The sequence below is a fragment of the Sphingopyxis sp. NFH-91 genome (assembly GCF_021401285.1).
Lineage (GTDB): Bacteria > Pseudomonadota > Alphaproteobacteria > Sphingomonadales > Sphingomonadaceae > Sphingopyxis > Sphingopyxis terrae_A.
Genome location: NZ_JACBGA010000005.1, coordinates 1 through 57671 on the forward strand (window position 1 = coordinate 1; position 57671 = coordinate 57671).

Sequence of the window (57671 nt, forward strand, 5' to 3'; positions counted from 1 at the left end):
TCCTGCAGCCCGATCAGAAAAGCGCAACGCAGGTCTGGCGACAGGTCGCCGACCAGTTGCGCACCCGTTGGCCCAAGCTCGGCGCCTGCATGGACGAGGCCGAAACCGACGTGCTCGCCTACACCGGCTTCCCCACCCAGCACCGCACGAAGTTACACTCAACCAATCCGCTCGAGCGGCTCAACAAGGAGGTCAAGCGCCGCGCCGACGTCGTCGGAATCTTCCCGAACGAAGACAGCATCATCCGCCTCGTCGGGGCTGTGCTGATGGAGCAGAACGACGAGTGGCAGCTCCAGCACCGATACATGCAGATCGAAGGCATGGCCGAACTCAACCAACCCATGATCGAGGAGGAAAATCAGCCCCTACACATCACCGCCAAAGCCGCCTGACGATGGCCCACGGCCACAGCCGAAATTACACCACCTTGACGGACGCGACCCGTTCCGTCGTCAGCCTGCTTGAGCACGAAGGCAATCTGCGCCTCCGAAAACTTCGATCTCTTCATCACACCCTCCGTATCCTGGCCCTCCGATCATAACTGGAATTTTCCAGCTCAGAACGGTCCAGAATTCCGGGTGCAGGTCAAGCATCCGCTCTCTGATCAACAGGACCGGCTTCGCCATCCCACCACAGCGACCGCTAGAGCGCCCGCATCCGGCCTTCCTAGCCTGGCATCGAGAGCATTGCTTCAAGCACTGACAAAACCTGCATCAGGCGCCGCATCGGCTCCGAACTCCTAAGGAACGTGATTCAGTGTCGCCTATCCGAGGGCGCTATTGGGATGAACGGGTAGCAATGCATCAGTGGTGGAGCGATTATCTCGGCGCCTTGCGCGTCTGATGAAGCCCAAATCTCGTCCCTAACCGGCAAATGAAACGCGCCCGCTTGCAAAATCCGAAGTTTATTCTTATGAATGGAAATGTAGAATTTCATTCTGGAGAATGTATTGGCGACGCGGCCAGCCTCCCAAGCGGATCAGGGACGAGTTCTCTCGGAAGCGGTAGCGCGTGTGGCGACGTGCTGGAAGCTGACGAACGAGCAGTTGGGCTCAGTGGTCGGTATTTCCGCGGCAACGGCCTCGCGGCTTCGTTCCGGCAGTTATCAACTTCAGCGAGCCGAGAAGGCGTTCGAACTTGGGCAGTATCTCGTCCGGCTTTTTCGCAGCCTCGATGCGCTTATGGGAAGCGACGATGCGGCGTCGGCGTCTTGGTTGAAGTCGGAAAACTTGGATCTTGGCGGCAGACCGATCGATCTGATCCGCTCCATCCGCGGTCTGAACGACGTGGCCGACTATGTCGATGATTACCGCGCCCGCGTTTGAGCGAACGCCGAAGCCAGAGCATTTTCGCTCCTACAGTGGAAAGCTGTGGCGGATCGTCGAGGCGCAACATCGGATTTCGACTAACCGCCTGGCTGTTGGCTCCGACGATCAAGCGTTGCTCGAACAGCTGATGGAAGAAGTAAAGCCAACCTTGCCGGTGACGGCGAGACACCTTCACTACCTGCTCGCGACGCCGTTTCGCTACGGTCACAAGAGTAGCTCAAGATTTCGCCGCGCCGGCGAGAAGCCCGGTATTTTCTACGCCGGAGAGTCTATTGGTGCTGCGATCGCCGAGACAGCCTATTGGCGGCTGCGCTTCTACTCCCGGTCGCCCGGATTCCAGCCGCCGAGCACGACCGTTGAACACTCGGCAATCAATGTCTCGGTTGCGATCGATCGGTTGCTCGACTTGTGCGCAGATCCATTTGTTGCGGGCGCGTCGCTGTGGATGGCGCGGGACGACTATTCCGCTTGCCAGCAATTTGCGTCTGAAGCGCGAGAGATAGACGCGCAGGCTATTCGCTATGTGTCCGTTAGAGATCCTCAGCATCGCGCGAACGTGGCCCTGCTGGATCCATCGGTCTTTCGTGATCCAGCGCCCCGCAATGCCCAAACTTGGCATATTCGCTATGAGCAAAGCGAGTTGATCGCTCTTCGCGCTTTTCCGTCGGAAGATCGGTTTAGGTTTCGTCCCTCCGACTTTGGGCTTTGAGCGCCGAAGCCCTTTTGCGAGCACCCGCGTCCACATAGTCCGCGGCTTCGCTTAAGAGCGAATATTTGGGCCGGGTTCGCGCGGTCATTGAGGTCACCTTGAACCGCCCCGGGATTCCCGCGAAGACCGGCTTTGCCTGTGGCCTGCCGAGCGCGCTGTCGATCGGATGGAGGAGATGGACCGCAAGGTCTTCCTCGCAATCCGCGTCGAGGAGCTCGGCTATCCCGAGATCGCCGCCCGGTTCGGCATCACGGTCGCCGATGTCGAATGGCATTTTGCGGGTGCCCTTCGCGTCCTCATGATCGCGATGGACGAAAAGGATCCATGGTGGTGGCGTTTCCGGTTCTAGGAAGGCGCGCGGGCCGGATGGCGCTTGCCATCCGGCCCGCGCGATTACAGGGTGATAATCATCATGCGTACCGACCTTGATCATCTTCCGGCCGCCAAGCAGCGCGAACTTGAGCGCGTGAAGGCGATCATCTTCGAGGAATTTGCCGACAGCATCGCGCTTGCGACGATGAGCTGGAAGAAGAAGGGGCGCATCGACAAGATCATCCTCTACGGCAGCTATGCGCGCGGCGGCTGGGTCGACGAACCGCACACCGCCAAGGGCTATCGCTCGGACTTCGACCTGCTCATCATCGTCAGCGACAAGCGGCTCATCGACAAGGTCGATGTCTGGTCGAAGCTCGACGACCGGTTCGCCCGGGAGCTTCTGATCGACCAGACCCTCAAGACCCCGGTGAACTTCATCGTTCACACCCTGCAGGAGGTGAACGACGGGCTCGCGCACGGGCGGTATTTCTTCATGGACGTCGCGCGCGACGGGATCGCGCTCTACGAGAGCGACGACAAGCCGCTCCACACGCCAAAGCCCAAGACGCCGCAGCAGGCGCTGGCGATGGCGCAGGAGTATTTTGACGAGTGGTTTCCAGCAGCGATGCGGCGCCAAGATTTTGTGAATTTCGGTTTCGAAAGGGGCCATCTGAAAGAGACCGCGTTCGAGCTGCATCAGACAGCGGAAACTCTATACCACTGCGTCCTTCTGGTCTGCACTTTCTACTCCCCCCACGTTCACAACCTCGGGTTCCTGCGCACCCAGGCCGAGCGCATCGACATGCGTCTCGTCGATGCCTGGCCGCGCGAGTTGAAGGCCGATCGTTCGCGCTTCGAGAAGCTCAAGGAAGCCTATGTGAAGGCCCGCTACAGCAAGCATTACCGGATAACCGAAGAGGAACTGCGCTGGCTCGGCGAACGCGTCGAAGAGCTGGGCCGCGCGGTTCATGTCGTTTGTTCCGAGCGGATTGCCGCGCTTGAGACCGCAATGACGAAGGCCGGCTGATCCTTGCCACGCCGATCGACAATAGCCGGCCAGATCGAGGCGCTGATCCAGCGCCTCGAAGGCGTCGCAATCTGCGATGACTGCGTTACGGACAGGCTCGGCCAGAAGTAACTGCAAAACCCTGCGTGTTTCTCACCCGTCTGTACGATGTGTGACGATGGAATGCGCTATGCGTGAGTATGACGCTAAATTTTGTGCCATTTGCTGTTTCCCGCGTGTCGGCGGTCAAAGTACCCGACAGCAAGGACCATTTGCGCCGGCGCGGGTTTGAGATCTTGCCCAGAAGCGCTTTGATGCTTTCCGTCCGACGTTATATGGGGCTCATATCGATTGCGTCACTCGTTTCGCAGTCGGCCGCCGCGCGCAGAACTTCATGCAAAGACAGATCGATGAGCTCTGAATTCTGATGAATTATCGTCATTCCTTCCATGCCGGCAACAGCGCCGATGTCGTGAAGCATTGCCTGCTGATCGCTCTCGTGCGGGCCTTGCAGCAAAAGCCCGGTGCGCTCACCCTGATCGACACCCATTCCGGATGCGGGCTGTACGATCTCAAGGGCGATCAGGCGCAGCGCACCGGGGAGGCTGCGCTGGGTGTGCTACGGGCCTTTGCCGACGCGAACCCCTTGCTCGACGATTACCGCGCCGCCGTACAGGCCGTGAATGCCGGGGGTGAGCCGCACCTCTACCCCGGCTCGCCGCGCATTCTGGAGCAGCTGTTGCGGCCCCAGGATTTTCTGATCCTCAACGAAAAACATGCCGAAGACGCCACGGCCCTGCGCAGCGCGATGCGCGGCACATCCGCGGCCGTGCATGAGCGCGACGCCTATGAGTTGTGGCTAGCAATGCTGCCGACCCGAACGTCACGCGGTGTGGTGGTGGTCGATCCGCCCTATGAGCAGACGGATGAGCGCGCCCGTATCGCAGCCACTCTTGCTGCCGCTCACCGCAAATGGGCGCACGGCGTAACCGTGATCTGGTATCCGCTGAAAGACCGCGCGGCGCACGTGCGATGGAAGCAGCAGCTCAGGCGGCTGGGCATCCCGAAATTCCTGTGGGTCGAGCATTGGCTGTACGATGTCGATCAGCCGGGCATTTACAACGGCGCGGGCCTTTTCATCATTAACCCGCCATACGCCTTCACGCAGGCGCTGCCCCCGCTGCTCGAAGCCCTCCGCGCCGCGCTGGCGCCGGAAGGGCACCGGGGCGAGCTCGCAGCGGATTGGTTAGGAAATTAAGACAACCTCCATCACCGAGTTCACAGAAAGAGAGCCCCGGGGGCTCCATCTTCCGGCGTGTCTCGGACTTGGTTGCCAGACTCAAAGGGAAGGTGGCCAGCTCTAGCGCGATGCTGCTGCTGTCGTCCCAAACAGGACCCAATCAAGCACCCACGCAAAAGACCCTTCAGCCGCACGTGTCGGGTTTGCCTTGGGAGGAGAGTGGTGCCGCTTACAGGACTCGAACCTGTGACCCCATCATTACGAATGATGTGCTCTACCAACTGAGCTAAAGCGGCAACGATGGGCGCCTCTATCAGCGTGCCGGGGCGAAGACAAGCGTCCTTGCGAAGAAACTGTTTCCGGCGATTTCGTGCGACTGTGGGGGTGATGCGAGACAATGATAGCGGCCATTTCTGCCCGGCCGCCGTATCGGCGCGAAACGAAACGGCCTTCCAACAATGTCAGAGCGCTGACCGCGCCGCGACCGCTGCGCGGATGATCGTGGGCACCCCCGGATCCTCGATCGTCGGCGGACATTCGACATGCTGGCCGTTGACGATGCTGCGCAGCAGGTTGCGCAGGATCTTTCCCGACCGGGTCTTGGGAAGCTGCGGCACGACATAGGCGGTCTTGAGCGCCGCGACCGCGCCCAATTCGGCGCGCACCGCGGCGATGACGGTGCGCACCAGCGTATCGGGATCGGCGGCGTCGGCACGCGGAACAACGAAGGCGACGGGGATCATCCCCTTGATCGCATCGTCGGCGCCGATGACCGCGCATTCGGCGATGCCGTCCTGCTGCGCGACGATCTGTTCCATCTGACCTGTCGATAGGCGGTGGCCCGCGACATTGATGATATCGTCGGTGCGGCCCATGATGTGGAGGAAACCGTCGGCATCGAAATGGCCCGCATCCCCCGTCTCATAATAGCCGGGGAAGCTTTCGAAGTTGCGCGCAAAGCCCGCCGGATTGTTCCACAGGGTGCGAAAGGCGCCGGGGGCAAGGGGAGCCTTGATCGTGATCGATCCGCTCTGCCCGTCGGGGACCGGCTGGCCGTCCTCGCCGAGCACGACGAATTCGTAGCCCGGTACCGGAAAGCCGGCGCTCCCGCGCTTGCGGCGCAGGTCGCCGAGCGCGAAGCAACTGGCGATCGCGGGCCAGCCGAGTTCGGTCTGCCACCAATGGTCGATCACCGGCAGGCCGGTCTTTTCCTCCAGCCAGGCGATGGTGTCGGGATCGGCGCGTTCGCCGGCGAGGAAGACGGCTTCGAGATCGCCGGTTCCGATGTCGGCCAGAAAGCCGGCGTCGGGGTCTTCCTTGCGGATCGCGCGGATCGCGGTCGGCGCGGTGAAGAAGGTCTTGACCCCGTGCCGGACGATCGTGCGCCAGAAGGTGCCAGGATCGGGGGTGCCGACGGGCTTGCCTTCGAACAGGATCGTCGTCGCACCGACGAGGAGCGGGGCGTAAACGATATAGCTGTGGCCGACGACCCAGCCGACGTCGGATGCCGCCCAGAAACAATCGCCTGCTCCGATGCCATAGATATTCGCCATCGACCAGGCGAGCGCAACGGCATGTCCGCCATGTTCGCGCACCACCCCTTTGGGCGTGCCCGTCGTCCCCGACGTGTAAAGGATATAAAGCGGATCGTTTGCCGCCATGACCGTGGGTTCGGGTATCGGATCGCCGGCACATTCGCTGCGCAGCGTCATCCAGTCGATATCGCGCGGCGGCTGGAGATCGGCGGCAAGCGCATCGCGCTGGACGAGCACGACATGCTCGACCTGGTGATTGGCAAGCGCGAGGGCCTCATCGACCATCGGCTTGTAGGCGATCAGACGGCCCCCCTCGATCCCGCACGAGGCTGTCAGGATCAGGCGCGGGGCGGCATCGTCGATGCGCTTGGCAAGTTCGAGCGCGGCAAAACCGCCGAAAACGACCGAGTGGATCGCGCCGATGCGGGCGCAGGCGAGCATCGCAAACACCGTTTCGGGGATCATCGGCATGTAGATGACGACGCGGTCGCCCTTGCCGACGCCCAGCCGCTTGAGCATCGCCGCGACGCAGCCGCTTTCTTCGAGCAATTGCGCATAGGTGAACCGGCGCACCTGCCCGGTGACCGGACTGTCATAGACGAGCGCCGGCGCATCGCCGCGCCCCGCCGCGACATGACGGTCGAGGCAATTGGCGGCGGTGTTGAGCGTGCCCCCGGCAAACCAGCCCGCATCGGCATCATGGATGCGCTGCGGCGGCGTCACCCAGTCGATCGCCCGCGCGGCGGCGCCCCAAAAGGCGTCGCGGTCGGTGATGCTGTCGGTCCAGGCCTGCCGGTAGGCGTCGCTCATCTGTCGTCCTTTATCGAAATGTCTTGGCAAGAACCACCAGCGTCGGGTCGCCATCGAACGCTTCGGGGGCGAAGCCCTTTTCGCGCTCAAGTTCGATGGCAGCGTGATTTTCGCGCGCCTCGATCGCGATCGCGCGCCGGACGCCGCGCCGTTCGGCCTCGCGGCTGACGAAATCGAGCAGCGCCCAGCCGACCCCCTTGCCGCGATAGTCGCTGCACACCGACACCGCGATTTCGGCGGTATCCATCGCCGCATCACAGGCGAGCAGCGCCGATCCGATCAACTTGCCGCTCGCCGCGTCGAAGCCGAGGAAGCTTTCGCTGCGATAATGGTCGGCGTGAATCAGTGGTTCAAGCTGGCGATGGTTGACGTGGGCGCCGGCCGAAAAGAAGCGGAAGCGCCGGTCCTCGTCGCTGACGCGGTCGAAGAAATCGACGAGCGCCGCCTCGTCGGCTTCGGTGGCGGGGCGCACCAGCACGTCGATGCCGGAACGGGTAGGAAGCAGTAGCGTCGTGTCCATGGGAGAGAGCCTTTCGTTCAAGAGCCTGTGCCCCTTGCGCCCCGGCGTCCAATCATGCCTTGATCCAGCGCAAAGCCCCGAAAAATAGAGAGCGAAGAATCCGGGGAGGATGCGCGACCCGCCATCCTCCCCGGTCCGTGCCGAAAAACCTGCCTATGCGTCGATATTGCGGCGGAAGGTTTCGGGCAGGAACAATAGCCCCACGATCACCGTCAGCGCGGCGATGACGATCGGATACCAGAGGCCGTAGTAGATATCCCCCGTTGCCGCGACCATCGCAAAGGCCGTCGTCGGCAGGAAGCCGCCGAACCAGCCGTTGCCGATATGATAGGGCAGCGACATCGAGGTGTAGCGGATGCGGGTCGGGAACAATTCCACCAGCATGGCCGCGATCGGGCCGTAGACCATCGTCACGAGAAGGACGAGATAGGTCAGGATGGCGATGACCATCGGCTTGTTGATCGCATCCGGATCGGCCTTTGCCGGATAGCCTGCCTTGGTCAGCGCATCCTTGATCTGCCCCTGAAAGGCGGTGATCGCCGCCTTGCGTTCGTCGCCTGTTATCTTGGCGGGATCGGGAGCGGTAAAGCTTTCGGCGCCGATGCGGACGACCGCGACGCTGCCTGCCGGCGCGGCGACGTTCGCATAGCCGATCGCGTTTTTGGCGAGGAAGGCCTTGGCGATGTCGCAGCTCTTGGCGTCGAACTTGTTCTTACCGACGGGGTCGAACTGCAACGAACAGTCGGCGTCGTTCGTCACCACCGTCACCGGCGCCGAAGCCTCGGCCCGGGCAAGCGCCGGGTTCGCGGCTTCGGACAGCGCGTGGAAGGCGGGGAAATAGGTCACCACCGCGAGCGCGCAACCCACCAGGATGATCGGCTTGCGCCCGATCTTGTCCGACAGCCAGCCGAAGAAGATGAAGAAGGGCGTACCGATCGCCAACGCGATTGCGATCAGGATATTGGTCGTCGCACCATCGACGAGCAGCATCTTTTCAAGGAAGAACATCGCGTAGAACTGGCCGGTGTACCAGACCACCGCCTGGCCGGCGACCGCGCCGAGCAGCGCGACGAGAACCCATTTGGCATTCTTCCACTGACCAAACGCTTCGGTCAGCGGCGCCTTCGAGGTCGTGCCTTCATCTTTCATCTTCTGAAAGACCGGGCTTTCGGAAAGCTGCATGCGGATCCACATCGACACCGCGAGCAGGATGATCGAAACAAGGAAGGGCACGCGCCATCCCCAGTCCTTGAACGCTTCTTCGCCGATCAGCGTGCGCGTGCCGATGACGACGAGCAGCGCCGCGAACAGGCCGAGCGTCGCGGTCGTCTGGATGAAGCTGGTGTAAAGCCCGCGCCGGTTGTTGGGCGCATGTTCGGCGACATAGGTCGCCGCGCCGCCATATTCGCCGCCGAGCGCAAGGCCCTGCACCAGCCGCATGACGATGAGCATGATGGGCGCTGCAACGCCGATCGTGGCATAGGAGGGAAGAAGGCCGACGACGAACGTCGAAAGGCCCATCAAGCCCATCGTCACCAGAAAGGTGTTCTTGCGGCCGACGAGATCGCCGATCCGCCCGAACACCAGCGCCCCGAAGGGACGCACCGCAAAGCCTGCGGCAAAGGCCGCCAGCGCGAAGATAAAGCCGGTCGTTTCGTTGACGCCCGAAAAGAATTGCGCCGATATGATCGTGGCCAGAAGGCCGTAGAGATAAAAATCATACCATTCGAAAACGGTGCCCAGCGACGAGGCGGTGATGACGAGCTTTTCGCTCTGCGTCGCCTCGTGATGCTTGGGCAAATGGTCATATGCCGTTGCCATGAAACCTCTCCCTGTCCCTGTTCGGTTTAGAAACTATATTTTGCGGCAAATTCAAAGCGGTCGAGCTGGCCCTTGGCTCCGCTCACGATTTCGCGCTCACCGTGGCGATATTCGATGCCAAGGTCGATGCTCTTGACCGGTGACCAGAAAAGGTTGGCGGCCGCGCTCCACGCCTTGTCGTTGAACCCCGACAGGGTCGCGAGCGGGATCGAACCCGCATAGTCGACATTCTGGTAGCTACCCATCAGGTTGACCCGGAGCTGCGGCGCCACGGCGAGGCGCACCGCCGCGAGCGCGGCGAACTCGCGAACATCGGCAAGGGTGCCGGTCGCCGGGTCGAACACCGAATCGGGCGCGAAGTTGAGGCCGATATAGCGGCCGGCATTGCTGCCATAGGTCGCCATGAAGCGGATATCGCTGCCCTTGTCGGCGGCAAGATAGATTTTGCCCGCGGCGCTGACGCCCCAGCCGAAATTCTTTGCCGAGACGCCGGCAGTGGCAACGCGCACTTCGCGCGCGAGGCCCGCGAGCGACAATTCGCCAAGCTTGCCTGCATAGGCGATCCGCGCCGCGAAGTCGGGGATGCTGTCGTCGCCGTTTTCTGCCAGCGCCGGGGCGCCAAGGGTGGCGGTTCCCGACTCCGCATTTTCAATTGATGCATGGAGCGTCACGCCGCCACCGAGCGGCGCCGAGTAGCGGACAAGCGGCTGGCGGACGAACACCGTGCCTTCGGTCGCGCCAACGAAATCGGTGCTTTCGGGCAGCGCGCCGACATATTGGAAGGTCGACCAGTCCTGCCCGAAGGTGAATTTGTCGACCTGGATATAGGCGCGCCGCAGCGCCAGATTATAGCCATTGGTCGTGCGCTGAGACCCCTGCGTGCCCGGCGATGTCTGAAAGTCGGTTTCGACATAGCCCTTCACCGCATGGCCCGCGACATCGGTCGACAGGTTGAGCCACAGCCGCGATTGTTTGGCGCTGAAATCCTGCACGCGGGCGGCCGGACCAGATCCGACCGGGATCGATTGCGGCAGGTAGAAATCGCGGCCGAGCGAGTTGGTCGCCACTTCGCCTTCGCTGAACCGGCTGTTCGTCGCGGTAAGCTTGATGAAGCCGCCGATCTTGATCGTCGTTGCGCCCGAACGGAAACCGTCGGCGGGCGCCGCTTGCGCTGGCTGCGGCTGCAGCGCCGCGACCTTCGTGGCCGCGGCGTCGCTCTTCGCGGCGGCTTCTTGCGCGACGGCGGCGGTCGCTGCCTGATCGCTGCGCGCGCTCGCAAGATCGGCGCGCAGGATCTGCATTTCGGCCTCGAGCTTCGCCAGCCGAGCCTCGAGCTCGGCTTCGCGCGGCGTCGATTGGGCAAAGGCCGTCCCCGGTGCGACGAGCGCGGTGGCGGCCAGCAAAAGATGGAGGGGTGCGGTATTTCGCCTTTGCATCTGACGTCTCCCTGTTCCCGATGTTCACCTCGGGATCGGGGCAGAGTGCGGCGCGCGCCATCGCGGCGCCATCCGGACGATGGTCGTAGACCTACGACCATTGTCTAACAGCGCGGCAGGCGATGTTTGCGCTAGGCAGACCGGCAAAAGTCCACGCGGACCAAAAGGAGCAAGCGATGGGAGAGACGATTTATCCGGTGCCGTCCGCCTGGACGGCCGATGCGCTGGTCGATGACGCCAGCTATCATGCGATGTATCGGCAATCGGTCGAGCAGCCCGATGCCTTCTGGCGCGATCAGGCGAAGTGCATCGACTGGATGCGCCCCTTTACCCACGTCAAGGAGACGAGCTTTGACGAAAGCGATTTCGGCATCGCCTGGTTCTCCGGCGGAACGCTCAATCTCTCGGCCAATGCGCTCGACCGCCATCTTGCCGAACGCGGCGACGCGATCGCGATCCTCTGGGAACCCGACGATCCGGCCGATGCGCATCGCGCGATCAGCTATCGCGAACTGCACGCCGACGTCTGCCGCTTTGCTAATTTGCTCAAAGCGCAGGGGGTGCAGCGCGGCGAACGCGTGACCATCTATCTGCCGATGGTGCCCGAGGCTGCGGTGGCAATGCTTGCCTGCACGCGGATCGGCGCGATCCATTCGATCGTCTTTGCTGGCTTTTCGCCCGATGCGCTCGCCGGGCGCATCACCGACTGCGACAGCCGCATCGTGTTGACCGCCGACGAAGGGCTGCGCGGCGGCAAGCATGTGCCGCTCAAGGCCAATGTCGACGAAGCGCTGGCCGATTGCCCTGGCGTCGAGCGCGTTATCATGTTGCGGCGTACCGGCGCGGATGTTCCGATGGTGGAGGGCCGCGACATCGACTGGCACATGGCGGTCGCCGCGCAAAGCGACGATTGTCCGGCCGAGGAAATGAACGCCGAAGATCCGTTGTTCATCCTCTATACCTCGGGATCGACGGGCAAGCCCAAGGGCGTGCTGCATACCACCGGCGGCTATGCAGTTTGGGCAGCGGTCACGCACCGCTATGTCTTCGATTACCGGCCGGGGCAGATATATTGGTGCGCCGCCGACATCGGCTGGGTCACCGGGCATAGCTATGTCGTCTATGGTCCGCTGATGAACGGCGCCACGACGGTGATGTTCGAAGGGGTGCCCAATTTTCCCGATCCGTCGCGTTTCTGGCAGATCGTCGACAAGTTCGGGGTGGAGATTTTCTATGGCGCGCCGACCGCGCTGCGCGCGCTGATGCGCGAAGGCGACGATTGGGTGACGAAGACCAGCCGCAAGACACTGCGCCTGCTCGGCAGCGTCGGCGAGCCGATCAATCCCGAGGCGTGGGAATGGTATCACAAGGTCGTGGGCGATGGGCGCTGTCCGATCGTCGATACTTGGTGGCAGACCGAAACCGGCGGCGTGATGATCAGCCCGCTCCCTGGCGCCACCGCGCTCAAGCCCGGTTCGGCGACGCGGCCCTTTTTTGGCGTTCAGCCGGCCCTGGTCGACAATGATGGCGTCGTTATCGAAGGGGCCGGTGAAGGCTGCCTTGTCATCACCGACAGTTGGCCGGGGCAGATGCGCTCCGTCTGGGGCGACCATGCGCGCTTTTTCCAGACCTATTTCACGACCTTCAAGGGCCGCTATTTCACCGGCGACGGCTGCCGCCGCGATGCCGACGGCTATTACTGGATTACCGGCCGTATCGACGATGTCATCAACGTGTCGGGTCACCGCATGGGCACCGCCGAGATCGAAAGCGCGCTCGTCGCGCATCCCAAGGTCGCCGAAGCAGCGGTCGTCGGCATGCCACATGACATCAAGGGGCAGGGCATCTATGCTTTCGTCACCACGAACGCCGAGGTCGAACCCGACGAGGCGCTGCGCAAGGAGCTGGTCCAATGGGTGCGCCACGAAATCGGCCCGATCGCGACGCCCGACGTCATCCAGTTCGCGCCATCGCTGCCGAAGACGCGTTCGGGCAAGATCATGCGGCGTATCCTGCGCAAGATCGGGGAGAATGACGTGAGCAATCTGGGCGACACATCGACCCTCGCCGACCCCACGGTGGTCGATCATCTGCTCGCGCATCGGCCCTTGCTGGCGGAGGCGTGACAGGAACCGTCCTCGTTGCGGACGACCATCCGCTTTTTCGTCAGGCGCTGCGCCTGGCGGTCGAAAAAATATTGCCCGAGGCCGCGATTGCGGAGGCCGGAACGCTCGCCACAGCGGTCGCCGCGGCCACCGCCGCGCCCGATCTCCGGCTGATCCTGCTCGATCTCAAAATGCCCGGCGCGACCGGCTATTCGGGGATTGCGCTGCTTCACGCCGAATGTCCCGACGTTCCGATCCTTGTCGTATCGAGCGCCGAAGGCGCGGCGGCTGCCGATGAGGCGCGGGCATTTGGCGCGATCGGTTTTCTGCACAAGGGCAGCGACCTTGGCGCGATCGAGGCGGCGGTTGCGGCAGCGATTGGCCGCCGGTCGGCGCCGCGTTCCCCCGCGCCGGATTCGGCCACCGACGAGATTCGCGAAACCGTCGCCAGCCTGACCCCGACTCAGCTCAAGGTCCTGCTCGCCGTGCTCGGCGGCCAGCTCAACAAGCAGATCGCCCATAATCTGGGAATCAGCGAGGCGACGGTGAAGGCGCATATGACCGCGATCATGCGCAAGCTCGACGTTCGCAACCGCACCCAGGCGGCCCTTGTCGCGCGGTCACTCGGGCTCGATCTCGCGCACTGACAGCGCCGTCAGAAAATCCTCGATCGCGCCCGCCGCGACGGGTTTGGCAAGGATCCTCACCCCCAGTTCGGCCGCGCGGGCGCGCATGGCAGCGCCATTTTCCGCCGTCACCAGAAGGGCTGGGAGACCGGGGTGCTGCATCTGCAACTGCGCGATCAGGTCGAGCCCGTTGGCGCCGTCATCCAGCTGATAATCGACGAGTGCTGCATCGAAACGTCCCGGCGCTGAGAGAGCATCGCCCGGCCCGCGCGCGCCAACCGCATCGTGGCCCATGCGCGCGAGCAGGGCGAGGCTCGCCTCGACGATGCGCTCGTCATTATCGACCGCCAGAACACGCAGCGACTGCGGCGCTGGGTTTCCCGTCGCTGCGATCTTCGGGAACGCGGTCGGCGCTTCGCCGGACTCGGCGGCCGGCAGATAGAGGCTGAAACGGCTGCCGCGACCGGGCGCCGATTGCACCTCGATCCGCCCGCCGAGCAGCCGCACGATGCGGCGCACGAGGGCAAGGCCGAGCCCCAGACCCTCGACCTCCACCTCGCCGAGCCGCACGAATTCGGAGAATATATCCTCGATCTGTGCCTCGGCGATGCCGACGCCGGTGTCGATGACGTCGATCCGCCAATCGCCGCCGCGCCGCCTTACACCGATAAGGACGCCGCCGCGCGCGGTGTAGCGCACCGCATTGCCGATGAAATTCTGCATCACCGATCGGAGCAGCCCGGCGTCGCTTTCGACGGTGCCCGGCATCGCGCCGATGCGTAGTCGGAGGCCCTTGGCTTCCGCCATCGGACGGAAGGTTTCGGCGAGATCGCCCAGAAACGGCGCAAGCGCGATGGCGGCGGGTTCGGGCGTCACCCCGCCCGCGTCGAGCCGGCTGATATCGAGCAGCGAGCGTAGCAGGTCTTCCGCCGCCACCAGCGCGCTTTCGACGCGGCCGATCAGGTCGTGCTGCGCCGCGCTCGCATCGCGCCCGAGCGCGGCGGTAAACAGCCGCGCGGCATGGAGCGGCTGCAGAAGATCATGGCTCGCCGCAGCGAGAAAGCGCGTCTTGTCCTGATCGGTCCGCGCGAGGCGGCGGTTGGCATCGCTGAGCTCGCGCGTGCGATCGGTGACGCGCTGTTCGAGCTCCTCGAGGGTGCGGCGCAATTCTTCGCGCATCCGGGCTTCTTCGCTGATGTCGGTGAAGGACATGACATAGCCGCCGCCGGGCATCGATCCGCCGACGATCTTGATGACGCGGCCGTCGTTGCGGTGCCGTTCGACGCTGTGTTCCTGCCCGCGGCGCAGATGTTCGAGCCGCTTTTCGACATGATGTGCTACATCGCCCGGTCCGAAATCGCCCTGCTCGGCATTATGCCGGATGAGATCGGCGACGGGCACGCCGACGCGAACCAGACCGGGGGGGTAGTTGAACAGTTCAAGATAGCGGCTGTTCCATGCGACGAGGTTGAGGTCGGAATCGACGACGCTGATTCCGGCGCCGACATTTTCGAAGGTCGCGGCGAGCAGCCGGCGCGAAAAGCGCAGGCTCTGACCCCCTTCGTCGAGCAGCCGCGTGACTTCGTGGAAGCTGAGCTGGCCGCCCGCGAGCGCAGAGGCGACGAGCGCGCGTGCCGAAGAGGCACCCACGACCTGCGCGATCAGTTCGCGGGCGCGCTGTGCCGCCTGCCGGTCCACCGGATGGCTGCGATCGGCGCCCGGAAAGGCCTTGCCCGCCTGTTCCTCGCCGACGAAGCTTCCGGTGAGCTGCGCAAGATCGGCGAGGTTGGTGATCGGCCGCTGCGCGCGGACGAAGCGCGGCAGCGGCGGCGTTTGCACCTTGCGCGCGGCGATCGCGGCATAGACGATCAGATTGGCGCCGACGCTCCAGATGACGCCGTGCGAGAGTGGCGCGGCGCCGCCGATCCCGAGCAGGCGCAGCGGATCGATAGCGGTCCCCGCCAGCGCGTCGAGCCACGCGGTCGGGACGACCGGCGGCAATGCGAGCGTGTAGAGCCAGAGTGCCAATCCCACCGAAAGGCTGGCGCGTGCCGCGAGTGAATCGCGGCCCTTGCCGGTTGCCGCGAGGATGAGATGCGGGGTGAACTGCGCCATGGCGGCAAAGGCGATGAGGCCGATGGAGGCGAGCGAATCCTGTGCCGAAACGAGCAGAGCCCAAACGAGTCCCATTGTCAGGATCGCAAGGATCGACAGCCGCCGGATCGTCAGCATCCGCCGCCCGATCGCCCCCGATTCGGTCGTCGCCGGCGCGCGCATCAGGGTCGGGAAGACAAGGTCGTTCGATACCATCGTCGCCAGCGCGGTCGAATCGACGATCGCCATCGACGCCGCCGCGCTGACCCCGCCAAGCAACGCCGCTGCGAGAACGAAGCCGAAGCCCTCGGCCGCGGGCAGTTCGAGCACATAGACGTCCGGGGCGATCGCCGGGCCGAGCACGGTCAACCCCGCGAGTGCGATCGGAAGGACGACGATCGCCATCGTGCCGAGATAGGCGGCAAGGCCGAAGCGGGCACGCACGAGATCGTCGGGCTGGCGCGCTTCGACCAGTCCCATGTAGAATTGCCGCGGCAAGGACAGGATGGCGGGCATCGCGGTCAGGAAGATGATCGCGACATTGAGCGTCAGTCCTTGCGGCTCGAACCGCGATTGCAGCGCCGAAAAGCCCTCGATCACGCGTTGCGGCGGGGTGGCGGCGAGTACGGCCACCGCCACGCCCGCGACCGCGACGAGCGCAAGCAGCTTGATCGCCGATTCAAGGCCGATCGCGTAGAGCAGCCCTTCGCTGCGACCCGCGAGTTCGAACCGCCGCGCCCCGAACAGGATTGCGAACAGCGCCAGCAGCGGTGCCGCGACCAGCATCGCCTGCGCCGCGACTTCGGCGCCCGACACGATGCTGAGCGCGGCGCCGATTGAGCGAAGCTGCAACGCGATATAGGGAATGGTGCCGAGCAGCGCGATCACCGTCACCAGCCGCGCGACGACGACATCGTGGCCGAAGCGCGCAGCGATGAAGTCCGATACGGTCGTTGCTTGCTCCTCGTGGACCGCCTCCGACAGGCGACGCAGAAAGCGCGGCGCGGCGAGCAGCAGCAGCATTGGCGCCGCATAGATGGGCAAATAGCTCCACCCGTCGCGCACCGCGCTGCCGACCGCACCATAGAAGGTCCAGCTCGTGCAATAGACGCCGAGCGCCAGCGTATAGGCACGGTGGCGCAGGGCGGGACGCCGCGCGAGCGCCGCACCACGCGTCTCGACGAGCGCAGCAATGACGAACAACAGCAGGATCATGGCCAGCGCCAGCAGCGCCGCGGACTGCAAACTCATCGTCGGCTCCTGCCTCGGGCAATCCGCGGGATCGTATCGGGGAAAGCGAGCGGAGCAAGCGGCTTTATCGTGAAGGCGGCGCGCGATGCCGATAAGCGCCGCGCCGATCGAGAGCCTCGCCGTCTGCGGACGCAACGCTTGTCCTACTCCTTACCACCGCGGCACGGGCCTAACCCGTGCGCTTCCGTTGATGAAACGTCGCGTGGCACGGGGCGGACCGGGCATCGATCTCCGCGGCCCATGTCCGCTTTTGCATCGCCGTCTCGTCTAACGGTTTGTCGGATCGCTGCGCATGCCTTGTGCCGCCGGTCCGACAAGAGGACGGGATGGGAGGAAGACGATGCAGAACGGGGTAAGGCCGGGTTATTGGACCGCATTGGCATTGGTTGCCGTGCTTGGTTCGGCGCCCGAATGCCGCGCACAATTCGCCGCAGCGAGCGAGCCACCCGAAGATGAATCGGCGCAGGCGAGCTCTCCGAACGGGCCGGTGGTGGCGCCGCGCCGGGCAAGTGGCGTCCCCACCGTCGCGGCACAGCCGACTAGGATTTTGCAAGGCTCCAATCGAGCTGCGCGCGCGGGGAGCGGGCAGACGCCGGAACTTTCCGCAGATTTGGACGCACGCGATGGCAATCGGGATGCCGCAGCCTTGGGCAACGGTTCGGGTCGGGCTTTGCCGGGCGCGGACGGGCCGCGCAGCGGAGCCGCGGGCGCGCCCCAATCCCGTCTTGGCAGTGCCGGCGGGGCGTCGGCCGCCGATGTCGAGCGCGGCTACGATCGCGCGGTCGTCATGCCCGATAATGGCAATGGTGGACCCACCGGCGGTTCCGGCCGCAATTCTGCCGGCGACGGCAATTTGGGGGCTAGCGCCGGTCTGCTCAATTCGGCGGCCGGGCTGGGCGGCAACAGCAACGGTGGCAGCGGCAGCAACTCGGCGCAGGGCGGCACCAATTCGGGCAGCACCGGGATCGAGGGCGCACTCAACTCCTTCGGCGGCGCTAGCGGCGGTCGGTCCGAAAACGCCAATGGCAACGGCAACCGGCGCTCGAACGGTGGTCCTGCCGAGAATGGAAATGCAGGCGGCGGCCGCGACACCACCGGCGGGTCGGCGAGGAATCTTCCCGCGCGGGGCAATTCGGGGGGCTCGGGATCGGACAGGTCGGTCGATCGAAACCAGAATGAGGCGCCGGCAAACAACTCCGGACGCGAAGCCCCGAACAGCCAGAAGGACAAGTCGGGCGCCGATAGCGAAGATCGCTCGGCCAGCAACGACAGCAACGCCAACGACAATGGCGGATCGGATCGGAGCAATCGGGACGCGCCGCCGGAAGGCAATTCGGATGGTGCGGCCAAGGCGGGGGCGCCCGACCGCCCCGAAGAAGAGGGCTGGTCGGCTGGCAGCGACCCGGTCGGTCAGGCGGCGGCGCGGCGGCGCTTCGGCGATCTGGGCGCCGGTGCGGCGGGGCGCGATTTGCTGGGTGAGAAACGCGACGCGGAAGCGGTCGATGCCGAGGATGCGTTGCACCGGATCGGCGACCGGATCGATCCGCTAACCGGTGCCGTGGGTATCGAGGCGCCGGTCGCCGGCGGCGTTTCGCCGCTGCTGCGCGCGGTTGTCGAAACCGCAAAGAAAAGGAAGCAGAAGAAATGAGATATCTTGGAGCAATGATTTTCGCGCTTGCGCTCGCCGCGCCCGTTGCCGCCCAAACGGGTCCAGCGAGTGACCTGTTCGCCTTTTCGCAAGGCGCGCGGCTGGTGCAGGTTCCGGACGACGCCGAATTTACGGCGATGGACAGCAGCCCGCTCAACCTGATCGACGGATCGGCTACGACCGACTGGACGGGCGAAGCGGGGCGGCCCGCCGTGTTCGTGCTCGAACTGGCGGAGCGAACCGAACTGTCGCGCATCGCCTTTGACACCGCCTTTCTCAATCGCGACGAAAAGTCGCCTCGGGCGATCCGCGTCGAACTGTCCGACACATCGGCGCGCAGCGGCTTCGTGCCGATCCTGGCCGCTGATCTGAAGATGAAGAAGGATGGTCAGAGCTTCGGCTTCGACCCCGAACATCGCCCCGTCGGCCGCTGGGTGCGGCTGACGATCGCGAGCAATTATGGCGATGATTATGCCGGCTTCACCGGCTTTCACGGCTATGGCCGTCCGCTCACCGCAACGGCGACCTTGCCGGATGTCACCGGACGCTATGAAGGATGGAGCGGCTGGGGGACGCTCAACCTGACGCAGAGCGGCAATACGGTAACCGGCTGTTACGAATATCAGGCGGGGCGCGTTACCGGCCACATCGACGGCCGGGTGTTGACGCTCGACATGGTGGAGACGGGCCTCGACGGGGCGCTGCGGCGGCTGCGCGGCTATTTCGGGCTGACCCCCGACGGCGGCAAGCTGATTGGCTTTGCGCGCGGTCTCACCGAGTCCGACCGCCTTGGCTATGCAACCTATATGAGCGCGGACCGGCGGGCGAACCGGCCCGGCGCGTGCCGCTGACATCATTTGCGAATGAAAGGATTTAGGGGATGAGCAGATCGATCATGCTGGCTGCCGTCGCGGCGTCGCTGACGCTTGCAGGATGTGGGGGCGAAGCGGCGGACAAGGGCGATGGCGCGGGTACGGCTTCGTCGGCTGCGGCGAAGAGCGGGACGGCGCCGCCGCCCGACTGGAATGCCGCCGACGCCTGCGCCGTAGTCGACAAGGCGGCGATGGCGGCGATCCTCGGACAGGCGGTCACCGAAACCCGGCTGGGCAATGTCAGCCAAAGCGATGGCGCGACCGCGGTCACCTCCGAGTGCAGCTATCAGCTTGCCGATGGCGGTTCGGCCGCCTTGATGCTCCGCTGGTCGCCGATCGGCGACAATAGCGAAGGTTCGATCAACCTGACCCGCAATGGCCTGGAGCAGACGCTCAAGGGGTTCGGCGGTCATGTCGAGACGGTCGGCGGGCTTGGCAAGGCGGCCTTTTGGGCCGCGATGACCAAATCGCTCAATGTCTTCGTCGGCGAGGATAAATTCGCGATCATCACGGTGCCGGCCAGCGATGCGTCGAAGGAGCAGGCCGTCGCGCTCGCGCATAAACTTGGTGCTTGACTGCCGGCGCGCAGCGGTGCTGGTTCGCACCGAGGTGCGATGATGCGCCAGGGGAGGGGCGTTATGGTGCGGCAGCCGAGCCGGTCCGAATGGAGCCATATCCAGTCCCTGTTCGCCGAACTGATCGATCTCGACCCGGCGGCCCAGGACGGTCGGCTGGCGGCGGAGGATGACTTCATCGCCGGTCAGCTACGGTCGTTGCTCGCCGCCTCGCGCCATTCGGGGATATTGGACGGTGCGGCGCCGTCGTCGTTCGAAACCGCCCCGCGCCGCGCGTACAGCTCGCTTGCCGAAGGCGCCATCATCGGCGGTTTCACCATCGACCACCTGATCGGGCGCGGCGGGATGGGCGAGGTCTACGCCGCGCACCGCAGCGACAGGATGTTCGACCAACAGGTGGCGATCAAGCTGCTGCGCCCCGAAGCGGCCGCGCACAGCGAGTTGTTCGATCGCGAGCGCCGCCTGCTTGCCGGGCTCGAGCATCCGGGGATTGCCCGGCTGATCGACGGCGGGGTCACCCCCGACGGGCGGCCTTATATGGCGATGGAATATGTGACCGGCGAGCCGATCGACGCGTGGTGCCGGACCCATGGCGCCAATCTTGCGACGCGATTGCGGCTGTTTTGCGATGTCTGCGAAGCGGTGGCCTATGCGCACGGCCACCTGATCGTCCACCGCGACCTCAAGCCGTCGAACATATTGGTCGACGGCGACGGCCGCGCGCGGCTGCTCGATTTCGGAATTGCGCGCCTTGTGGAGATCGAAGGCGAGGGCGAGGCACTAACCACGGTCGCGCTGATGACCCCCGATTATGCCGCGCCCGAACAGCTCGGCAATGCCGCGCCCACTGTCGCGACCGACGTCTACGCGCTGGGTGTCTTGTTGTTCGAACTGCTCACCGGTCGCAGCCCGTGGCGCGAGCCGGGATCGGCGCTGCCGTCGGTGATCCGGCGTATTCTGAACGACGATCCGCCCTTGCCGAGTGCGCTAGTGCCACCTGGCTTTCCCTTCGGGCGGCGCGAGGTCGTGGGGGATCTCGACGCGATCGTGCTCAAGGCGATGCGCCGCGCGCCGCAGGATCGTTATCGCGGCGTCGGCGATCTGGTCGACGATGTCCGCAGCCATATGGCCCTGCGCCCCGTTACGGCGCGCTCGGGTTCGGCGGGTTATACGATCGGGCGCTACTTGCGCCGACACCGCGTCGCGACAACAGCGGCAGCCGCCGCGCTCCTCGCTATCGTGGCGGGCGGCGGTGCGGCGGCGTGGCAGGCGCGCCAGACGGCGATCGAGCGCGATGTCGCATTGGCCGAAGCGCGGCGATCGGAATCGATCAACCGCATGCTGACCGTCATGTTTCGCGACACTGCCAGCAGCGCGGTGGGTGAAGAGGCCACAGTCAAACAGATGCTCGATCAGACGGCGGCGCAGCTTGTCGCGTCGGTCGACAGGAGCGCCAAATCGGCAACGCTGATTACGACGCTCGCCGATCTGTACGTCAATCTGGAAGACGCGGCGGGCGCCGACGCGCTGCTCAGCCAGGCGCTTGCGCGCGGGATCGGCGCAGGCGATCCGGTGGCGACCGCAGAAATCAAGCTTCGCCTCGCCTCGACCGCCGCCGCAATGGGGCGGACCGACGACATGGCGCCGCTGCTCGATTCGGCCGACGCCGTCTTTGCTGCCGACCCGGCGCGTTTCCGCAAGGAACGGCTGGAAAGCATGAGCGGCCGGGCGCAGCTCGCCCGGCGCAAGGGCGATTACGACACCGCCATCCGGCTGCTGCAATCGAGCCTGCCCGACGCCGACCGCGTCTATGCCGAGGATCATCGCGAACTGCTGACCCGCTACAATAACCTGCTCGTCTATATGGTCGAGGCGAACCGGCTCGATGCGATGCCCGCGGTCTTTGCCGCCGCCGACGCGGCGCTCGCGCGGACGGGGCAACAGGGCAGCGCGCAGGGCCTGGCGATCGAGCAGTTGAAAGGCGTGCGGCTGATGAAGCTCGACCGGCTCGCCGAGGCCGAACGCCTGTTTCGCAGCGTTGCCGACCGGCGCCGCGCGGTGTTCGGCAAATCGGCGGCGTTGGCGGTCGATCTGTTGCAACTTGGGCGCGCCGAACTGGCGCTGGGCAAATTCGCCGCGGCGCGCGACGTCCTTGGCGAAGCGCGGCCGATGGCGATCGACGATCTCGGCCCCGACGCGGTGCCGACGCTCGTCATCACGCTGGGCCTTGCCGAAGCGTTGGCCGAGGCGGACGACACCGGACGGGCCGAAGCGCTGCTTGCCGAAGCTGCGCTGCGGATCGACGCGATGGGACCGGTCGGCCTGCCGCAGGGCATTGCGGCGCGGACGTGGGCGATCATCCGTCTGAAACAGGGGCGGATAGCCGAGGCGCGGCGCGAGGCCGACCGGTCGGAGCAGATATTCAGGACGCTCGGCGCGCCGGGCGAATCCTATCTCAAATCCTTTGCGGCATTGCGCCGGCGCTTGACCAGCTAGCCCGCGTCCATTTCCTTGTGCACCCAGGCGCGCGCCTGGAGCCACCAGCGGCGTACCGTCCGGTCGCTGACGCCCAGGACCTTTGCGGTCTCCTCCTCGGTCATCCCGGCGAAGAAGCGGCAGTCGATCAGCTGCGCAAGATTGGGGTCGAGGCGCGCGAGCCGTTGCAACGCCTCACCCAGCCGCACGACATCATCGTCCTCGGGCGCCGCCGCGGCGAGCGAATCGAGGCTTTCGGTAAAGGCATAGTCGGGAGCGCCACGCTTCGCCGTCATGCGGGCGCGGGCGGCGTCGATCAGTATATGGCGGATGGCGGTTGCGGCGCAGCCGAGAAAATGCCGTTCGCTCTCCCAATTGTTGCGCTTGCTGAGTTTGAGATAGGCTTCCGAAACCAGCGCCGTCGTCTGAAGCGTCTGTCCGCCGCCCGCGCGATAATGTTCGCGGCGCGCGATGATCTTGAGCTCGTCATACAGCGTGGCGATGAGCGCGTCGGCGTCGCCGTCGATGCTGCCCGCACGACCCGGTTCCTCGTTGATCGCCCATCTCCCCGCATGACGCGCCATGTAACACGCACCCTAGATGCCTGATTTATTTGCGGTCGGCGAGATAATTTCCTCTTTTTCGGAGGCGACGCCTGTCCGGATCGGGTGACCATTCCCGTCTTTCCAAATGCTGCACCCGCGGCGCCGCGTTCAGCGGCGTCGACGAGGTGACCGCAAACAAGGCGCCACCAAAGGTCGTCGCGAGGGGTCGCCCGGAAACCGATCGGTATTGCGCCGATCCATAAGGAAAGATCGATATGAAACGGATGACCACCCTCATTGGCGCGACCGCGCCCCTTGCGATCCTTGCTGCCGTCGGCGCCACGCCGAACGCCTACGCACAGGCGACTGTCCCGTGCGTTCAGAACGCTGGGGCCGATGGCATTCTCGGCACGCCTGACGACCCCGAAAATACGCTCGAGTGCGGGCTTGGCGCCGAAGCTTCGGCGCCGGGAACCACCGCCTATGGAAGCGGGGCCAAGGCGACGGCCAACGAAGCCATGGCGGTCGGCTTTATCGCCGCTGCCGAAGAAACGCGCTCGACCGCCATCGGCACGGGCAGCAGCGCGACCGCGGACCAGTCGGTTGCGCTGGGCTGGGGATCGGTCGCTGACCGCGGCGCGACCGTATCGGTCGGCAACGCCGGCCTGCAGCGCCAGATCACCAATGTCGCGCCAGGGACGCTGGTGTCCGACGCCGTCAATGTGGGGCAATTGAATACCGCCATGGGTGCCGCGGCGCTGACCGCGATCGCCAATTCGGCGGTGCGCAGCGGCACCAGCGGCGATAGCAGCCTGCAAAGCGACGGCAGCAGCGCAAGCGGCAATGGCGCCGTCGCGCTGGGACAGGGACAGACTGCAACCGGCAACGGCGCCGTTGCGATCGGCGATCCGAATGTCGCGACCGGGACCGGCGCCGTGGCGATCGGCGCTGACAATCAGGCGATCGGCGACGGCGCTGTCGCCTTGGGCAACGCCTCCAACGCCTTTGGCTTGTCGGCCATCGCTATCGGCAACAATGCGAATGCGCTGGCCGATGGCAGCATCGCCATTGGTCGTGACACGATCGCGTCGCCGGCATCGGTGGCGATCGGCGCCAACGCCGCGGCAGGCGGGCAAAACGCGACCGCTGTCGGTCGCGACAGCCTTGCCAGCGGCCTTGCAAGCGCCGCTTTCGGCCAGGGCGCCGCTGCCGGGGGCGATTTCTCGACTGCCACCGGCTATGGCGCGCGCGCGATCAAGGAGGGCGACACGGCGACGGGGTCCGGGGCTTTCGCCAATGGCGGCTATTCGGTCGCCTTGGGCGTGAACAGTCAGACCACGGCCCTCGGGGCGACCGCGCTGGGCGTGAACGCGAAAGCGTCGGGTGCAGACTCGGTTGCGATCGGCTCCAGTTCGGTTGCCGATGAAGCGAATACCGTCTCGGTCGGCTCGGCGGGCTTTCAGCGGCGTATCGTGAACGTCGCGGCGGGCACCGCGGCGACCGATGCGGCGAACGTCGGTCAGGTCCAGACGGTCGCGACCGCCGCTGCGGCGGCGCAGACCACCGCCGATGCCTCCGTGTCGCAGAATATGGCGCAGGACAGCCAGATTGCGGCGATTCAGACGGTAAACAGCGTGCAGGACAATCGTCTGATGTCGCTGGAAAGCATGGCCGGATCAGCGCTTCCGGCGCTCCAGTCGCTTGCCGCGACGCACAGCGCACAGATCAGCGACCTCTATGCGATCACCGATCGCGACCGCCGCGATGCACAGCGCGGAACTGCGGCCGCGGTCGCGCTCGTCCCCGCACCGATGCCGTCGGAACCGGGCAAGACAAGCTACACCTTCAACCTCGCCACCTTCCGCGGTGAGCAGGCGGTGGGCGCATCGATCGCGCACCGGTTCGGCACTGACAACCCCTTCGCCTTCACGGCAGGCGTTTCCTATGCGGGGAGCCGGAATACGGCGGCGCGCGTCGGCATCGCCGGCGAATTCTAGCCTGGTATCGGCAGGAGGGGCGGCTGGAAGCGCGCACCCTCCTGCCGTCTCTTCGCTGGGTCCCGGTCCTAAAAGGCGATGCCTTGGCGGGACAGTGTTGCCAGCTTTTGCTTCACGAAGGCGGGGCTGGGCGACGCGACGATCGTGCCGTCGGCGAACAGCGCCGTCGGCTTGGATCCCCCGAACATGCCGCTCAACGTCTCGAAATAGCGACGGTCGTAGCGACAGCTTCGCGAGGCCCGCGGCGGGAGGACGCCGGTGCCGATGGCGCGCCGCCAGGTCGCGGCGCGATCGGGACTGCACCAGATGTCGGGCAGGAAGGGCTTGCTCGCGGTTCCGATCGTGCTGGGTATGATGGCATAGCGCGTCCCGGCGGCGGCAAGGGCGGCCTCCAGCTTCTTCGAAAAGGGACAGTCATAGGCGGACAGAAGCAGCATGCGGAGCGGGCCGTTTCCGCCCTGCTGGATCAGATCCGAATAGCGGATCTGGTCGCGCCAGCGCAGCACCAGCGCGCCCCATTCGGACCCCGAAAGCGGCGCCCCCGTGTCGCCGTGCTGGGCGCCGAGCTTGCCGTTGTTGAAGCTGTATTCGCCATCGCGCGTCACCAGTATCGGCGCGGTTTCACGCGGCGAATAGGGGATGGGGCGATCGATCTGATATAATCCCGCAAAGGGTGTCGCGACAAAGCGTTCATTATACAGGCGCTGCAGCGTTTCGATGTCGGCGCGCTGCGTCGCGGCGGGCGATGCAGTTTGCGCGGCCGCGGGCGCGGCCGCGGTCAGGATGGCGCAAAGGCCGGCGAGGGTCAGGACGACAAGAGGGCGCATCAGGGTAATCCCTGCGAATAGCGGAAATGGGGAGGGCAGGCGGGATATTGGCGCTTGCTGTTGCGCACGGGCTGGAACCCGGGGATGCAGCGGCTCATGTTCGGCATGAGAGCGGCACCGTAGCGGCCGTCCGACTGGAACACCCAGAAGTTGAGGAAATTATCGCTCGGCGGATTGAAAAACAGATAGTTACGGATGGTCTTTGCGTCGCCATAGGACTGCCCCGGCGCCAGCGTGATACTCCCATGATCGCTGACGCGCCCCGCATAGCCATCGGTCTGGCTGACCAGCACGACGCTGACTTCGCGTCCGCATTTGTTGACGAACCGGAAGTAGACGAGTTTCTGGTCGGGGCTCTTGTGCCCCGGCTTGGCGATCGTCTGGTGACTCCATTCGACGCAGCCGCTTGCCTGGCCGCCGCTTTCGAGCGTCGCCGCAACGCCCGATTGCTGCGCCGATGCCGGTTCCGCAACCATAAGCAGCAGCGCGCCGAAGGCGATGCAAAGGCCGCGGCTCATGGCTGCACCATCACGGTTTCGCGGGCGATCCGGCTATATTCGGAAGGCTCCAGATCGAACCCGACAACCTCGGCCTCGATCGTGCCGCCGTTGCCGCTGGGTCGCGAAGCGACGAGGCGGGCCCGGATGACGAGGCCGAGATTGCCGAGCCAGCTGTCGGCCTTGAGCGCCGCAGCCTTGTCGGCGGACATTTTCCATACGCGCGCCTTGTCCGCGTTGCGGAACTTGAGCGCGATCTGCATCGCGCCGTCGCGGAAGGGATAGAAGGCGTCGGGTGCGAAGGCACCTAGCGGGATGCCGCCGAGGCCGGGGTCATAGTCTTTGGGATCGGCGCGGGTGCGCAGGGTGACGCAGCGGACGTCCTTGATCGCATTCCACTGCGTATCGACCTGCGCGTTCGCGCGCTTCCATGCTTCTTCGGCACCGAGTCCCCGGTCGAGGCCGGATAATGCCTCGTCCGCCCATTTTTCGCGCGGTGGGGCAAGGCCGGTCATCGCATAATAGATGATCGCCCAGTCGCGATCGGTGAGGTCGTCGGTGTAGCTGTCGCATTTTGCCGGCGGCGCGGCGGCAGGTTGGGCGGGCTGGGCAGCAGCGGTCACCGGCTGGCTGGAAGCCGAAGTCGCGGTGCCTGCGTCCGTGCCGCCCGCGGCCTGCTTGTCGCCGCACCCGCTTGCAGTGAGCGTGATGCAAAGCGCCGCGACCGATGTCAGAAATATCCGGCGCATCAGAATTTGCCTCCCTGGTTGGCGCCGGCATCGGCGGCTTGCGACGCGCGGTACGCATCGCGCTCTTGCGGGAAGCGGTTGACCTCATAATCATAATAGGCGGCGGCATCGATCATCGCGACACGAACGGCCTGCGCCAATTGCGGATTGCCATAGGCCGGCTCGATCATCGCGACGATGGTCAACCCGCAGTCGGGGCGCCAGTTCATCTGCGTCCCGTAGATCGATATGCCGGCGCTGCATTCGCGCAGCTTTTCGCGGTCGAATTCGGGTAGCGGCTTGCCATCGGGTCCGCGCAGCCAGAACATCTCGCCGCGATCGCCGGTGAGCGACGGCTTGCCATATTTCTGTTCAAGCGCCGCCTGCTGAGAAGCGATCGTCGGCTCGCCACCCTTTTGGAAGGGCTGGGTCAGCCACAATGCATAAAGCTTCTCCTGCCCCGGCATACCGTCGGCATAGAGGCTCCATTCGGCATCGACCTGCTCCAGCCGGTTGCGCGGGTCATAGTTCAGCACGTCGGTCGAGCTCCACCGCGCCTTGTGCTGGCCCGTGGCGACGCGCACGAAGCTGCGGATCTTGAGGCCGGCCTGATCGCGCGACAGTTGGGGGCCGTCCCCTTCGAGGAGGATGCTGTCCGCCTCCTCGCCGTCGGGGCATTGGACGAAGCGGACTGCGGTATCGAGCGGGACGCCGAGCCGGAGGCCGCGCAGATCGTCGACCGCGCTTCCTTCGGGGCGCGGCGGTATCACGGTGCCGCCGCAATCGACCTCGATCTTCTTGCCATAATAGGTCATCGCACCCGACGGACCTTCGCCCGCGGCCAGGTCGCGCGTTTCAGACGGCTTGGGATCGCCGCCGCCGCAGCCAGCGAGCGACAATGCGGCGGCGGCAACCAGGAATTTCGTGGCATGAGGCATCGTATCAGTCCTTTGCGAGCGGGTTGCGCAATTTTCCGAGTCCGGCGGCAATCAGGGCCGCGCCGGCGAGCAGCAGCAGCCATGTGCCGATGCCGAGACTGATCCCGTCGGCCATCCGGTCGCGGACGAAATCGGGGACCATCGACAGGATCGCCGAACGAAGCATGACGACCATCAGCGCCGCGACGATCGATGCGGCGCCGGTTACCAGCATGGGCAGCCGTTCGGACTTGCCCGACCATGCGGCCCAGATCAGCCACAGCGCGGCGATCGGCGCGGCGAAGCGCAGGATGAGCAGCGTCTGGACGGTGTCGAAGCCCGATTTGCCGCCGCCGAGCATTTCCTGCGCCGCGGCCACGCGACCCAGATCGTCCATCGCATTGCCAAGGCCGATCAGCGTCGCGCTCTGAACCGGTGAGGTGAGCGCGGAGAGGAAACAGGCAAGGAGAACGAGAAGCGCCAGCGGAACCGCAAGCGAGCGGGTCATCAACGCGGCGATCCGCGCCCCTTGTTCGGACTCGGTCAGCGCGCCGAGATCGGCCCCGATCGTGCCGAGCGCGGCCATCGCGGAACCGCCGACGGGATAGATTTCGCGCGCACCGCCGTTTTCGCTTTCGAAGTCGACCACGAGCCCGGGCGCGGGCGTCTTGTCGCCGCCGCGCCAGTCGGCGCGATCGAATTTGTGGCGCGTGCCATCGTCCGCCGATATCGCGCCCTTGCCGGTCGCCTCATCGAACCCGAGTATCTTTCCCTTCATATACCGCCCCCGAAAAAGGCCGGCGGACGAACCCGTGGGACCGCGCACCGGACGCTTGAAAAGCGGAAGCACCTGCGAAGGATGCCTCGCGCGACGAAAGGGCTATTTTGGTGGGTCCTCAAAGTCTTGAAGCTACTCTAAAGAATTTCTAAAGTTGACCGGACAGGGGGTCGCCATGACGCAATCAAGCTCTTCCCGACGGAGGCGCAGGCTCTGGAAATTCGCGGGGGCGGAGTTCGACGAAGCCAGCTGGACGCTGCGTGTGGATGGTCATGCCGTAACGCTCGAGGGCAAGCCGCTCGAAGTGCTGCACGAGCTGCTTCTGCGCGCGGGCGAGGTCGTGACGAAGGATGAGATCTTCGATGCGGTGTGGCCGGGCGTCACCGTGGTCGAGGGGTCGCTGACCACGGCCATATCGAAATTGCGCAAGGCGCTCGGCGAAACGCGCGAGCAGATTGTCGAGACGGTGCCGCGGGTCGGATACAAGCTCGCCGCGCCGGTTGCGATCGAAAGCGTCGAGTCCCCGCTGGCGCCGCGCTTTGCTTTTGCCGCCGGCGACGCGGTCCCCGGCCGCCGGCAATGGCGGCTGGTCGACGCGCTTGGCGATAGCGGCGCTGATGATGTCTGGCTGGCGCGCCATGACAAGACCGGCGAGACGCGCGTCTTCAAATTCGCCGATGCGCCTGACCGGCTGCGTAGTCTGAAACGCGAAGCGGCGCTGACTCGGCTGCTCTTTGCCGGACTCGGCAAATCGGCCCCGCTTCCCGCGCTGCTCGAATGGAATTTCGACGCGTCGCCCTTCTTCCTCGAATATGGCTATGGCGGCCGCGATCTGACGGCGTGGGCGTCCGAGCGGGGCGGGCTGGCGGAGATTGCGGTCGAGACGCGCATTGCGGTCGCGGCGATGATCGCGCGCGCGGTCGCGCGGATGCACGATCTGGGCGTGCTGCATAAGGATCTGAAACCCGCGAATATCCTGATCGCGACCGAGGACGGTGGCGAAACGATCCGGCTGGCCGATTTCGGTAGCGGGCGCCTCCTCGACGATAGCGTGCTCGCCAGCTTTCAAATCACCGATCCGGGATCGCTCGACCCCGATCTGGCGCGCGACGAACCGCGGTCGGGAACGCTTGCCTATCGCGCGCCCGAGCTGACCGGCGATGCGATGCCGACGGCGAAAAGCGATATCTATGCGCTGGGAATGATCCTCTATCAGCTCGTGGTCGGCGATTTTTCGGCGTCGCTGGCGCCCGGCTGGGAAGGCCGCATCGCCGATCCCGTACTACGCTCGGACATTTTGGCCGCGGCCGAGGGCGATCCGGCGCTCCGCTTGGCCAGCGCCGCCGATCTCGCCGACCGGCTCGAGACGATCGACCGTCGGCGAGCCGACGCATCGGCGGCGGCGCGGCGGGCGGCGGCCGCCGAAGAAGCGCGACGGGCCGAGGAAAAACAGGCCGCGCGGCGTCCTTGGATCCGCGCCGCCATCGCGAGCCTCGCGGGCGGCTTTATCGCGTCGAGCGCGCTGGCGGCCTATGCCTGGCATCAGCGCGGTGCGGCACTGGACGCACGCGATCAGGCCGAGACCAGCTATGCCTTCATCGCCGAAGATGTGCTGTCCAGCCCCGATCCGGCGAAGTCGAGCACCGACGAAACGGTCATCGAGGCGATGAAGCGCGCGAGCGCGAATATCGACGCGCGTTATGCCCGCTCGCCGGGCACCGCCGCGCGGCTCCATCTCGCGGTCGCGCGCGCCTTTTATCAGCGCAGCGATTTCGACACCGCCCGCACCGAATATGCGCGCGCCGCCACGCTGTTCGGCAAGGCCGGGGAAGCCGACAGTGAGGATGCCGTCCTGGGCCGGCTCGGCAGCATCCATATGGACGCAACTTCGGGCCAGCCTGGACGGTTGGAGGCGGCAGGGGCCGCCATCGCCAAAGAGCAAAAAGCGCTCGGCGACCGGGCGAAAAGCGGGCGTATCGGCTTCGCGCTGGCGCAGTCGGAGGGGGCTTATGCCTACACCGCCGACATCGAGCGGGCCGAGCGCGCGATACGCCGCGCGGTCGCGATCGGTTCGGCGCCGGGCGCGCGCGTTTCGCCGACCCAATTGCTGAAAGCGCGGTCTTCGCTGGCGCTCGTGATGCTACGCGAGGGCAAGGTTAAAGAGGCGGAACCGGTGGCGCGGGCTATCGTCGCCGACTCGACCCGGATACGTGGAGCGGACAATCCGGACACGCTTGTGACGCGGCAGCACTGGGTGACGGCGCTGTCGATGCTCGGCGAACATGAGCGCGCGCTGCGCGAAAGCGGTCCGCTGATCGCAGCGCTCGAACGGCGCTTCGGTCCCGATCATCGATTCACGCTGGCGATGCATTCGACGCGGTTCGAGAGCCTCGCCGCTCTCGGACGCTATGACGAGGCCGCGGTGGAAGCGAAGCGCGTCTGGGAGGGGGCCGCTACGCAGGCCGGATCGCTGTCGCATCAGGCGCTTGTCGGCCAGAATGACTATGCGTCGGCGCTCTGCCAGACGAACCGGCGTCGCGATGCCTTGCCTATCCTGGTGGATGCGGCGGCAAAGGCCCGCCAAGCATTCGGCGCCGATTACGGCCTGACCCATACGATTCAATTCTATCTGGGCGAGTGCGAACTTGCGAGCCACCGGTTTGCCGAAGCGCAGCGCAGCTTTTCGCTTGTCGATGCAACCAAGGTTGCCGAATTGACCGGGCGGCCCGATTTCGCCGCGACTCTGGCCGCGGCGCGGGCCGAGACGATGCTGGGGCTGGGCGACCGTGCCAAGGCCGGTACGCTGCTCGATACGGCCGAGGCTGCGGCAAAGGCGTCGGAAGATCCCGAACTCAAACAGCGGTTGCAACGGCTGCGCGCCCAATTGCGCGGGTAAGGCTGGAGCGCAAGGCGGGTCTGGCTTGAGATAATCTTTAGAACGGCGTGAAGACTTTGCGGCATCGCGCTCGCTAGCTCTCTGGCGACACCTGGCGGAAGGGCCGGGTCGATAGAGAGGGAGCGATCATGCGGGCACATTCTGGCCATCGTTGCGTTATGACGGCGGAGGGGCGCCCATGATCCGCCCGTTGATGACGGCATCGTCGATGCTGCTGCCGCTGCTCGCGCTCGTCCAATCGCAACCCGCGGCGACGCCAAAGGTCTGGCCGCGCGAGGTGCAGGCGCTCTATGACAGTCTGAAACAGGAATGCCGCGCCGAAGGCGGCAAATTCATTCCCGATCGCGCGCATTTCGCGGTCGAGACCGAGGTGACGGGCGACGGAAAGCCCGACTGGGTGGTGGATTACAGCAGTGCGCGATGCTCCAACGCCGGCTATTCGGCCTATTGCGGCACCGCCGGATGCATGATTGCCATCTTCGGGTCCGACCGCAACGGCTATCGCGAAATCTTCAACGATAATGTCCGGGACTGGCAGGCGGTGAAGCTCGACGGAAAGGGGCGCACCGGGCTGGGCCTTTCGGTTCACGGGACGGTGTGCGGAAGCGTCGGGGCGGATATGTGCCTGGAAGTCCTGCGGTGGGATGGACGCAAATGGGCGGTGGTTGAACGGCGCCGCGGCACCGATGCCGACCTGTCGGCGTCAACCGGTGAAGACGCCGGGCCGCCGCCCGCCCTTCACAGCGCGCGCTGGCAGGTCGCAGGAGGCGGTGCCGGCACCGTCGCCGCGGTAACGGGGCATCCCGAATTCACCGCGGTGGGGCTTCGTTGCCAACCGGGCGGCGGCGTGGCGATGACGATCGTGCCGGCCAAGGGGCTGCACCTGCCCCCGCCGGGCAAGCCCCTGCTGATCGGCTTTCGAAGCGCCGGCGAAGGCAGCGAGGCGACGCAAAGCCTGAGCCCCGAAGCCGGAAAGCCCGATTTCAGCGGCGCGCTCGATCCCGTCGCCCGCGGCCTGCTGATGGGCGCCGACAGCGACCTTTCGCTCTATGCAAGCTATGACGGCGGCGATGAATGGACCGAATTGACGGCGCTTTCGCTTGCCGGATCGACGGCGGCGATCCGAACGCTGGAGAAACAATGCCCACGCGGTGCTGTGGCCAATGCTGGGGGAGCGGCAGGTCCGGGCCAGTCGCGCATTCTGCCGCTGCCGGTCGGCTATTATGTCGATGCGCGCATCTCAACCTGCGAAAAGCCCTTCGCCGACATCGCGATTTATCTAGCCGAGGACCGGATCGTCCAGCGCGGCAACAGCTGCAAGTTCACCAGCCTGAAGATGACGAGCACAAACGCCTTTCGGCAAACCGAGAGCTGCCCCGACATCGATGGACGGCCGATGCCCGCCACACAGGATTACAGGATCACCGGACCCCAATCGTTTGAGCTTGTTGGGGTGGGCGACGCATGGACCTTTTGCTCTGCCAATCGCTTGCCCGCCAAGGCAAAATTTTACCGGGCAGCGAAATAGGCGGGCTCGACGGAGCTGCAAAAAGGCAGGCAAGCGCGACCATTTTCCGGATATCATTCGGGGCCGTTCGCGCGACATAATAGAGGTCGGGTGGAAGACGATCTGGCTTCTGCTGATCGCCTTTCGGGTGTGGCTCGCGGGCAAATGGACGCATGATATCGAAGCGCTTTTCCAAAACCGCATCGGGATGCTGCTCGCCTATAACTTCATGCCGTGGCGCCAAGTCGGGGCGCGTTAGGTGATCCAGCCGATGGGCCGCTACGTCGGCTGAATTAGCCGCGCGCGAAGATAGTCGCCGAGCTCCTGGCGGGACGAAAGGCCAAGGAGCAGCAATATCCGCGACAAATGGTTGCGGACGGTAAAATGCGAAATACCGAGTTCGCGGCCGATGCCTTTGTTTGACAGGCCGCGCATGACGCCCAAGGCGATTTCGAATTGCCTTTGCGTCAGACCGTCCCGCAATCCCCTCATGTTCGACTCGACCGGCGATATCTCGGGACAGGGGTCGGCATTGGTACGATCGTCGATTTCGAGGCAGACCGACGCCAGAGCCCGAATTTGCGCAACCGCATGACCGTCGGCTGCGACGACAATGAGCAATTTGGAATTCTGCCTGGTTCGAAGGGCGTCGCGGAGCGACGCCGCGTACGGCTTTTCGCAAGGCGTATTTCGATCGCGCCCGAATTCGCCTCGCTTGTCGGGAGCGCTCATCGGCCTTGCTCGGGCAGAACGGCTTCGCTCTGTGTTCGCATATTACGCCTCGCGCTCGCGAATGCCGAACGCCAGCAACCACAGTGCGAGCGCCAGTTCGCCGAGCAGAGTGGGCAGGGTGAAATATTGCGGAAGCTGCGCCGCCCGGAGCGGCGCTCCGAGCCAGGCGAGGCTGTTGACGAGATTGCATGCGCCCGCCGCAGCAACGAGAAGGCCGATGACTCTTGGCATCGCGCGTCCGTGCCAAATGAGCCAGCCAAGGAGCAGGCAATAAGCGCCGAAGAAAACAAGGCTGATCTTGTAGCCGTCGCCATGGACGCGCAGCAGCAGATACACCCAATCGGCGAGCGAGGATGACGGCTGCCCCAAATCCGGGAGCCGCAAAATCATCGCCGACAGCAGCGTATCGCATGCGAGCATCGCGATGCCGATCAGGCTGAAAGAAGCGGCTATGGCCGAGACCCGCGGCGCTCCCTTGCGGAAGATGCCATGCAGGAGAATGGTGACGCCGATATAGCAACCCAGCATCGCGAGATCGGCGATCATCCCGAGCCGGAATGTCGATCCCGATGCGAAAATGGCCTGTGCGGTTGCGGCGGGATCGCCGCGCACGATCAAGGCGCCGCGGGCGACGACTTCTGCGTAAACGCCAAAGCCTATCGTTCCCAGATACAGGAATCCGGCGAGGCGGGCATGCGAAGCGTCCGCGCTCATTCCGGGCCTCCTTCGGTGGTAGTCCACGTCCAGGCGGCGATGACGATCGAGGCGGTGAGCGCCATCTCGATGATCGCCAGAGTGATGTAGAATGGCGCGGCACCCGGCAGCGTCATCGCCATGATAGCGGTATACAAAAGGCCGAAGACGATATTGCTCCAGCGGCAAATTGCTGCCGGGAGATAGAGCGTCGCCGCGATCAGCAGCGCGGGGATCGCCATCATCAGCGAAACGGCAACCAGCGTTCCAGGGGTTGCGGGTCCAAGCGGCCCGATGTTTCCCTGCGCCATCGATGCCAGCTTGTTATCGGTATAGAGGCCGAAATAGTCGCCATAGACATAGCAGAACATTGTTGCTGTCCAGAGCGTCGACAGTTTGAGGCGGGTAGGGACCGGTATGTCCGTGAGACTCTTCATCGCATGACCTTGTTAAGTCCAAAATATGGGCGGCCACGGATCGTCGGGTCGTTGCAAAGAGGCGGGCCGGTCGGCCATCTCTCCTTCGTCCCCGTTTCCGCTCGGGCGACCCGCCGGATCGGTCATTTTGGCGCCGCTAGTCTTGCCGGTTTGGAATTCGGCGATGTTTTTTTGCGTCGATTGCCTCACATTGCCGATGAAATTTCGGCCATCGGATCCGCCGCACGGGCCAGCGGGCCGCCGAATATGCTTGCCGATCGCCCCCCGCGGTTTACTTGTTGCAGGGTGCGATTGCCGATGGGGGGCATGCGAGGCCAACCGATCCGGTGAGCGTCGTGGTTTCTGTCCGGAGTCTTTAAGGGTTCTGCGTTGATGGCGTCGATTTTGCAGCCTGGCATTCGTTCGCAGCGACCGGACCCGATGAGGATCGACCTTTCGCTTCTCTACGGCGCGGCCTTTTGTTGTGCGTCGCTCGCATTCTGCCTCAAGTCCGTGCTGGCATCGCGGCTGGGTATGGCCGTCGACGCGGTTGCGATCCTGGGTAATGCGACATGCGGATGGTCGTGGCTGGCAACCCGATCGCTTTTCCGGTGCGAATCTCCGTCGCGAAGCGACTGGTGGCCGGTCGCCGCGGTGCTGATGGTGATGATCGCGTCCGCTGTGACATCGCTGGTGCCGGCAGACGGCATGCCTCTCAGGATCCTGGATAATCTTGCCAGATTGGGGAGTTCCGCCATGCTGCTTATGGCGGTGGCCGAACCGTTGCTCGATCTGCGCGCGCAAAGCGACAAATCCGAACGGCGCTTCCGCATCCTGTATTCAGGCATCTACGCAGCCATATTGGCGGTGGCGGTCCTGGCCGTCGACGGGGCGCCCGACGGGTCGGCCGCATCCCAACTCAGCATTCCGGTCAAGGTCGTTTGCGCGATCGCGGCGGTATTCGGCTATGGGTTGGCCCTCGGCCATCGGAAACGGCATCCGCTCGTCGATCCGAAGGCGCGCGCTTCGCGGAAACCCGTTGCGTCGGACCCCCGGCTTGAAGCGCAGTTGATCACGCTCATGCGCGAGAACAGCCTTTACGCCGAGGCCGATCTGCGCGTTGCCGACCTGGCACGGCTCACGGGTGAGCCCGAATATAAGGTGACCCAGTGCATTACCGGTGCGCTTGGCTACCCCAATTTCAATCAGATGGTGAACGGCTACCGCATCGAAGAGGCAAAGCGCCGCCTGGTCGATCCGGCGCTCGCCCACTTGCCGATCCTGACGATTGCGCTGGATTGCGGATTTGGTTCGATCGGCCCGTTCAACCGAGCCTTCAAGGCCGACACCGGCATGACGCCGCAGGAATTTCGTCGGCAGTCCCGATAGGCGTCGCCTCTGGAGGCGCGATACTGGACGAACATCGGCTTGTCGTCCGGTTCGGCGTTCCGCTTCAGCGATTTAAGTGAATGGCTCCCCGGGTAGGATTCGAACCTACGACCGATCGATTAACAGTCGATTGCTCTACCGCTGAGCTACCGAGGAGCAGCCCGCCGAGGCGGGCAAGGCGGCCCCTTTGCCGCCATGCGGATCATTTTGCAAGGGGGTTGTACGGCAATTTTTACGGATCGTTCAGAAGCCCGACCGAAATTTTTCGCGCACCCAGCTTTCGGGCGCCGGGAGGATGGGCGAGAAATAGTCCGAGCGGCCGCAGACCGTATCGATCAGCTGCCGTAGCACCGATCCCGACTGCGCGGTGGTCGAGTCCGACGGCCCCGCTTCGGTATCCAGATATTTGCCGGCGACGTAAAAGCTGCTGTCGCGCATGAATGACGTGTTCGAACCACAGTCGGCCTGCCGCGTGGTCATCGTGCGGTCGAAATCGCGCGTATCGGTCGTGCTTTCGTAGAGCGTCTGCTGGCGAAAGGTGACGGTGGTGCCCGACCGCTGCACCGAATCGATATCGACAAGATAGACAAGCTGCGGCGCGTTGCTGGAATAGGCGGCAAGCCGCCACGATTCGGCGAAGGCCGGCTGCGGCGCGAGCAATGGCAAAAGAGCAAGCATGGTCAGACGCATGAAATTCCCCCATTCATGTGAAGGGCGATGCTAACCGCGCCCGGCGGCCGCGCAAGCGGTCAAACGATGAATTGTTCCATCGCGATACGTTCGTCGAGCCCCTGATCGGGATCGAAGAGCAGCGTGAGCGGCCGGCTGCGATCGGTGGTGACGAGCACGGTCTTCACGTCGCGGATTTCGCGTTGGTCGGCGACCGCACTGACGGGCCGCTTGGCGGCTTCGCGGACGTTGAAACGGATGCGCGTCGATTCGGGAACCAGCGCGCCGCGCCAGCGTCGCGGGCGGAACGGGCTGATCGGGGTCAGTGCGAGCATTTCGGATTCGAGCGGCAGGATGGGGCCGTTCGCCGACAGATTATAGGCGGTCGAACCCGCCGGGGTCGCGACGAGCACGCCGTCGCAGGCAAGTTCCTCGAGCATCTGCTTTTCGTTGATCAGCACCTCAAGCTTCGCGGCCTGCCGCGTTTCGCGCAGCAGCGAAATTTCGTTGATCGCCGGCAGGATGTGCCGTTCGCCGCTGATCGTGGTGATATCGCCCTGCAGCGGGTGGATCAGGAAGGGGCGGGCGCTCGCGATGCGGTCGATCAGCCCTTCGACGCGAAATTCGTTCATCAGGAAGCCGATGGTGCCGCGGTTCATCCCGAACACGGGCAGACTGCGCCGCTGATCGAGAAGCTGGTGCAGCATGTGCAGCAGGAAGCCGTCGCCGCCGAGCACGATGAGCATGTCGGCTTCGCCAAGATCGACGAAATCGTAAAGCGGGCGAAGCTCGGCCTCCGCCTCCATCGCCGCGGGCGCATTCGACGCGACGAGCGCGATCTTGCGTTGCATCTGGTCCCCCTGGGGCGTGATCTAACCGCCCGTTGCACTCATATGACGCGCGACCGCCGGTGTGGACTTTCGTTCGATCTGAAAGTCATGCGCGCGGGGTTTGCCAGCCAATGCGGCATCAATCAAGCCATCGACATCGCTCCCTTCACGCAGCGCGGCGCGCAGGTCGACATGGTCGTCCTGGCCGAGGCACATATAGATGCGCCCCTCGACCGTCAGGCGGATGCGGTTGCAACTGGTGCAGAAATTATCGCTGAGCGGGGTGATCAGGCCGAGCGTGACCGGGCTGTCCTCGATCCCGAAATAGCGCGCCGGGCCGCCGGTGTGGCGATCGACCGGAAAGATGGCGCGATCGGCGCGCAGCGGCGCGATGAAATGGTGGAGCGGAATATAATGATCGCTGCGCTCATCGGCGACCTCGCCCAGCGGCATGGTCTCGATGAGGGTCAGATCGCAGCCCTCGTTGGCGCACCAGTCGAGCATCGGCAGAAGCTGGTCTTCGTTGAGCCCTGCCAGCGCGACCATGTTGATCTTCACCGCCAACCCGGCGGCCCGGGCTGCGGCGATGCCGCGCAGCGCCGTAGCGAGTTCGCCGACGCGCGTAATGTGGCGAAAGGCGTCGGGGTCGAGCGTGTCGAGACTGACGTTGACGCGGCGAATCCCCGCTTCGACAAGCATCGAAGCATGGTCGGCCAGCCGCATGCCGTTGGTGGTCAGCGTCAGTTCGTCGAGCCCGCGGCCGATGAGCGCGCCCAGTTGCGCCGCGAGCAGATCGATCCCGCGCCGTACGAGCGGTTCGCCGCCGGTGAGGCGGATACGGCGGACGCCGCGCGCAACAAAGCGTTCGGCAAGTACGCCCATTTCTTCTATACTGAGGACCGCGGATCGAGGCAGAAACTGCATCTCCTCGGCCATACAATACCGACATCTGAGGTCGCAGCGATCGGTAACGGACAGGCGCAAATAGCTGATGCGCCGACCGTGACCGTCGGTGAGTGGAGCGACAGGCGGGGCGGAATTTGCGGCCATCGCCTGAATGATGGTGCAAAAGGGAAGAGATTGGCAAGCAAAGCCTGCTAGGGGGCGCCAATGAATCGCACAGTTGACACGAACGCACAAAGCGTTCGGCACCTTGAAAATCTCCACGGTCGGCACGGCGCCGACGCGGGCGTCATTCTGGTCCAGGTCGACCAGCTCGCCCGAATCAACCATAGCGCCGGTACCGAGACCGGAAACGCGCTGCTCGACGAAGTCGCGCGCCGGCTCGAAACCTTTGCCGCTGACGAATTCGGTCATGGCTCGTTCGTCGGCCGGCTCGAGGGGCCGCGCTTCCTGATCGTGCCTGCGGTCCCCTTATCGCTCGGAGCGCTGCGCGCGCAGGAGCGGGCTTTGCACGTCGCGCTGGCCGAACCGATGGTCGGCGATCCGAATGGCCGGCTTGCGATTCGCATCGTTACGGCGCTGATCACGCGCGACGAGCCCGTCGAGGAGCAGCTTCGCGCCGCTGCCGACCAGCTCGCACGTCCAGCATCGGCGCGCGACGGTGTGATGGTCAAGTCGGCGCTCGCCAATGACGAGGTCGCAATCTTCTATCAGCCGCAATATGAGGTCGCGACGGGAGCGATGATCGGGGTCGAGGCGCTGCTGCGCTGGCAACATCCCGAACTCGGCCTGCTCGGCGCCGGACCGCTGGTTACCGCAGCGCGCGCGGCGCGCATGGAACGCGAGCTTACCGAACATGCGCATCGCGTCGCGCTGGCCGAGATCGCCGGCTGGCCGCGGGCGCTCGGCAAGCTTCGCGTGTCGCTCAACATCACCGCCGCCGACCTCGGCGATCCCGATTTCGCCGACCGTTTCGCGGCGATGGTGAAGGCCACTGGTGTCGATCCCGACCGCCTGACGCTCGAACTCACCGAACAGGCTATGCTCAGCGATCCGGCCAGCGCAGCGGCACAGCTTGCCCAAATCCGGGCGCTTGGCTGCGCAATCGCGATCGACGATTTCGGAACGGGCTATTCCAGCCTGTCGCTGCTCGCCAGGCTGCCGATCGACTATCTGAAGATCGACAATGGTTTCACGCGCACGATCGACGGCAGCGACCGCGACCGCATCGTGGTGCGCGCGATCGTGGACCTTGCCCGTGCGCTTGGATTGCTCGTCGTCGCCGAAGGGGTCGAGAACGAACGCCAACTCGAGCGGCTGCGCGAACTGGGCGTTGCAACCTGGCAGGGCTTTCTGAAGTCGGGGCCGGTGCCGGGAAGCGAACTGCCGGGGCTGATGGAATAAGTCCGCAATAGCGGCCGTTCTAGCTCGCCTGCCGTGCGAGTTTCCCCAAACCTTTCGACAGTTGCAGTGCGCCGTTGAGCCGCGCGCCCGCGCTGATCCAGTCGCCGCTCACCGACAGCTTGTTGTCGGGGCGGATGCGCGCGCGACCCTTCAGCCGCTCGACATAGGCGATCAGACCGGGGACATTGGCGAACTGGTCGCCGTGGAAGCTGACGAGGGCGCCCTTGGTGCCGACGTCGAGCTTGGCGATGCCAGCCGCCCTCGCGTTCGCCTTGATCTCCATGAGCTGGATGAGGTTCGCGGTTTCGGGCGGCAGCGGGCCGAAGCGGTCGATCATCTCGGCCGCGAAACCGTCGAGCCCGGTACGGTCCTCGGCCTCGTTGAGGCGGCGATAGAGCGCCATGCGTAGCGGCAGGTCGGGTACATAATCTTCAGGGATAAGGATCGGCGCATCGACCGTGATAACGGGCGACAAGGCCTCGCGCGGCGGTGCGACGCCAGCACCTTCGGCCTTGGCGACGAGGATCGCCTCTTCGAGCATCGATTGATAGAGTTCGAATCCGACCTCGCGAATATGTCCCGACTGTTCGTCGCCGACGAGATTGCCGGCGCCGCGAATGTCGAGGTCGTGACTGGCAAGCTGGAAGCCAGCCCCCAAGGTGTCGAGATCGCCGAGCAGCTTGAGCCGCTTTTCGGCGGTGTCGGTGATCGCGCCGCCCTCGGGCGTCGTGAGGTACGCGTAGGCGCGCGTCTTCGACCGGCCGACGCGGCCGCGGAGCTGGTAAAGCTGGGCCAGGCCGAAACGGTCGGCGCGGTGCACGATCAAGGTGTTGGCGCTCGGAATGTCGAGGCCGCTTTCGACGATCGTGGTCGATACGAGCACGTCATATTTGCGATCGTAGAAGGCGCTCATGCGCTCTTCGACTTCGCCGGGCGCCATCTGGCCGTGCGCGACGACATATTTGATTTCGGGGACGCGGGTGCGCAGGAACTCCTCGATGTCGGGCAGATCCTTGATGCGCGGGGTGACGAAGAAGCTTTGGCCGCCACGGTCATGCTCGCGCAGCAGCGCTTCGCGGATCACCACCGGATCCCACGGCGCGACATAGGTGCGTACCGCCAGACGGTCGACCGGGGGCGTCTGGATGACGCTGAGTTCGCGCAGCCCCGACATCGCCATCTGCAAGGTGCGCGGGATCGGCGTCGCCGTCAGCGTCAGCACATGGACGTCGGCCTTGAGCTGCTTCAGCCGTTCCTTGTGGACGACGCCGAAACGCTGCTCCTCGTCGACGATGACGAGGCCGAGATTACGGAATTCCACCGATTTCGCGATCACCGCGTGGGTGCCTACGACGATATCGATTTGCCCGCTGGCGAGGCCGTCGCGCGTTTTCTGCGCTTCGCCCGCGGGCACGAGACGCGACAGGCGGCCGATGTTGACCGGGAAGCCTTTGAAACGCTCGACGAAGTTCGTGTAATGCTGGCGCGCGAGTAAGGTCGTCGGCACGACCACCGCGACCTGCACCCCCGCCATCGCCGCGACGAAGGCGGCGCGGAGCGCAACCTCGGTCTTGCCGAAACCGACGTCGCCGCAGACGAGCCGGTCCATCGGGCGGCCCGACGCCATATCCTCCAGCACGTCGCCGATCGCGCGGTCCTGATCGTCGGTTTCCTGGTAGGGGAAACGGTCGGCGAAAGCGGGATAAGCGGCGTCCTGCGCCAGCACTTCGCCGGGGCGGAGCGCGCGTTGCGCCGCGGTCGCGAGCAGTTCGCCAGCGATTTCGCGGATGCGCTCTTTCATCCGCGCCTTGCGGCGCTGCCATGCCTCGCCGCCGAGCTTGTCGAGCGCAACCCCGTCGCTCTCGCCTCCGTAGCGCGAGAGGACGTCCAGATTTTCAACGGGGACGTAGAGCTTGTCGCCGCCCGCATAAGTGAGCGCGACGCAATCGTGCGGGCTTTTCCCGACCGGGATCGACGTCAGCCCTTCGTAGCGGCCGATGCCATGATCGAGGTGGACGACGAGATCGCCGACGCTGAGCGTCGCGAGTTCGGCGAGGAAGGCGTCGGCGCTTTTGCGGCGCTTTTGACGACGTACCAGCCTTTCGCCGAGAATATCCTGCTCGGTGAGCAGGCTGATCGCGTCGCTCGCGAAGCCGTGGTCGAGCGGAAGAACGACCATTGCGGTCGCGCCGCCGGCATCGGCCGAAGCGGTGCCGAGTGCTTCCTGCCAGCCGTCGGCGGAGGCAAGCGCGCTGACGCCATGGTCCCTGAGCAGCCCCGACAAGCGATCGCGCGCGCCCACCGAATAGCTGGCGATAATCGTCCGGCGGCCCTTGCGGCGTTCGTCCGACAGATGGTCGGCGACCTTGTCATAGACGTTGAGGTCCGCCGCGCGCTCGGGCGTGAAATCGCGGGCGGCAAAGCTTTCGAGATCGATGACGTTCGGCGCGGGCGGGACATCGAAGGGGGAGACGACATGCACCGGCCGGTCGCGCTCGGCAGCCGCCCACTCGCTCGAGGTCAGGTAAAGCGTGTCGGGGGCGAGCGGGCGATAGCTGCCCGCCTGCTCGCGCTCGGCCGCGACGCGGTTTGCATGATAGTCGGTGATCGCATCGAAGCGCGTCTCCGCCGTCGCGTCGGTGCGGTGGCCGCGCAGCACCGGGGTTGCGGGGTCGATATGGTCGAACAGTGTCGCCAGCCGTTCCTCGAACAGCGGCAGCCAATGGTCCATCCCCGCCTGCCGCCGGCCCTCGCTGACCGCCTGATAGAGCGGATCGCCGGTTGCCTGCGCGCCGAACATCTCGCGGTAGCTCGACCGGAAGCGCTTGATCGTGTCCTGATCGAGCAGCGTTTCGGCCGCAGGAAGCAGTTGCAGCGACTTGGCGGGGCCAAGACTGCGCTGGTCGGCGGGATCGAAGCGGCGAATACTCTCGATCTCGTCGCCAAAGAAGTCGACGCGCAGCCCCGCGTCCTCGCCGGCGGGGAAAAGGTCGACGAGGCTGCCGCGCACCGCGAATTCGCCCTGATCGGCGACGGTATCGACGCGGTTGAACCCGTTGGCGACGAGCAGTTCGGCAAGCGCGTCGCGATCGATCCGCTGCCCCGGTGCGAGCGTGGTCGCGAGCTGGCGGATGCGGAAGGGCGTGAGGGTGCGCTGGGTGATCGCGGCGACGGTGGTCAGGATCAGTTCGCCGCGCTTCGGCGGCGCCTGCAGCGCCGACAGCGTGGCGAGCCGGTCGGCGCTGACGCGCATCGACGGCCCGGCGCGGTCATAGGGCAGGCAGTCCCAGGCGGGAAAGCGATGGATGACAAGGTCGGGCGCAAAGAAAGGCGCGGCATCGGCGACCGCCTGCATCGCGGTATCGTCGGTCGCGACATAGACGAGCCGCTTGTCGCTGGCGCGCGCCAGATCGGCGAGCAACAGCGGCAGGAAGCCGTCCGCGGTGCGCGCGAGCGTCAGCGGTGCCGACGCCGACGTGATGGCGGCGAAAATGTCGGCGGAGGGACGGGTCATGGCAGCGGAATATAGTCCAGCCGGCGCATCGCGGCGATCATTGCCGGTCGGTCGAGATGCGCGGGCGGGTGCCCGGTGCCGAGCGCCCACGCCATGATGTCGACGTCATCTTCTTCGACGACGGCTTCGAACCACGCGATTTCGTCTTCGCCCCACGCCGCCGCATAGCGATCGAAGAAGCCGCCGATCATATAGTCGGCCTCGCGCGTGCCGCGGTGCCAGGCACGGAATTTCAGGCGTTTGAGGCGGTCTTGCATGGCGGGCCTTTTAATCGCGCAAGCGATGAAGTGAAAACGGACATCGCCCCCACTCACCGTTCGCCCTGAGCTTGTCGAAGGGCTGTTCTCTCTTTCCGCCGCTGGAAATAAGGGCGGTGCTTCGACAAGCTCAGCACAAACGGAAGAGAGGTTGGGTTTCCTTCGCTCGACACGAACGGAAAGACGAGGCTAGACACGCCCTAGCCATGCGACCCGAAATCCTCAACCCGCTCTTTGCCGCGCTGACCGACCTCAAGGGTGTCGGTCCGCAGCTTGCCAAGCCGCTGACGCGGCTGGGGCTCGAGCGCGTTGTCGATGTGCTGTTCCATCTGCCGACCGGCCTGATTTCGCGCGTGCCCGTCGACCGGCTCGATCAGGCGCAGGCGGGACAGACGATCATCGTCGATCTGACCGCGCAGGATTACCGCCCCGGCCGATCGCCGCGGGCGCCGTTCGGGGTCGAGGCGTTCGACGCGTCGGGCGACCATGTGCGGCTGGTCTATTTCGGGCGAACGTCGGGTCTGGCGCGCAAACTGTTCCCCCTGGGGGAGAAGCGCCGGGTGTCGGGGCGGCTCGATCTTTATGGCGATATGCGCCAGATCGTGCACCCCGACCATGTCGCCGAACCGGGGGACGAAGCCGGGATTGCGGAACATGAACCCGTCTATCCGCTGACCGAAGGGCTGACCAATGCGCGGCTGTTGCAGCTGGCGGCGGTGGCGCTCGAGCGGCGACCCGAACTTGCCGAATGGATCGACGCGCCGCTGCTGGCGAGCCGCAACTGGCCCGCGTGGCGCGATGCGATGGAACGCGCCCACGCCAGCCCGCGCGACGAAGCGGCGCGCGACCGGCTCGCCTACGACGAAATATTCGCCAGTCAGGTCGCGCTGATGCTGATCCGGCAGGGATTGCGCAATCGGCGGGGGAGGGCGGTGCGCGGCGACGGGCGATTGGTCGATGCGCTAAGGCTGCCGTTTGGCCTGACCGGCGCGCAGGAGCGCGTCGGGCGCGAGATCGCCGGCGACATGGCGCAGGACACGCCGATGCTGCGCATGCTGCAGGGCGATGTCGGATCGGGCAAGACGCTTGTCGCGCTGCGCGCGATGCTGGCGGCGGTAGAAGCGGGAACGCAGGCGGCGCTGCTCGCGCCGACCGAGATTCTGGCCCGCCAGCATTATGCGACCTTGCAATCAATGCTCGCCGGGCTGCCCGTCAATCTCGCCATCCTGACCGGCCGCGACAAGGGACGGGCGCGCGAATCGACGCTGATGGGGCTTGCCGACGGCAGCATCGACATATTGGTCGGAACGCATGCGATCTTTCAGGACGCGGTAAACTACCGTGATCTGTCGCTCGTCGTGGTCGACGAACAGCATCGTTTCGGCGTGGCCCAGCGACTGATGCTGACGAACAAGGCGGCGCGTCCGCCGCATCTGCTGGTCATGACCGCCACGCCGATCCCCCGCACGCTGCTGCTCGCCAACCATGGCGAGATGGACGTGTCGCGGCTCGACGAAATGCCGCCCGGGCGGACGCCCGTCGATACGCGCGTCGTGTCGGTCGACCGGCTCGACGAAGTGATCGACGGCCTGGCCCGGCATCTGGCGAGCGGCGCGCAGGCCTATTGGGTGTGCCCGCTGGTGGCCGAGAGCGAGGCGAGCGAACTGGCCGCGGCCGAAGATCGCGCCGCGCTGCTCCGCGCCCGGTTCGGCGAGGCGCGCGTCGGGCTGGTCCATGGCCGCATGAAAGGGCCGGACAAGGATGACGTCATGGCACGGTTCGAGGCGGGCGAGATCGGCGTTCTCGTTGCGACGACGGTGATCGAGGTCGGGGTCAATGTCCCCGCCGCCAGCCTGATGATCGTCGAGCATGCGGACCGCTTCGGGCTGGCCCAGCTCCACCAGCTCCGCGGCCGCGTCGGACGCGGAACGGCGAAATCGGTGTGCCTGCTGCTGCGATCGCAGACTCTGTCCGAAACGGCGCGCGAGCGGCTCGCGTTGATGCGCGACACGAACGATGGCTTCGTGATCGCCGAAAAGGATCTGGAGCTGCGCGGCGGCGGCGAATTGCTCGGGCTCAAGCAGTCGGGCGACGCCGATTATCGTTTGGCGACGCCCGAACAGCTCGTTCGCCTCTTGCCGGTGGCGCATGACGATGCGCGGCTGTTCGTCGAACGCGACGGCGGAATGGAAGGCGCGCGCGGCGAAGCGGTGCGGCTTTGCCTGTATCTGTTCGAGCGCGATGCGGCGGTGCCGCTGCTGCGGAGTGGGTGAGCAAGCGTCGCCCCCGCGCAGGCGGGGGCCGCTGGCAGTTTACGCAACGACGGAGAGACAGGTCTCCAACGGCCCCCGCCTGCGAGGGGGCGCCGCGATCGGGAAGCGCTAGTTTACGTCGCCGCGGGCGCCCATGGCGCGGATCATCGGCAGATAATCTTCGGCGGTGATCGATTTTTCGAACTGCACACCGGTCTTGCCGCCGAGCGACCAGACGACCTTTGCCGCCGTGCGGCCGATGATGGGCATGCGGAACACGACCAGATCGCCTGGCTCCAGCCCGCGTTCGTATCGCATCAGCAAGCCGTCGGCGCTGATGTTGACGCAGGTGCACATTTCCTGCCGCCCGTCGGGCAGCACGAAGGGCAGGCGACAGTAAACGTCGCTGCGCGGAGCAATTCGCTGGTCGAGCCCGACATAGTGGGCTTTGCTCGTGTCAATCTTACGCATACGTCCCGGACCTTTGTGGTTTGCCGGAGAAGATCATCGCGATTGCTGAAGAATCCGTAAACGCTTTTTTGCGGATTCAGCGCGTGACGAGCCCGTGCTTCTTTGTCCCCAGGCTGACCGGCACGTCGTTTTCGCCGGGCACGACCAGATAATGCGGGTCGCGGATCACCGTGCCGTCGACCTTCACCGCCCCCTCGTCGAGCTTTCGGCGCGCCTCCTTGTTCGACGCCGCAAAACCCATTTCGCGCAGCGCGTTCAGGATGCCGATCCCTTCGGCCGGGGCCGAAACGCGCGGCAGGTCGCCGCCGATGTGGCCCTTTTCAAAGGTTTGCGTCGCGGTTTCCGCCGCAGCCTTCGCCGCATCGGCGCCGCGGCACAGCGCGGTCGCTTCGTTGGCGAGGATCTTTTTCGCTTCATTGATCTCGGCGCCTTCGAGCGCTTCGAGCCGCGCGATCTCGGCAAGCGGAAGGTCGGTGAACAGCTTCAGGAAGCGGCCGACGTCGCGGTCGTCGCAGTTGCGCCAATATTGCCAATAGTCAAAATGGGACAGTTGAGCGGCATTTAACCAGACGGCGCCGGCGGCGGTTTTGCCCATTTTGGCGCCCGCGGCGGTGGTCAGCAGCGGAGTCGTCAGCCCGAAGAGCTCGGCTCCGTCCATGCGACGACCGAGTTCCATGCCGTTGACGATATTGCCCCACTGGTCCGATCCGCCCATCTGGAGCCGCACGCCCATCGCCTTCGACAGATGGCGGAAGTCGTACCCCTGAAGGATCATGTAATTGAATTCGAGGAAGGTCATCGGCTGTTCGCGTTCGAGGCGCAGCTTGACCGAATCGAAGGTCAGCATGCGATTGATCGTGAAATGCGTGCCGACTTCCTGAAGCATCTCGATATAACCGAGCTTGCCCAGCCAGTCCTGATTGTCGACCATCACCGCGTCGGTCGGGCCGTCGCCGAAGATCAGAAAGGGTTCGAAGATCGTGCGGATCGATGCGATGTTCGCGGCGATCGTTTCGTCCGACAGCATCTTGCGGCTCTCGTCGCGCCCCGTGGGATCGCCGATCCGCGTCGTCCCGCCGCCCATCAGCACGACCGGCTTGTGCCCCGTCTGCTGCAGGCGGCGCAGCATCATGATCTGGACGAGACTTCCGACATGCAGGCTGGGCGCCGTCGCGTCGAAGCCGATATATCCCGGGACGACCTGTTTGGCGGCAAGCGCATCGAGCCCTTCCGCGTCGGTCATCTGATGGATATAGCCTCGCTCGTCGAGCAGGCGCAGCAGGTCGGATTTATAGTTCGTCATGGCGGCCTCATTGAAAGCGGGGGGCGCTTAGCATGGGGTTTGCGATTTGGATAGCATGCGCACACAGCTGATCTGCCACCCCGGGACGCCCGCGAAAGCGGTGCGCGCGGTGTGGGCTGAGGTGGCGCTGTCGTTCGAAGACGGTTTTTCGCTGCGCTTCGGGGTCGAGGGCGATATCGGCGCCTTGGTGCTGCCGCCCTGCGAAGGACAGCTCGTCATCGCCGACACGGCGACCGACGGGCTATGGCAGAGCAGCTGCTTCGAGGCGTTTCTGACCGAAGAGGGGCAGCCCGACTACACCGAGTTCAACTATGCGCCCGATGGCCGCTGGGCCTGTTATCAGTTTGACGACTATCGCTCGCTTTTGAAAAGCGACGATCTGGCGCCGTGGGACATGACGTGCGAGCGCGGCGCCGCGCTCTATATCCTGCGCATCGAACCGGGCATCTATCCCGATCGCGGCAGCAAGCTCGCGCTGTCGGCGGTGATCGAGGAACTGGACGGCACCAAAAGCTATTGGGCACTGCGGCACCCGCCCGGCAAGCCCGACTTCCATCATCCCGATTGCTTTCAACTGACGCTTGGGGCACCCGGCGCAGCATGACCGTGACATTTGGCATCGACCGCCTGCTCGCCGATCCGGCGCTTCGCAAACCGCTCGAGGGGCGCCGCGTCGCGCTGCTCGCGCATCCCGCGTCGGTTACGGCTGACCTGACGCACAGCATCGACGCGCTGGTCGCGGCGGGGGTGAATGTCACCGCGGTGTTCGGGCCGCAACATGGTGTGCGCGGCGACCTGCAGGACAATATGATGGAGTCGCCCGACTTCACCGATCCGACCTACGGCATGCCGGTGTTCAGCCTCTACGGCGAAGTGCGGCGGCCGACCGGGCAGGCGATGCACACGTTCGACGTGATGCTCGTCGATCTTCAGGATCTGGGTTGCCGCATCTACACCTATGTCACCACCTTGCTCTACATCCTCGAGGCAGCGGCGGCGCACGGCAAGGCGGTATGGGTGCTCGACCGGCCCAATCCCGCGGGGCGCCCGGTCGAAGGCACGCTGCTGCGCGCCGGGTGGGAAAGCTTCGTCGGTGCGGGGCCGATGGCGATGCGCCACGGGTTGACGCTGGGCGAAATGGGGCACTGGTTCCTTCGCCACTTCGGCCTCGACGTCGACTATCGTGTCATCGCGATGGAGGGGTGGCAGCCCGATGGTCAGGGTTTCGGCTGGCCCGCTGACCGCGCTTGGATCAACCCCAGTCCCAATGCGCCGAACGTCAACATGGCGCGCGCCTATGCCGGGACGGTGATGGTCGAGGGCGCGACGCTCAGCGAGGGGCGGGGGACGACGCGCCCGCTCGAACTCTTCGGCGCGCCCGACATCGATGCGCGGGCGGTGATCGCCGAGATGCACCGGCTCGCCCCCGAATGGCTGACGGGCTGCAAACTGCGCGACATCTGGTTCGAGCCGACCTTTCACAAGCATAAGGGACAGCTCAACAGCGGCATCCATATCCACGCTGACGGGCCGTGGTACGACCATGCGACGTTCCGCCCGTGGCGCGTGCAGGCGCTGGGCTTCAAGGCGATCCGCGCGCTCTATCCCGATTATCCGATCTGGCGCGGCAAGGATTTCAAATATGAATATACCGACGATGTGCTTGCGATCGACGTGATCAACGGCGGGTCCGACTTGCGCCTGTGGGTCGATGATGCGGCGGCAGCGCCGGGCGACCTCGACGCGCTGGCGCTGCCCGACGAGGCGGCGTGGCGTGACGAGATTGCGGATTTGCTGATTTACCAGGGATAAGGGGATGGCGATGCAGCGGCGGCAATTTCTGGGTACGGCGGCGCTGACCGGATTGGCGGCGAGTGTGCCGATTTCCGCGCTCGCTGCCGACACCGCGGGCCTCCCCAACCTCGCGGCAAAGGCCGTCCCGATCGGTGCCGACGAACGCAAGACGCGGATCGCGAAGGCGGCGGCGCTGCTGCGCGCGAACGATATCGGCGCGCTGCTGATCGAGCCGGGGTCGAGCCTCATCTATTTCACCGGGGTCGAATGGTGGCGGAGCGAGCGGCTGACGGCCGCGGTGCTGACGCGCGAGGGCGAGGTGGCGATCGTCACGCCCTTCTTCGAGGAACCGTCGGTGCGCGAAAGCCTGGGCGTTCCGGCCGATGTGCTGACCTGGAACGAGGATGAAAATCCGCTGCGCTTCGTTTCAGACTGGCTGGCGAAGCGCGGACTTGCCAAGGGCAGGATCGGCGTCGAGGAGACGGTGCGCTATTTCGCGGTCGACGCGCTGCAAAAGGCAATGCCGGAGGCGCGCGTGGTCAATGGTGCGCCGGTCGTGCGCGGTTGCCGCATGATCAAGTCGGCGGCCGAACTCGCGCTGATGCAGGTCGCGAGCGACATAACCATCGCTGCCTATCGCCACACCGCGCCGCGGATCGAGGCGGGGATGGCCCCGGCCGACATTGGCGCGATCATGCGCGCCGCGACGCGTGCGCTGGGCGGCAACAGCGAATTCGAGCTGATCCTGCTCGGCGAAGCGAGCGCCTATCCGCACGGATCGGGCAAGCCGCAGGCGGTGAAGGCGGGCGAGGTGGTGCTGATGGACTGCGGCGCGACCGTGCACGGCTATCAGTCCGACATCTCGCGCAGCTTCGTCTACGGCAAGGCAAGCCCGCGCCAGCGGCAGGTGTGGGACGAAATGCGCAAGGGGCAGGACGTCGCCTTCGCCGCGGCGCAAATCGGTGCGGCGGCGGGAACGGTCGACGATGCGGTGCGCGCCTATTACCAGAAGCTCGGCTGGGGGCCGGGCTATCGCCTGCCCGGCACGTCGCATCGCACCGGCCACGGGATCGGCCTCGACGGACATGAGCCGGTCAATCTGGTGCGCGGCGAAACCACGAAGCTGGCGGCGGGCATGTGCTTTTCGAACGAACCCGGCATCTATATTCCCGGCGAGTTCGGTATCCGGCTGGAAGATTGCTTTCACATGACCGACAGCGGCCCGAAATGGTTCAGCGAGCCGCCGCCCTCGATCGATCAGCCGTTTGGTTGATCCGGCCCCTTCGGTTGCTGCACCAGACTGACCAGCACGAAGCTGATGATCATCAGCAGATACCAGCTGCCCAGCTTCTCGAACCCCACCATGTGCCAGCCATCGGCCTGGCTGGGATAGGTCCAGGCGCGCGCGAAGGTGCCGATATTCTCCGCAAACCAGATGAACAGCGCGACAAGGCCCCAGCCGACGAGCAGCGGCATGCGGCGGTGGATGTGGAGCGGGCGGAACCACACCTGACAACGCCAGAAGAGAAGCGCGGTGACGGCGAACAAAAGCCAGCGGATGTCGGGCAGCCAGTGGTGCGCGAAGAAGTTGACATAGATCGCGGCCGCAAGCGCGTAACTCGTCCACATCGGCGGATAGCCGGTGTAGCGGAAATCGAAGATGCGCCAGACGCGCGCGATATAGCTGCCGACCGCGGCGTACATGAAGCCTGAAAACAGCGGTACCGCACCGATGTGGAGCAGGCTGCCTTCCGGATATTGCCATGACCCCGCGGCGGTCTTGAACAGCTCCATGACGGTGCCGACGATGTGGAAGATCAGGATAACGATCGCTTCCCGCGGTGTCTCGAGCCGGAACGCGAGCATGCCGAGCTGGGTCAGCACCGCGCCGATGGTGATCGCGTCATAGCGGTGGACCGGCGCGCTGGCGGGCCAGAATAGATGGGTGCCGAGCAAAAGCGCGAGCATCAGCGCGCCGAACAGGCACGCCCAGCCCTGTTTGAAGCCGAACACCAGAAATTCGAGAAACCAGCCGCGCGGCCCGGGCTCGACCGCCATCGCCTCCAGCCGCGTGCGGACGGCGTGAAAGCGGCTGTGCCGCATCGGCGCGTCAGACATGCACGGAAACGTAAGCGATCAGCGTCGCGGCGGGCAGCAACAGCGCCTGCGCGAGGATCGTGCCGGCGAGCCGGCTCAGCGAGATGAAGGTGATCGCGCGGCGGAAATCTCCCTCGTCGACTTTGCCCTCGACCGCGTCGTCGGTCATCACCGACAGCTGCGGGTCGATGAAGGCGAAGAGCAGGATCGTCGCGAAGCCGTTGATGAGTGCCGAAAGCTGCGAAGCGGTAACGCGGAATTCGGGGGCGAGATAGCCCGCATAAAGCGACGCGACGACGCCGACCGCGAGGAGCGATTGCGCGAGGCAGTTGGCGATCAGGACCCCCCAGCCGATCCCCTTGGGCATGCGCCAGGCTTTGAGGTGACCAAGGCTGGGCACACGAAGCGACTGGCGCATCGTGCGCAGGCCGCTCGGGCTGACCGCCTTCATCGCGAGCCGCGTCGTCGAGCGGTTGTTCTGGTACCAGCCGATCGCCGCGGCGAACATGCGCTGGCCGGTGGGAACGAGCAGGATGCCGAGCAGCGTCGCGACGCTTGCCGCCGCCAGCACCAATTGCATGTCGAGGAACAGCGAGGCGCCGCTGCCGTCATGGATGCGCGTTTCGATCCGCTTCGCGAGGAACGGCCCCAGAAAACTGTTCGAGGTGCGCGAAAAGAGCACGAGGATGTTGAACAGCGCGAACGACATCGCGATCCGCCGCGTCCGCACGCCGGCGATGCGGGCGGCATAGGCCAGCGCACCGATCAGGTTGATGAAGCCGGTGAGCAGAAGGATTGTAACGAGAGGGAGATCGATCATTCGGGACCTTGTTTCTCGTCATTGCGAGCGGAGCGAAGCAATCCAGGGCGGTTGACGCAGGCTCCGGATTGCCACGGGCCTTCGGCCCTCGCAATGACGATTAAAGAAAACCGTGGCTCAATGCTTGCGCGTCAGTTCGCGCATCGCGTCGTCGAGCCCCGCCAGTGTCAGCGGGTACATGCGGTCGTTCATCAACTGTTTGATCAGCTTCACCGACTGGGTGTAGCCCCATTGCGCCGAAGGAACGGGGTTCAGCCACACGGCGGCGGGATAGACGTGCGTCATGCGCTGCATCCACACCGCGCCCGATTCTTCGTTGAAATGTTCGACGCTGCCGCCCGGATGGGTGATTTCATAAGCGCTCATCGACGCATCGCCGACGAAGACCAGCTTGTAGTCGTGGCCATATTTGTGGAGGATATCCCACATCGGCGTGCGTTCGGACCAGCGGCGCTTGTTGTCCTTCCACACGCCCTCATAAGGGCAGTTGTGGAAATAGAAGAATTCGAGATTCTTGAATTCGCTCGTCGCGGCGCTGAACAATTCCTCGCACAGCTTGATGAACGGGTCCATCGATCCGCCGACGTCTAGGAAAAGCAGCAGCTTGACCGCATTGCGCCGTTCGGGACGCATGCGGATGTCGAGCCAGCCCTGCCGCGCGGTACCTTCGATCGTGCCCGGAATGTCGAGTTCGTCGGCCGCGCCCTCGCGCGCGAATTTGCGCAGGCGGCGCAGCGCGATCTTGATGTTGCGGGTGCCGAGTTCCTTGGTGTTGTCGAGATTGGCGAACTCGCGCTTTTCCCACACCTTCAGCGCGCGCTTGTGCTTGCTTTCGCCGCCGATCCGCACGCCTTCGGGATTATAGCCCGAATTGCCGAAGGGCGATGTGCCGCCGGTGCCGATCCACTTGTTGCCGCCCTGGTGGCGCTTCTGCTGTTCTTCGAGCCGCTTCTTCAGCGTCTCCATGATCTCGTCCCAGTCGCCGAGCGCCTTGATCGCCTCCATCTCCTCGGGCGTCAGATATTTCTCGGCAACGGCCTTCAGCCATTCCTCGGGGATGTCGACGGGGTTCTGACCGTAATCGGTGAGCAGCCCCTTGAAGACTTTATTGAAGACCTGATCGAAGCGGTCGAGCAGCCCTTCGTCCTTCACATAGATGGCGCGGCTGAGATAATAAAATTGTTCGGGACTGCGATCGATCACCTCGCGGTCGAGCGCCTCCAGCAGCATCAAATGCTCTTTCAGGCTGGCGGGAATGCCCGCGGCGCGAAGCTCGTCGAGGAAGCCGAAAAACATGCGATATGCCTATCGCGTCGCGGCGGCGCGCGCAATCACTTTACGTTTACGGAAAGTGCGGGGTTACACCAACCACTCGATCCACGCGCCATGCGGGTGCGCGCGCGCCAGCATCACCGGCGCCGCGCCGCCCGGCCAGTGACGCACGACAAGTTCGTGGCCGTGAACGGTGCGATTCGCTTCCAGCGCGACCCAGGCGAGCGGCCGGTCCGCGGTCGCTCGTGCGCCCGCCGCTTCCATCGCGGCGGTAATGCGCGCCTGTTGGTCGGCGGGGATATATTGCCAGACGATCGAGTGCATCAATAGGCGCGTCGTGCCCGCGGCCTGCGGCTTTGCCAATTCCTGTTCGACGAAATCGGCCGCGGTCATGCGCACGAGGTCGGGCGGCCGCGCTTCGGCGGCAGCAATCGCCGCCTCGATTCGCGCGAAGCGAATGGCATGTTCGGGCCAGACGAACGCTTTGAGACGTAGTGCCTGCGCCGGATCGGTCAGATCGACGGGGGCGACGTCGCATCCCTTCGCCGACACGATTTCGATCGCATGCTGCGGCGGATGGCGGCCCTGCCAGTCCGGGGTGAAGGCCATGACGCCGGGCTGGGGGCCGACCTGGACGCCGCCGAGGTCGTAATGATAACGGTCGAGCATCAGGTTGATCCCCGCGCTCGATCCGATTTCGAGGCACTCGAAACGCGCAGGAAGGCCCTGATCGGCGAGCCACAGCATTGCGGCGATGACGTTGGCCGACCGGCCCGCCTCGTTTGTCTGCGGCGGACCGTCGAGCCACGGCAGCAGCGCCGCCTCGTGCCGTCGCACCACGCCCGCCACGATGACGGCATCGTTGACGTCGTTGGCGTCGGCATAGATTGGCGCGAGATCGTCTGCGGCGCCCGAAAGGTGCAGCGCATGGAGCCCGCCGGCGGCGCGCAGCGGCAGTGCGTCGGCAAGCGCCGCGCCGGGCCAGTCGGCGATGCGGCGTGCGAAGCCGGTTTCGGGCCGGTCGAGGAGCGTTGCGACAGCGGCGACGATGCGCGCCGTGATCGGCGCTTCGGCCGCGCGGCAATAGGCGACCTGATTGGCAAAAGCGGTGCGGACGGCGTCGGGTCCGGTTTCGTTCATGTCGACGAACTTGTACCGCTCGCTCATTGCCCTTTCTCCCACTGGCGCTTATGTGCGCCCTCGCTTATGCCCGAACCGATCATCTTTGCCATCCCCAAGGGACGCATCCTCGACGAGGCGCTCCCGCTGCTCGCCCGTGTGGGCATCGAGCCGGCCGCCGACTTCTTCGACAAGAAGAGCCGCGCGCTCGTGTTCGGGACGAACCAGCCGCATATCTCGCTGATCCGCGTGCGCGCCTTCGATGTCGCGACCTTCGTGGCGCACGGCGCCGCGCAGCTCGGCATCGTGGGTTCGGACGTCGTCGACGAGTTCGACTATTCGGAGCTCTATGCGCCGGTCGACCTCGGCATCGGTCATTGCCGTCTGTCGCTCGCCGGGCCGGAGGGCAGCGCGCCGCCGGGGCTGGGCGAAAGCCATATCCGCGTCGCGACCAAATATCCCGCGACGACGCGCCGCTGGTTCGAGGGGCAGGGGATTCAGGCCGAGTGCATCAAGCTGAACGGTGCGATGGAGATTGCGCCGAAACTGGGGCTGGCTTCGCACATCGTCGACCTTGTGTCGACGGGGCGGACTCTGGTCGAAAACGCGCTCGCCGAACAGACGATCATCAGCGAGGTTTCGGCGCGGCTCGTCGTCAATCGCGCGGCGTTCAAGCTGCGTTCGGCCGAGGTGCCCGCGCTGGTCGAGAAATTCCGCGAGGCCGTCCGCGATGCGGCGGCTTGACGCCTCCGACCCCGGCTTTGCCGCCGCATTCGACGCGCTGGTCGACGACCGGCGCGAGAGTGCGTCGGACGTATCCGCCGATGTCGCGGCGATTGTCGCGCGGGTAAAGGCCGAAGGCGACGCGGCGCTGGCCGATTATACCGCGCGCTTCGATCGCTTCGACCTCGACAGCAGCGGCTGGCGCATCACCGCCGAGGACTGCGCCGCGGCCTATGCGGCGCTGGCCCCCGAATTGCGGGGCGCGCTCGACCTCGCGGCGACGCGCATCCGGGCCTATCACGCCGCGCAATTGCCCGAGGACCGCGATTATCGCGATGCCGCCGGTGCCCGGCTCGGCGCGCGCTGGCGTGCGGTCGATGCCGCGGGCGTCTATGTTCCCGGCGGCCGCGCGGCCTATCCGTCGTCGGTGCTGATGAACATCCTGCCCGCCAAGGTCGCGGGGGTCGAGCGGATCGTGATGGTCACGCCGACGCCGGGCGGCGAAACCAATCCCGTCGTGATGGCGGCGGCGCATATTGGCGGAGTCGACGAAATCTGGCGCATCGGCGGCGCGCAGGCGATCGCGGCGCTCGCCCATGGCACCGGCCGGATCGCGCCGGTCGATGTCGTCACCGGCCCCGGCAACGCCTGGGTGGCCGAGGCGAAGCGCCAGCTTTACGGCGTCGTTGGCATCGACATGGTCGCGGGGCCGAGCGAGATCGTCGTCGTCGCCGACAACCGCAACGCGCCGCACGTCATCGCCGCCGACCTGTTGAGCCAGGCCGAACATGACCCGACGAGCCAGTCGATCCTGTTCACCGACGATAGCGCCTTTGCCGATGCGGTCGCCGACGCGGTCGCCGCGATTATCCCGACGCTGAGCACCGCCGCGACGATGCAGGCGAGCTGGGCCGACAATGGCGCGATCATCGTCGTGCCGAACCTGACCGATGCGATCGCGCTCTGCGACCGGCTGGCGCCCGAACATCTGGAACTCGCGGTCGATCCCGCCGAGGCCGACGCGCTGTTCGCGCGCGTGCGCCACGCGGGCTCGGTCTTCCTTGGCCGTCAGACGCCCGAGGCGATCGGAGACTATGTCGCCGGGCCCAACCACGTTCTCCCGACTGGCCGCCGCGCCCGTTTTTCGAGCGGGCTTTCGGTCACCGATTTCATGAAACGCACCAGCTTCCTGGCGCTCGACGAAGCGAGCCTTGCGGCCATCGGACCCGCAGCGGTCGCGCTTGCGGGTGCCGAGGGACTTCCCGCGCATGCGCTGTCGGTCAGCCAGCGCCTCAACTGAAACGAAAAGCCATGAACAAACGCGCCCAATCCCGCTCCGCCGCCCGCCTTGCCGCCGTCCAGGCACTCTATCAGCACGAGATGGAAGGCACCCCGGTCGCGCAGCTGATCCATGAATTCCACCAGCACCGCATCGGCGCGATCATCGAGGACGCCGAATATGCCGAAGCCGACGTTCCCTTCTTCGACGATATCGTGAAGGGCGCGCTGGCGCGGGCGGTAGAGGTCGACGCGGCGATCACGGCGCGGTTGGCAAGCGGCTGGACCATGGACCGGCTCGACCGCACGATGAAGGCGATATTGCGCGCCGGCGCCTATGAACTGATCGCGCGCGGCGATGTGCCGGTTGGCGCGGTGGTGAGCGAATATGTCGATGTCGCCAAAGCCTTTTTCGACGGCCGCGAGGCGGGTTTTGCCAACGGCCTGCTCGATGCCATCGGCAAGGATGTGCGCGCGAAATAGAAAATCCTCCCTGCCGCGCAGCGGTGGGGAGGGGGACCGTCCGAAGTATGGTGGAGGAGCGGTAGCTTTGCGTCATGGCCCCTCCGTCAGCGCTTCGCGCTGCCACCGCCCGATGGCTTCGCCACAGGGAGGATCGATGTCTCCCTTTTATGCCGGCCCATGATCCACTAGGCTTGCCGCAATGAACGAAGCCGA

General features: G+C 65.2%; 50 protein-coding genes and 2 tRNA genes (1 of these 52 running past the window's edge). 25 read left to right on the forward strand and 27 right to left on the reverse strand.

Annotated features, from left to right (window positions below):
• From L0963_RS11800 to L0963_RS11825, 6 genes are all read left to right on the forward strand, one after another.
• Positions 1 to 392, forward strand: a 392-nt coding sequence (locus tag L0963_RS11800; protein ID WP_234179742.1) for a transposase, incomplete at its 5' end; no start/stop codon positions are given.
• A gap of 557 nt (positions 393 to 949) precedes the next feature.
• Positions 950 to 1324: an MbcA/ParS/Xre antitoxin family protein gene (locus L0963_RS11805; RefSeq protein ID WP_217372501.1), complete on the forward strand. Its 375-nt coding sequence runs from the start codon at positions 950 to 952 to the stop codon at positions 1322 to 1324.
• Entirely contained in the window at positions 1296 to 2036 is a 741-nt protein-coding gene (locus L0963_RS11810; RefSeq protein WP_217372500.1) for an RES family NAD+ phosphorylase, read from the forward strand. Before L0963_RS11805 ends, L0963_RS11810 begins: the two co-directional genes overlap by 29 nt.
• Positions 2037 to 2172: 136 nt before the next feature.
• Positions 2173 to 2385: a sigma factor-like helix-turn-helix DNA-binding protein gene (locus L0963_RS11815; protein WP_267960668.1), complete on the forward strand. Its 213-nt coding sequence runs from the start codon at positions 2173 to 2175 to the stop codon at positions 2383 to 2385.
• A 63-nt stretch (positions 2386 to 2448) separates the two neighbouring features.
• Positions 2449 to 3378 (forward strand): nucleotidyltransferase and HEPN domain-containing protein, encoded by a 930-nt coding sequence (locus L0963_RS11820; RefSeq protein ID WP_217372498.1) that lies wholly within the window; start codon positions 2449 to 2451, stop codon positions 3376 to 3378.
• A gap of 406 nt (positions 3379 to 3784) precedes the next feature.
• Positions 3785 to 4615 carry a 23S rRNA (adenine(2030)-N(6))-methyltransferase RlmJ gene (locus L0963_RS11825; RefSeq protein WP_217372497.1) on the forward strand — a complete coding sequence of 277 codons (831 nt, stop codon included), beginning with the start codon at positions 3785 to 3787 and terminating at the stop codon, positions 4613 to 4615.
• Between the two features lie 202 nt (positions 4616 to 4817).
• On the opposite strand, the gene L0963_RS11830 is transcribed toward L0963_RS11825, so the two are convergent.
• From L0963_RS11830 to L0963_RS11850, 5 genes are all read right to left on the reverse strand, one after another.
• A tRNA-Thr gene (locus tag L0963_RS11830) sits at positions 4818 to 4893 on the reverse strand.
• A 165-nt stretch (positions 4894 to 5058) separates the two neighbouring features.
• Positions 5059 to 6942 carry an AMP-binding protein gene (locus L0963_RS11835; protein WP_217372496.1) on the reverse strand — a complete coding sequence of 628 codons (1884 nt, stop codon included), beginning with the start codon at positions 6940 to 6942 and terminating at the stop codon, positions 5059 to 5061.
• Positions 6943 to 6952: 10 nt separating this feature from the next.
• Positions 6953 to 7462: a GNAT family N-acetyltransferase gene (locus tag L0963_RS11840; RefSeq protein WP_003039626.1), complete on the reverse strand. Its 510-nt coding sequence runs from the start codon at positions 7460 to 7462 to the stop codon at positions 6953 to 6955.
• A gap of 153 nt (positions 7463 to 7615) precedes the next feature.
• The gene (locus tag L0963_RS11845) at positions 7616 to 9283 is read right to left on the reverse strand and encodes an MFS transporter (protein ID WP_186402488.1); all 1668 of its coding nucleotides are present in this window, start codon (positions 9281 to 9283) and stop codon (positions 7616 to 7618) included.
• A 26-nt stretch (positions 9284 to 9309) separates the two neighbouring features.
• The gene (locus tag L0963_RS11850) at positions 9310 to 10719 is read right to left on the reverse strand and encodes a DcaP family trimeric outer membrane transporter (protein ID WP_234179747.1); all 1410 of its coding nucleotides are present in this window, start codon (positions 10717 to 10719) and stop codon (positions 9310 to 9312) included.
• Positions 10720 to 10895: 176 nt separating this feature from the next.
• Here L0963_RS11850 and acs point away from each other — a divergent pair, with 176 nt between their 5' ends.
• Both acs and L0963_RS11860 read left to right on the forward strand, forming a co-directional pair.
• A complete protein-coding gene (gene acs / locus L0963_RS11855) occupies positions 10896 to 12845 on the forward strand; it encodes an acetate--CoA ligase (protein WP_217372495.1) in 1950 nt (649 codons plus the stop codon).
• On the forward strand, positions 12842 to 13471 hold the full coding sequence (locus tag L0963_RS11860; RefSeq protein WP_062900390.1) for a response regulator transcription factor: 630 nt from the start codon (positions 12842 to 12844) through the stop codon (positions 13469 to 13471). The genes acs and L0963_RS11860 overlap by 4 nt, the downstream gene beginning before the upstream one ends.
• Here the strand turns inward: L0963_RS11860 and L0963_RS11865 are convergent.
• A complete protein-coding gene (locus tag L0963_RS11865) occupies positions 13445 to 16795 on the reverse strand; it encodes a hybrid sensor histidine kinase/response regulator (protein ID WP_217372494.1) in 3351 nt (1116 codons plus the stop codon). The two genes, L0963_RS11860 and L0963_RS11865, sit on opposite strands and share 27 nt — an antisense overlap.
• Positions 16796 to 17405: 610 nt before the next feature.
• Here L0963_RS11865 and L0963_RS11870 point away from each other — a divergent pair.
• From L0963_RS11870 to L0963_RS11885, 4 genes are all read left to right on the forward strand, one after another.
• Positions 17406 to 18443, forward strand: a complete 1038-nt coding sequence (locus L0963_RS11870) for a hypothetical protein (protein WP_234179749.1) — start codon at positions 17406 to 17408, stop codon at positions 18441 to 18443.
• Complete coding sequence (locus tag L0963_RS11875) at positions 18440 to 19294, forward strand: hypothetical protein (protein WP_217372492.1); 855 nt, start codon at positions 18440 to 18442, stop codon at positions 19292 to 19294. Before L0963_RS11870 ends, L0963_RS11875 begins: the two co-directional genes overlap by 4 nt.
• 29 nt (positions 19295 to 19323) lie before the next feature.
• Positions 19324 to 19890, forward strand: coding sequence for a hypothetical protein (locus L0963_RS11880; protein ID WP_062900386.1), 567 nt, complete (start codon positions 19324 to 19326; stop codon positions 19888 to 19890).
• A 63-nt stretch (positions 19891 to 19953) separates the two neighbouring features.
• Positions 19954 to 22386 (forward strand): serine/threonine-protein kinase, encoded by a 2433-nt coding sequence (locus L0963_RS11885; RefSeq protein ID WP_186402482.1) that lies wholly within the window; start codon positions 19954 to 19956, stop codon positions 22384 to 22386.
• On the opposite strand, the gene L0963_RS11890 is transcribed toward L0963_RS11885, so the two are convergent.
• On the reverse strand, positions 22383 to 22949 hold the full coding sequence (locus L0963_RS11890; protein WP_062900384.1) for an ECF-type sigma factor: 567 nt from the start codon (positions 22947 to 22949) through the stop codon (positions 22383 to 22385). The two genes, L0963_RS11885 and L0963_RS11890, sit on opposite strands and share 4 nt — an antisense overlap.
• 245 nt (positions 22950 to 23194) lie before the next feature.
• Here L0963_RS11890 and L0963_RS11895 point away from each other — a divergent pair, with 245 nt between their 5' ends.
• On the forward strand, positions 23195 to 24907 hold the full coding sequence (locus tag L0963_RS11895) for a YadA-like family protein (protein WP_062900383.1): 1713 nt from the start codon (positions 23195 to 23197) through the stop codon (positions 24905 to 24907).
• Positions 24908 to 24975: 68 nt separating this feature from the next.
• Here L0963_RS11895 and L0963_RS11900 read toward each other — a convergent pair whose 3' ends face one another.
• The 5 genes from L0963_RS11900 to L0963_RS11920 are packed head-to-tail and all read right to left on the reverse strand — an operon-like array spanning position 24976 to position 28654.
• Positions 24976 to 25734: a hypothetical protein gene (locus L0963_RS11900; RefSeq protein WP_217372491.1), complete on the reverse strand. Its 759-nt coding sequence runs from the start codon at positions 25732 to 25734 to the stop codon at positions 24976 to 24978.
• A complete protein-coding gene (locus L0963_RS11905) occupies positions 25734 to 26252 on the reverse strand; it encodes a hypothetical protein (RefSeq protein WP_217372490.1) in 519 nt (172 codons plus the stop codon). Before L0963_RS11905 ends, L0963_RS11900 begins: the two co-directional genes overlap by 1 nt.
• Positions 26249 to 26980: a hypothetical protein gene (locus tag L0963_RS11910; RefSeq protein WP_217372489.1), complete on the reverse strand. Its 732-nt coding sequence runs from the start codon at positions 26978 to 26980 to the stop codon at positions 26249 to 26251. Before L0963_RS11910 ends, L0963_RS11905 begins: the two co-directional genes overlap by 4 nt.
• Positions 26980 to 27897 carry a hypothetical protein gene (locus L0963_RS11915; protein WP_217372488.1) on the reverse strand — a complete coding sequence of 306 codons (918 nt, stop codon included), beginning with the start codon at positions 27895 to 27897 and terminating at the stop codon, positions 26980 to 26982. The genes L0963_RS11910 and L0963_RS11915 overlap by 1 nt, the downstream gene beginning before the upstream one ends.
• A gap of 4 nt (positions 27898 to 27901) precedes the next feature.
• Complete coding sequence (locus L0963_RS11920) at positions 27902 to 28654, reverse strand: hypothetical protein (RefSeq protein WP_217372487.1); 753 nt, start codon at positions 28652 to 28654, stop codon at positions 27902 to 27904.
• A gap of 175 nt (positions 28655 to 28829) precedes the next feature.
• Between L0963_RS11920 and L0963_RS11925 the strand changes: the two genes are divergently transcribed.
• Positions 28830 to 31550 (forward strand): protein kinase domain-containing protein, encoded by a 2721-nt coding sequence (locus L0963_RS11925; RefSeq protein WP_217372486.1) that lies wholly within the window; start codon positions 28830 to 28832, stop codon positions 31548 to 31550.
• 178 nt (positions 31551 to 31728) lie between these two features.
• Entirely contained in the window at positions 31729 to 33078 is a 1350-nt protein-coding gene (locus L0963_RS11930) for a hypothetical protein (RefSeq protein ID WP_217372485.1), read from the forward strand.
• Positions 33079 to 33336: 258 nt separating this feature from the next.
• On the opposite strand, the gene L0963_RS11935 is transcribed toward L0963_RS11930, so the two are convergent.
• From L0963_RS11935 to L0963_RS11945, 3 genes are all read right to left on the reverse strand, one after another.
• Entirely contained in the window at positions 33337 to 33678 is a 342-nt protein-coding gene (locus L0963_RS11935) for a helix-turn-helix domain-containing protein (protein WP_217372484.1), read from the reverse strand.
• Positions 33679 to 33831: 153 nt separating this feature from the next.
• Positions 33832 to 34503: a DUF4386 domain-containing protein gene (locus L0963_RS11940; RefSeq protein WP_217372483.1), complete on the reverse strand. Its 672-nt coding sequence runs from the start codon at positions 34501 to 34503 to the stop codon at positions 33832 to 33834.
• Positions 34500 to 34919, reverse strand: a complete 420-nt coding sequence (locus L0963_RS11945; RefSeq protein ID WP_062900372.1) for a DUF6326 family protein — start codon at positions 34917 to 34919, stop codon at positions 34500 to 34502. Before L0963_RS11945 ends, L0963_RS11940 begins: the two co-directional genes overlap by 4 nt.
• Before the next feature lie 420 nt (positions 34920 to 35339).
• Between L0963_RS11945 and L0963_RS11950 the strand changes: the two genes are divergently transcribed.
• Positions 35340 to 36287: a helix-turn-helix domain-containing protein gene (locus tag L0963_RS11950; protein ID WP_217372482.1), complete on the forward strand. Its 948-nt coding sequence runs from the start codon at positions 35340 to 35342 to the stop codon at positions 36285 to 36287.
• Positions 36288 to 36368: 81 nt separating this feature from the next.
• Here the strand turns inward: L0963_RS11950 and L0963_RS11955 are convergent.
• The 4 genes from L0963_RS11955 to moaA all read right to left on the reverse strand — a co-directional run bounded on the left by L0963_RS11955 (position 36369) and on the right by moaA (position 38836).
• Positions 36369 to 36443, reverse strand: a tRNA-Asn gene (locus tag L0963_RS11955).
• 87 nt (positions 36444 to 36530) lie between these two features.
• Positions 36531 to 36977 (reverse strand): surface-adhesin E family protein, encoded by a 447-nt coding sequence (locus L0963_RS11960; protein WP_062900370.1) that lies wholly within the window; start codon positions 36975 to 36977, stop codon positions 36531 to 36533.
• Between the two features lie 59 nt (positions 36978 to 37036).
• Positions 37037 to 37807 carry an NAD kinase gene (locus L0963_RS11965; protein ID WP_062900369.1) on the reverse strand — a complete coding sequence of 257 codons (771 nt, stop codon included), beginning with the start codon at positions 37805 to 37807 and terminating at the stop codon, positions 37037 to 37039.
• 21 nt (positions 37808 to 37828) lie between these two features.
• A complete protein-coding gene (gene moaA / locus L0963_RS11970; RefSeq protein ID WP_062900368.1) occupies positions 37829 to 38836 on the reverse strand; it encodes a GTP 3',8-cyclase MoaA in 1008 nt (335 codons plus the stop codon).
• 60 nt (positions 38837 to 38896) lie between these two features.
• Between moaA and L0963_RS11975 the strand changes: the two genes are divergently transcribed.
• Positions 38897 to 40093, forward strand: coding sequence for a GGDEF domain-containing phosphodiesterase (locus tag L0963_RS11975; RefSeq protein ID WP_062900367.1), 1197 nt, complete (start codon positions 38897 to 38899; stop codon positions 40091 to 40093).
• A gap of 19 nt (positions 40094 to 40112) precedes the next feature.
• Here the strand turns inward: L0963_RS11975 and mfd are convergent, their stop codons facing one another.
• Both mfd and L0963_RS11985 read right to left on the reverse strand, forming a co-directional pair.
• Positions 40113 to 43607 carry a transcription-repair coupling factor gene (gene mfd, locus L0963_RS11980; RefSeq protein WP_234179751.1) on the reverse strand — a complete coding sequence of 1165 codons (3495 nt, stop codon included), beginning with the start codon at positions 43605 to 43607 and terminating at the stop codon, positions 40113 to 40115.
• The gene (locus L0963_RS11985; protein WP_062900365.1) at positions 43604 to 43864 is read right to left on the reverse strand and encodes a succinate dehydrogenase assembly factor 2; all 261 of its coding nucleotides are present in this window, start codon (positions 43862 to 43864) and stop codon (positions 43604 to 43606) included. Before L0963_RS11985 ends, mfd begins: the two co-directional genes overlap by 4 nt.
• 206 nt (positions 43865 to 44070) lie before the next feature.
• Between L0963_RS11985 and recG the strand changes: the two genes are divergently transcribed.
• Positions 44071 to 46137 (forward strand): ATP-dependent DNA helicase RecG, encoded by a 2067-nt coding sequence (gene recG / locus L0963_RS11990; protein WP_234179753.1) that lies wholly within the window; start codon positions 44071 to 44073, stop codon positions 46135 to 46137.
• A gap of 108 nt (positions 46138 to 46245) precedes the next feature.
• Here recG and L0963_RS11995 read toward each other — a convergent pair whose 3' ends face one another.
• Positions 46246 to 46587 (reverse strand): PilZ domain-containing protein, encoded by a 342-nt coding sequence (locus L0963_RS11995; protein WP_003039557.1) that lies wholly within the window; start codon positions 46585 to 46587, stop codon positions 46246 to 46248.
• A gap of 76 nt (positions 46588 to 46663) precedes the next feature.
• Positions 46664 to 47890: a tyrosine--tRNA ligase gene (tyrS, locus tag L0963_RS12000; RefSeq protein WP_234179755.1), complete on the reverse strand. Its 1227-nt coding sequence runs from the start codon at positions 47888 to 47890 to the stop codon at positions 46664 to 46666.
• 55 nt (positions 47891 to 47945) lie between these two features.
• Between tyrS and L0963_RS12005 the strand changes: the two genes are divergently transcribed.
• From L0963_RS12005 to L0963_RS12015, 3 genes are read left to right on the forward strand one after another with little or no spacing between them, the layout of a single operon-like run.
• Positions 47946 to 48494 (forward strand): DOMON-like domain-containing protein, encoded by a 549-nt coding sequence (locus L0963_RS12005; RefSeq protein ID WP_062900362.1) that lies wholly within the window; start codon positions 47946 to 47948, stop codon positions 48492 to 48494.
• A gap of 2 nt (positions 48495 to 48496) precedes the next feature.
• Positions 48497 to 49702 carry an exo-beta-N-acetylmuramidase NamZ family protein gene (locus L0963_RS12010; protein ID WP_234179975.1) on the forward strand — a complete coding sequence of 402 codons (1206 nt, stop codon included), beginning with the start codon at positions 48497 to 48499 and terminating at the stop codon, positions 49700 to 49702.
• A 4-nt stretch (positions 49703 to 49706) separates the two neighbouring features.
• Positions 49707 to 50957: a M24 family metallopeptidase gene (locus tag L0963_RS12015; protein ID WP_217372477.1), complete on the forward strand. Its 1251-nt coding sequence runs from the start codon at positions 49707 to 49709 to the stop codon at positions 50955 to 50957.
• On the opposite strand, the gene L0963_RS12020 is transcribed toward L0963_RS12015, so the two are convergent.
• The 4 genes from L0963_RS12020 to L0963_RS12035 form a co-directional block, all read right to left on the reverse strand.
• Entirely contained in the window at positions 50942 to 51802 is an 861-nt protein-coding gene (locus L0963_RS12020) for a DUF817 domain-containing protein (protein ID WP_186402417.1), read from the reverse strand. The two genes, L0963_RS12015 and L0963_RS12020, sit on opposite strands and share 16 nt — an antisense overlap.
• Complete coding sequence (locus L0963_RS12025) at positions 51795 to 52601, reverse strand: lipid II flippase Amj family protein (protein ID WP_082819764.1); 807 nt, start codon at positions 52599 to 52601, stop codon at positions 51795 to 51797. Before L0963_RS12025 ends, L0963_RS12020 begins: the two co-directional genes overlap by 8 nt.
• Before the next feature lie 117 nt (positions 52602 to 52718).
• Positions 52719 to 53897, reverse strand: coding sequence for a vWA domain-containing protein (locus L0963_RS12030; RefSeq protein ID WP_186402416.1), 1179 nt, complete (start codon positions 53895 to 53897; stop codon positions 52719 to 52721).
• A 63-nt stretch (positions 53898 to 53960) separates the two neighbouring features.
• Entirely contained in the window at positions 53961 to 55040 is a 1080-nt protein-coding gene (locus tag L0963_RS12035) for a DUF2332 domain-containing protein (protein WP_234179757.1), read from the reverse strand.
• A gap of 39 nt (positions 55041 to 55079) precedes the next feature.
• Here L0963_RS12035 and hisG point away from each other — a divergent pair, with 39 nt between their 5' ends.
• The 4 genes from hisG to thiL form a co-directional block, all read left to right on the forward strand.
• Complete coding sequence (gene hisG, locus L0963_RS12040) at positions 55080 to 55736, forward strand: ATP phosphoribosyltransferase (protein ID WP_186402414.1); 657 nt, start codon at positions 55080 to 55082, stop codon at positions 55734 to 55736.
• A complete protein-coding gene (gene hisD, locus L0963_RS12045; protein ID WP_186402413.1) occupies positions 55723 to 57015 on the forward strand; it encodes a histidinol dehydrogenase in 1293 nt (430 codons plus the stop codon). Before hisG ends, hisD begins: the two co-directional genes overlap by 14 nt.
• Positions 57016 to 57026: 11 nt before the next feature.
• The gene (gene nusB, locus L0963_RS12050) at positions 57027 to 57476 is read left to right on the forward strand and encodes a transcription antitermination factor NusB (RefSeq protein WP_062900355.1); all 450 of its coding nucleotides are present in this window, start codon (positions 57027 to 57029) and stop codon (positions 57474 to 57476) included.
• Between the two features lie 181 nt (positions 57477 to 57657).
• Positions 57658 to 57671: the 5' end (the start) of a thiamine-phosphate kinase gene (gene thiL / locus L0963_RS12055; RefSeq protein ID WP_234179759.1), read on the forward strand. The gene runs 919 nt beyond the window's last position; only the first 14 of its 933 coding nucleotides appear in the window; its start codon is at positions 57658 to 57660; its stop codon lies off the right edge, out of view.

Coding starts and splice junctions, on each gene's coding strand:
- hisG (WP_186402414.1), top strand. CDS start 55,080: ATGCCCGAACCGATCATCTTTGCCATCCCCAAGGGACGCATCCTCGAC.
- recG (WP_234179753.1), top strand. CDS start 44,071: ATGCGACCCGAAATCCTCAACCCGCTCTTTGCCGCGCTGACCGACCTC.
- L0963_RS11865 (WP_217372494.1), bottom strand. CDS start 16,795: ATGAGTTTGCAGTCCGCGGCGCTGCTGGCGCTGGCCATGATCCTGCTG.
- L0963_RS11925 (WP_217372486.1), top strand. CDS start 28,830: ATGACGCAATCAAGCTCTTCCCGACGGAGGCGCAGGCTCTGGAAATTC.
- L0963_RS11945 (WP_062900372.1), bottom strand. CDS start 34,919: ATGAAGAGTCTCACGGACATACCGGTCCCTACCCGCCTCAAACTGTCG.
- L0963_RS11940 (WP_217372483.1), bottom strand. CDS start 34,503: ATGAGCGCGGACGCTTCGCATGCCCGCCTCGCCGGATTCCTGTATCTG.
- L0963_RS11820 (WP_217372498.1), top strand. CDS start 2,449: ATGCGTACCGACCTTGATCATCTTCCGGCCGCCAAGCAGCGCGAACTT.
- L0963_RS12025 (WP_082819764.1), bottom strand. CDS start 52,601: ATGATCGATCTCCCTCTCGTTACAATCCTTCTGCTCACCGGCTTCATC.
- L0963_RS11895 (WP_062900383.1), top strand. CDS start 23,195: ATGACCACCCTCATTGGCGCGACCGCGCCCCTTGCGATCCTTGCTGCC.
- L0963_RS12035 (WP_234179757.1), bottom strand. CDS start 55,040: ATGAGCGAGCGGTACAAGTTCGTCGACATGAACGAAACCGGACCCGAC.
- moaA (WP_062900368.1), bottom strand. CDS start 38,836: ATGGCCGCAAATTCCGCCCCGCCTGTCGCTCCACTCACCGACGGTCAC.
- L0963_RS12030 (WP_186402416.1), bottom strand. CDS start 53,897: ATGTTTTTCGGCTTCCTCGACGAGCTTCGCGCCGCGGGCATTCCCGCC.
- L0963_RS11965 (WP_062900369.1), bottom strand. CDS start 37,807: ATGCAACGCAAGATCGCGCTCGTCGCGTCGAATGCGCCCGCGGCGATG.
- L0963_RS11835 (WP_217372496.1), bottom strand. CDS start 6,942: ATGAGCGACGCCTACCGGCAGGCCTGGACCGACAGCATCACCGACCGC.
- L0963_RS11950 (WP_217372482.1), top strand. CDS start 35,340: ATGAGGATCGACCTTTCGCTTCTCTACGGCGCGGCCTTTTGTTGTGCG.
- L0963_RS11910 (WP_217372489.1), bottom strand. CDS start 26,980: ATGCGCCGGATATTTCTGACATCGGTCGCGGCGCTTTGCATCACGCTC.
- L0963_RS12005 (WP_062900362.1), top strand. CDS start 47,946: ATGCGCACACAGCTGATCTGCCACCCCGGGACGCCCGCGAAAGCGGTG.
- hisD (WP_186402413.1), top strand. CDS start 55,723: ATGCGGCGGCTTGACGCCTCCGACCCCGGCTTTGCCGCCGCATTCGAC.
- L0963_RS11930 (WP_217372485.1), top strand. CDS start 31,729: ATGATCCGCCCGTTGATGACGGCATCGTCGATGCTGCTGCCGCTGCTC.
- acs (WP_217372495.1), top strand. CDS start 10,896: ATGGGAGAGACGATTTATCCGGTGCCGTCCGCCTGGACGGCCGATGCG.
- L0963_RS11975 (WP_062900367.1), top strand. CDS start 38,897: ATGAATCGCACAGTTGACACGAACGCACAAAGCGTTCGGCACCTTGAA.
- L0963_RS11920 (WP_217372487.1), bottom strand. CDS start 28,654: ATGAAGGGAAAGATACTCGGGTTCGATGAGGCGACCGGCAAGGGCGCG.
- L0963_RS11810 (WP_217372500.1), top strand. CDS start 1,296: ATGTCGATGATTACCGCGCCCGCGTTTGAGCGAACGCCGAAGCCAGAG.
- L0963_RS11960 (WP_062900370.1), bottom strand. CDS start 36,977: ATGCGTCTGACCATGCTTGCTCTTTTGCCATTGCTCGCGCCGCAGCCG.
- L0963_RS11905 (WP_217372490.1), bottom strand. CDS start 26,252: ATGAGCCGCGGCCTTTGCATCGCCTTCGGCGCGCTGCTGCTTATGGTT.
- L0963_RS11995 (WP_003039557.1), bottom strand. CDS start 46,587: ATGCGTAAGATTGACACGAGCAAAGCCCACTATGTCGGGCTCGACCAG.
- L0963_RS11900 (WP_217372491.1), bottom strand. CDS start 25,734: ATGCGCCCTCTTGTCGTCCTGACCCTCGCCGGCCTTTGCGCCATCCTG.
- L0963_RS11875 (WP_217372492.1), top strand. CDS start 18,440: ATGAGATATCTTGGAGCAATGATTTTCGCGCTTGCGCTCGCCGCGCCC.
- L0963_RS11845 (WP_186402488.1), bottom strand. CDS start 9,283: ATGGCAACGGCATATGACCATTTGCCCAAGCATCACGAGGCGACGCAG.
- tyrS (WP_234179755.1), bottom strand. CDS start 47,890: ATGACGAACTATAAATCCGACCTGCTGCGCCTGCTCGACGAGCGAGGC.
- L0963_RS11885 (WP_186402482.1), top strand. CDS start 19,954: ATGGTGCGGCAGCCGAGCCGGTCCGAATGGAGCCATATCCAGTCCCTG.
- L0963_RS12020 (WP_186402417.1), bottom strand. CDS start 51,802: ATGTCTGACGCGCCGATGCGGCACAGCCGCTTTCACGCCGTCCGCACG.
- L0963_RS11915 (WP_217372488.1), bottom strand. CDS start 27,897: ATGCCTCATGCCACGAAATTCCTGGTTGCCGCCGCCGCATTGTCGCTC.
- L0963_RS11880 (WP_062900386.1), top strand. CDS start 19,324: ATGAGCAGATCGATCATGCTGGCTGCCGTCGCGGCGTCGCTGACGCTT.
- L0963_RS11850 (WP_234179747.1), bottom strand. CDS start 10,719: ATGCAAAGGCGAAATACCGCACCCCTCCATCTTTTGCTGGCCGCCACC.
- L0963_RS11985 (WP_062900365.1), bottom strand. CDS start 43,864: ATGCAAGACCGCCTCAAACGCCTGAAATTCCGTGCCTGGCACCGCGGC.
- mfd (WP_234179751.1), bottom strand. CDS start 43,607: ATGACCCGTCCCTCCGCCGACATTTTCGCCGCCATCACGTCGGCGTCG.
- nusB (WP_062900355.1), top strand. CDS start 57,027: ATGAACAAACGCGCCCAATCCCGCTCCGCCGCCCGCCTTGCCGCCGTC.
- L0963_RS11890 (WP_062900384.1), bottom strand. CDS start 22,949: ATGGCGCGTCATGCGGGGAGATGGGCGATCAACGAGGAACCGGGTCGT.
- L0963_RS11840 (WP_003039626.1), bottom strand. CDS start 7,462: ATGGACACGACGCTACTGCTTCCTACCCGTTCCGGCATCGACGTGCTG.
- L0963_RS11825 (WP_217372497.1), top strand. CDS start 3,785: ATGAATTATCGTCATTCCTTCCATGCCGGCAACAGCGCCGATGTCGTG.
- L0963_RS12015 (WP_217372477.1), top strand. CDS start 49,707: ATGGCGATGCAGCGGCGGCAATTTCTGGGTACGGCGGCGCTGACCGGA.